Origin of the sequence: Kineosporia rhizophila (assembly GCF_021277265.1) — a bacterium.
Lineage (GTDB): Bacteria > Actinomycetota > Actinomycetes > Actinomycetales > Kineosporiaceae > Kineosporia > Kineosporia rhizophila.
The window spans coordinates 55,064-109,940 of sequence record NZ_JAJSOH010000016.1 but is presented as its reverse complement, the minus strand read 5'-3'; the positions used below and the strand labels follow the sequence as shown (position 1 = coordinate 109,940).

Annotated in this window: 57 protein-coding genes (2 of these 57 cut by a window edge); 29 read left to right on the top strand and 28 right to left on the bottom strand. The window is 70.0% G+C overall.

Annotated elements, in window-relative coordinates:
- On the top strand, positions 1 to 146 hold the final stretch of the coding sequence (locus LWF15_RS22065; RefSeq protein WP_232812792.1) for an IMPACT family protein. The gene continues 514 nt to the left of window position 1, outside the view; the window shows 146 of its 660 coding nt (coding positions 515-660); its start codon lies off the left edge, out of view; it ends in the stop codon at positions 144 to 146.
- On the opposite strand, the gene LWF15_RS22060 is transcribed toward LWF15_RS22065, so the two are convergent.
- Positions 143 to 961: a helix-turn-helix domain-containing protein gene (locus LWF15_RS22060; protein ID WP_232812791.1), complete on the bottom strand. Its 819-nt coding sequence runs from the start codon at positions 959 to 961 to the stop codon at positions 143 to 145. The genes LWF15_RS22065 and LWF15_RS22060 overlap by 4 nt on opposite strands.
- A gap of 132 nt (positions 962 to 1,093) precedes the next feature.
- On the opposite strand from LWF15_RS22060, the gene LWF15_RS22055 reads away from it, so the two are divergent.
- A complete protein-coding gene (locus tag LWF15_RS22055) occupies positions 1,094 to 1,834 on the top strand; it encodes an SDR family oxidoreductase (protein ID WP_232812790.1) in 741 nt (246 codons plus the stop codon).
- A 60-nt stretch (positions 1,835 to 1,894) separates the two neighbouring features.
- Here LWF15_RS22055 and LWF15_RS22050 read toward each other — a convergent pair whose 3' ends face one another.
- The 6 genes from LWF15_RS22050 to LWF15_RS22025 form a co-directional block, all read right to left on the bottom strand.
- Positions 1,895 to 3,589 (bottom strand): tetratricopeptide repeat protein, encoded by a 1,695-nt coding sequence (locus LWF15_RS22050; RefSeq protein ID WP_232812789.1) that lies wholly within the window; start codon positions 3,587 to 3,589, stop codon positions 1,895 to 1,897.
- Positions 3,590 to 3,622: 33 nt separating this feature from the next.
- Positions 3,623 to 3,814 carry a hypothetical protein gene (locus LWF15_RS22045; RefSeq protein ID WP_232812788.1) on the bottom strand — a complete coding sequence of 64 codons (192 nt, stop codon included), beginning with the start codon at positions 3,812 to 3,814 and terminating at the stop codon, positions 3,623 to 3,625.
- 47 nt (positions 3,815 to 3,861) lie between these two features.
- Positions 3,862 to 4,701, bottom strand: coding sequence for a GTPase family protein (locus tag LWF15_RS22040; protein ID WP_232812787.1), 840 nt, complete (start codon positions 4,699 to 4,701; stop codon positions 3,862 to 3,864).
- The gene (locus LWF15_RS22035; RefSeq protein WP_232812786.1) at positions 4,701 to 5,324 is read right to left on the bottom strand and encodes a GTPase; all 624 of its coding nucleotides are present in this window, start codon (positions 5,322 to 5,324) and stop codon (positions 4,701 to 4,703) included. Before LWF15_RS22035 ends, LWF15_RS22040 begins: the two co-directional genes overlap by 1 nt.
- Before the next feature lie 113 nt (positions 5,325 to 5,437).
- Positions 5,438 to 5,929 carry a hypothetical protein gene (locus tag LWF15_RS22030; RefSeq protein ID WP_232812785.1) on the bottom strand — a complete coding sequence of 164 codons (492 nt, stop codon included), beginning with the start codon at positions 5,927 to 5,929 and terminating at the stop codon, positions 5,438 to 5,440.
- An 87-nt stretch (positions 5,930 to 6,016) separates the two neighbouring features.
- Positions 6,017 to 6,694 carry a Crp/Fnr family transcriptional regulator gene (locus LWF15_RS22025; protein ID WP_232812784.1) on the bottom strand — a complete coding sequence of 226 codons (678 nt, stop codon included), beginning with the start codon at positions 6,692 to 6,694 and terminating at the stop codon, positions 6,017 to 6,019.
- Between the two features lie 283 nt (positions 6,695 to 6,977).
- On the opposite strand from LWF15_RS22025, the gene LWF15_RS22020 reads away from it, so the two are divergent.
- From LWF15_RS22020 to LWF15_RS22005, 4 genes are all read left to right on the top strand, one after another.
- Positions 6,978 to 7,268: an SCO0607 family lipoprotein gene (locus LWF15_RS22020; RefSeq protein ID WP_232812783.1), complete on the top strand. Its 291-nt coding sequence runs from the start codon at positions 6,978 to 6,980 to the stop codon at positions 7,266 to 7,268.
- 75 nt (positions 7,269 to 7,343) lie between these two features.
- Positions 7,344 to 7,847 carry a hypothetical protein gene (locus tag LWF15_RS22015; RefSeq protein WP_232812782.1) on the top strand — a complete coding sequence of 168 codons (504 nt, stop codon included), beginning with the start codon at positions 7,344 to 7,346 and terminating at the stop codon, positions 7,845 to 7,847.
- Between the two features lie 57 nt (positions 7,848 to 7,904).
- Entirely contained in the window at positions 7,905 to 8,441 is a 537-nt protein-coding gene (locus tag LWF15_RS22010; RefSeq protein ID WP_232812781.1) for an RNA polymerase sigma factor, read from the top strand.
- Positions 8,438 to 9,043, top strand: a complete 606-nt coding sequence (locus tag LWF15_RS22005; RefSeq protein ID WP_232812780.1) for a hypothetical protein — start codon at positions 8,438 to 8,440, stop codon at positions 9,041 to 9,043. Before LWF15_RS22010 ends, LWF15_RS22005 begins: the two co-directional genes overlap by 4 nt.
- 68 nt (positions 9,044 to 9,111) lie before the next feature.
- Here the strand turns inward: LWF15_RS22005 and LWF15_RS22000 are convergent, their stop codons facing one another.
- Complete coding sequence (locus LWF15_RS22000; protein WP_232812779.1) at positions 9,112 to 10,563, bottom strand: protein adenylyltransferase SelO; 1,452 nt, start codon at positions 10,561 to 10,563, stop codon at positions 9,112 to 9,114.
- Positions 10,564 to 10,734: 171 nt separating this feature from the next.
- On the opposite strand from LWF15_RS22000, the gene LWF15_RS21995 reads away from it, so the two are divergent.
- On the top strand, positions 10,735 to 13,554 hold the full coding sequence (locus LWF15_RS21995) for a TIM-barrel domain-containing protein (protein ID WP_232812778.1): 2,820 nt from the start codon (positions 10,735 to 10,737) through the stop codon (positions 13,552 to 13,554).
- A 53-nt stretch (positions 13,555 to 13,607) separates the two neighbouring features.
- Here LWF15_RS21995 and LWF15_RS21990 read toward each other — a convergent pair whose 3' ends face one another.
- Positions 13,608 to 14,066: an Lrp/AsnC family transcriptional regulator gene (locus LWF15_RS21990; RefSeq protein ID WP_232812777.1), complete on the bottom strand. Its 459-nt coding sequence runs from the start codon at positions 14,064 to 14,066 to the stop codon at positions 13,608 to 13,610.
- A gap of 93 nt (positions 14,067 to 14,159) precedes the next feature.
- Between LWF15_RS21990 and LWF15_RS21985 the strand changes: the two genes are divergently transcribed.
- Positions 14,160 to 14,576, top strand: coding sequence for a rhodanese-like domain-containing protein (locus LWF15_RS21985; RefSeq protein ID WP_232812776.1), 417 nt, complete (start codon positions 14,160 to 14,162; stop codon positions 14,574 to 14,576).
- A 66-nt stretch (positions 14,577 to 14,642) separates the two neighbouring features.
- Positions 14,643 to 16,658: a GMC oxidoreductase gene (locus LWF15_RS21980; protein ID WP_232812775.1), complete on the top strand. Its 2,016-nt coding sequence runs from the start codon at positions 14,643 to 14,645 to the stop codon at positions 16,656 to 16,658.
- On the opposite strand, the gene LWF15_RS21975 is transcribed toward LWF15_RS21980, so the two are convergent.
- The 3 genes from LWF15_RS21975 to LWF15_RS21965 all read right to left on the bottom strand — a co-directional run bounded on the left by LWF15_RS21975 (position 16,650) and on the right by LWF15_RS21965 (position 19,656).
- A complete protein-coding gene (locus LWF15_RS21975; protein WP_232812774.1) occupies positions 16,650 to 17,330 on the bottom strand; it encodes an SDR family oxidoreductase in 681 nt (226 codons plus the stop codon). The two genes, LWF15_RS21980 and LWF15_RS21975, sit on opposite strands and share 9 nt — an antisense overlap.
- A gap of 75 nt (positions 17,331 to 17,405) precedes the next feature.
- Complete coding sequence (locus tag LWF15_RS21970; RefSeq protein WP_232812773.1) at positions 17,406 to 18,986, bottom strand: MDR family MFS transporter; 1,581 nt, start codon at positions 18,984 to 18,986, stop codon at positions 17,406 to 17,408.
- A 64-nt stretch (positions 18,987 to 19,050) separates the two neighbouring features.
- Entirely contained in the window at positions 19,051 to 19,656 is a 606-nt protein-coding gene (locus LWF15_RS21965; RefSeq protein WP_232812772.1) for a TetR family transcriptional regulator, read from the bottom strand.
- A 196-nt stretch (positions 19,657 to 19,852) separates the two neighbouring features.
- Here LWF15_RS21965 and LWF15_RS21960 point away from each other — a divergent pair, with 196 nt between their 5' ends.
- Both LWF15_RS21960 and LWF15_RS21955 read left to right on the top strand, forming a co-directional pair.
- Positions 19,853 to 20,116, top strand: a complete 264-nt coding sequence (locus tag LWF15_RS21960; protein WP_232812771.1) for a hypothetical protein — start codon at positions 19,853 to 19,855, stop codon at positions 20,114 to 20,116.
- The gene (locus LWF15_RS21955) at positions 20,113 to 20,556 is read left to right on the top strand and encodes a PIN domain-containing protein (protein ID WP_232812770.1); all 444 of its coding nucleotides are present in this window, start codon (positions 20,113 to 20,115) and stop codon (positions 20,554 to 20,556) included. The genes LWF15_RS21960 and LWF15_RS21955 overlap by 4 nt, the downstream gene beginning before the upstream one ends.
- A 49-nt stretch (positions 20,557 to 20,605) precedes the next feature.
- Here the strand turns inward: LWF15_RS21955 and speG are convergent, their stop codons facing one another.
- Entirely contained in the window at positions 20,606 to 21,139 is a 534-nt protein-coding gene (speG, locus tag LWF15_RS21950; protein ID WP_232812769.1) for a spermidine N1-acetyltransferase, read from the bottom strand.
- 78 nt (positions 21,140 to 21,217) lie between these two features.
- Between speG and LWF15_RS21945 the strand changes: the two genes are divergently transcribed.
- Positions 21,218 to 22,045, top strand: coding sequence for a PhzF family phenazine biosynthesis protein (locus LWF15_RS21945; protein WP_232812768.1), 828 nt, complete (start codon positions 21,218 to 21,220; stop codon positions 22,043 to 22,045).
- A gap of 4 nt (positions 22,046 to 22,049) precedes the next feature.
- Here LWF15_RS21945 and LWF15_RS21940 read toward each other — a convergent pair whose 3' ends face one another.
- The 4 genes from LWF15_RS21940 to LWF15_RS37745 all read right to left on the bottom strand — a co-directional run bounded on the left by LWF15_RS21940 (position 22,050) and on the right by LWF15_RS37745 (position 26,077).
- Complete coding sequence (locus tag LWF15_RS21940; RefSeq protein WP_232812767.1) at positions 22,050 to 23,018, bottom strand: VWA domain-containing protein; 969 nt, start codon at positions 23,016 to 23,018, stop codon at positions 22,050 to 22,052.
- Positions 23,019 to 23,156: 138 nt separating this feature from the next.
- Positions 23,157 to 24,131 (bottom strand): SAM-dependent methyltransferase, encoded by a 975-nt coding sequence (locus LWF15_RS21935; protein ID WP_232812766.1) that lies wholly within the window; start codon positions 24,129 to 24,131, stop codon positions 23,157 to 23,159.
- Positions 24,132 to 24,224: 93 nt separating this feature from the next.
- Positions 24,225 to 25,148, bottom strand: coding sequence for an RNA polymerase sigma factor (locus LWF15_RS21930; RefSeq protein WP_232812765.1), 924 nt, complete (start codon positions 25,146 to 25,148; stop codon positions 24,225 to 24,227).
- 53 nt (positions 25,149 to 25,201) lie between these two features.
- Positions 25,202 to 26,077 carry an AraC family transcriptional regulator gene (locus LWF15_RS37745; RefSeq protein WP_232812764.1) on the bottom strand — a complete coding sequence of 292 codons (876 nt, stop codon included), beginning with the start codon at positions 26,075 to 26,077 and terminating at the stop codon, positions 25,202 to 25,204.
- A gap of 128 nt (positions 26,078 to 26,205) precedes the next feature.
- Between LWF15_RS37745 and LWF15_RS21920 the strand changes: the two genes are divergently transcribed.
- From LWF15_RS21920 to LWF15_RS21905, 4 genes are all read left to right on the top strand, one after another.
- Positions 26,206 to 26,751: a carboxymuconolactone decarboxylase family protein gene (locus LWF15_RS21920; RefSeq protein WP_232812763.1), complete on the top strand. Its 546-nt coding sequence runs from the start codon at positions 26,206 to 26,208 to the stop codon at positions 26,749 to 26,751.
- A 150-nt stretch (positions 26,752 to 26,901) separates the two neighbouring features.
- Positions 26,902 to 28,824, top strand: coding sequence for a PAS domain-containing protein (locus LWF15_RS21915; protein ID WP_232812762.1), 1,923 nt, complete (start codon positions 26,902 to 26,904; stop codon positions 28,822 to 28,824).
- A 254-nt stretch (positions 28,825 to 29,078) separates the two neighbouring features.
- A complete protein-coding gene (locus LWF15_RS21910) occupies positions 29,079 to 29,471 on the top strand; it encodes an aspartate/glutamate racemase family protein (protein WP_232812761.1) in 393 nt (130 codons plus the stop codon).
- Between the two features lie 8 nt (positions 29,472 to 29,479).
- A complete protein-coding gene (locus tag LWF15_RS21905; RefSeq protein WP_232812760.1) occupies positions 29,480 to 30,391 on the top strand; it encodes a GNAT family N-acetyltransferase in 912 nt (303 codons plus the stop codon).
- 53 nt (positions 30,392 to 30,444) lie between these two features.
- On the opposite strand, the gene LWF15_RS21900 is transcribed toward LWF15_RS21905, so the two are convergent.
- Positions 30,445 to 31,545 carry a ScyD/ScyE family protein gene (locus LWF15_RS21900; RefSeq protein ID WP_232812759.1) on the bottom strand — a complete coding sequence of 367 codons (1,101 nt, stop codon included), beginning with the start codon at positions 31,543 to 31,545 and terminating at the stop codon, positions 30,445 to 30,447.
- Between the two features lie 163 nt (positions 31,546 to 31,708).
- Between LWF15_RS21900 and LWF15_RS21895 the strand changes: the two genes are divergently transcribed.
- A complete protein-coding gene (locus tag LWF15_RS21895; RefSeq protein WP_232812758.1) occupies positions 31,709 to 32,356 on the top strand; it encodes a LysE family translocator in 648 nt (215 codons plus the stop codon).
- A 7-nt stretch (positions 32,357 to 32,363) separates the two neighbouring features.
- On the opposite strand, the gene LWF15_RS21890 is transcribed toward LWF15_RS21895, so the two are convergent.
- Positions 32,364 to 32,771, bottom strand: coding sequence for an OsmC family protein (locus tag LWF15_RS21890; RefSeq protein WP_232812757.1), 408 nt, complete (start codon positions 32,769 to 32,771; stop codon positions 32,364 to 32,366).
- Between the two features lie 99 nt (positions 32,772 to 32,870).
- Here LWF15_RS21890 and LWF15_RS21885 point away from each other — a divergent pair, with 99 nt between their 5' ends.
- Positions 32,871 to 33,242, top strand: coding sequence for an HPF/RaiA family ribosome-associated protein (locus LWF15_RS21885; protein WP_232812756.1), 372 nt, complete (start codon positions 32,871 to 32,873; stop codon positions 33,240 to 33,242).
- 53 nt (positions 33,243 to 33,295) lie between these two features.
- Here LWF15_RS21885 and LWF15_RS21880 read toward each other — a convergent pair whose 3' ends face one another.
- Complete coding sequence (locus LWF15_RS21880) at positions 33,296 to 33,841, bottom strand: DUF234 domain-containing protein (RefSeq protein ID WP_232812755.1); 546 nt, start codon at positions 33,839 to 33,841, stop codon at positions 33,296 to 33,298.
- 509 nt (positions 33,842 to 34,350) lie between these two features.
- On the opposite strand from LWF15_RS21880, the gene LWF15_RS21875 reads away from it, so the two are divergent.
- Positions 34,351 to 35,595 carry a glycoside hydrolase family 18 protein gene (locus LWF15_RS21875; protein WP_232812754.1) on the top strand — a complete coding sequence of 415 codons (1,245 nt, stop codon included), beginning with the start codon at positions 34,351 to 34,353 and terminating at the stop codon, positions 35,593 to 35,595.
- Positions 35,596 to 35,783: 188 nt separating this feature from the next.
- Here LWF15_RS21875 and LWF15_RS21870 read toward each other — a convergent pair whose 3' ends face one another.
- Complete coding sequence (locus LWF15_RS21870) at positions 35,784 to 36,278, bottom strand: DapH/DapD/GlmU-related protein (RefSeq protein WP_269810632.1); 495 nt, start codon at positions 36,276 to 36,278, stop codon at positions 35,784 to 35,786.
- 112 nt (positions 36,279 to 36,390) lie between these two features.
- On the opposite strand from LWF15_RS21870, the gene LWF15_RS21865 reads away from it, so the two are divergent.
- From LWF15_RS21865 to LWF15_RS21855, 3 genes are read left to right on the top strand one after another with little or no spacing between them, the layout of a single operon-like run.
- The gene (locus tag LWF15_RS21865; RefSeq protein ID WP_232812752.1) at positions 36,391 to 37,122 is read left to right on the top strand and encodes a tyrosine-protein phosphatase; all 732 of its coding nucleotides are present in this window, start codon (positions 36,391 to 36,393) and stop codon (positions 37,120 to 37,122) included.
- Between the two features lie 56 nt (positions 37,123 to 37,178).
- A complete protein-coding gene (locus LWF15_RS21860; protein WP_232812751.1) occupies positions 37,179 to 37,586 on the top strand; it encodes a YunG family protein in 408 nt (135 codons plus the stop codon).
- A 37-nt stretch (positions 37,587 to 37,623) separates the two neighbouring features.
- Positions 37,624 to 38,445: a DNA-formamidopyrimidine glycosylase family protein gene (locus LWF15_RS21855; protein WP_232812750.1), complete on the top strand. Its 822-nt coding sequence runs from the start codon at positions 37,624 to 37,626 to the stop codon at positions 38,443 to 38,445.
- Between the two features lie 20 nt (positions 38,446 to 38,465).
- On the opposite strand, the gene LWF15_RS21850 is transcribed toward LWF15_RS21855, so the two are convergent.
- Positions 38,466 to 39,314: an SDR family oxidoreductase gene (locus LWF15_RS21850; protein WP_232812749.1), complete on the bottom strand. Its 849-nt coding sequence runs from the start codon at positions 39,312 to 39,314 to the stop codon at positions 38,466 to 38,468.
- An 85-nt stretch (positions 39,315 to 39,399) separates the two neighbouring features.
- Here LWF15_RS21850 and LWF15_RS21845 point away from each other — a divergent pair, with 85 nt between their 5' ends.
- A complete protein-coding gene (locus LWF15_RS21845; RefSeq protein ID WP_232812748.1) occupies positions 39,400 to 40,113 on the top strand; it encodes a TetR/AcrR family transcriptional regulator in 714 nt (237 codons plus the stop codon).
- Positions 40,114 to 40,132: 19 nt separating this feature from the next.
- On the top strand, positions 40,133 to 41,407 hold the full coding sequence (locus LWF15_RS21840; protein WP_232812747.1) for an MFS transporter: 1,275 nt from the start codon (positions 40,133 to 40,135) through the stop codon (positions 41,405 to 41,407).
- A 4-nt stretch (positions 41,408 to 41,411) separates the two neighbouring features.
- On the opposite strand, the gene LWF15_RS21835 is transcribed toward LWF15_RS21840, so the two are convergent.
- The gene (locus tag LWF15_RS21835; RefSeq protein WP_232812746.1) at positions 41,412 to 42,356 is read right to left on the bottom strand and encodes an NADP-dependent oxidoreductase; all 945 of its coding nucleotides are present in this window, start codon (positions 42,354 to 42,356) and stop codon (positions 41,412 to 41,414) included.
- 190 nt (positions 42,357 to 42,546) lie between these two features.
- Here LWF15_RS21835 and LWF15_RS21830 point away from each other — a divergent pair, with 190 nt between their 5' ends.
- The gene (locus LWF15_RS21830; RefSeq protein ID WP_232812745.1) at positions 42,547 to 43,401 is read left to right on the top strand and encodes a helix-turn-helix domain-containing protein; all 855 of its coding nucleotides are present in this window, start codon (positions 42,547 to 42,549) and stop codon (positions 43,399 to 43,401) included.
- Between the two features lie 16 nt (positions 43,402 to 43,417).
- Here LWF15_RS21830 and LWF15_RS21825 read toward each other — a convergent pair whose 3' ends face one another.
- Positions 43,418 to 44,149, bottom strand: a complete 732-nt coding sequence (locus LWF15_RS21825; protein WP_232812744.1) for a TetR/AcrR family transcriptional regulator — start codon at positions 44,147 to 44,149, stop codon at positions 43,418 to 43,420.
- Positions 44,150 to 44,173: 24 nt separating this feature from the next.
- Positions 44,174 to 44,851 carry a hypothetical protein gene (locus LWF15_RS21820; RefSeq protein WP_232812743.1) on the bottom strand — a complete coding sequence of 226 codons (678 nt, stop codon included), beginning with the start codon at positions 44,849 to 44,851 and terminating at the stop codon, positions 44,174 to 44,176.
- Between the two features lie 187 nt (positions 44,852 to 45,038).
- Between LWF15_RS21820 and LWF15_RS21815 the strand changes: the two genes are divergently transcribed.
- The 4 genes from LWF15_RS21815 (at position 45,039) to LWF15_RS21800 (ending at position 49,957) form a co-directional block, all read left to right on the top strand.
- Positions 45,039 to 45,914 (top strand): hypothetical protein, encoded by an 876-nt coding sequence (locus tag LWF15_RS21815; protein WP_232812742.1) that lies wholly within the window; start codon positions 45,039 to 45,041, stop codon positions 45,912 to 45,914.
- Positions 45,911 to 47,023, top strand: a complete 1,113-nt coding sequence (gene menC / locus LWF15_RS21810; RefSeq protein WP_232812741.1) for an o-succinylbenzoate synthase — start codon at positions 45,911 to 45,913, stop codon at positions 47,021 to 47,023. Before LWF15_RS21815 ends, menC begins: the two co-directional genes overlap by 4 nt.
- Complete coding sequence (locus LWF15_RS21805) at positions 47,023 to 48,642, top strand: PucR family transcriptional regulator (RefSeq protein ID WP_232812740.1); 1,620 nt, start codon at positions 47,023 to 47,025, stop codon at positions 48,640 to 48,642. Before menC ends, LWF15_RS21805 begins: the two co-directional genes overlap by 1 nt.
- Before the next feature lie 79 nt (positions 48,643 to 48,721).
- Complete coding sequence (locus LWF15_RS21800; RefSeq protein ID WP_232812739.1) at positions 48,722 to 49,957, top strand: serine hydrolase domain-containing protein; 1,236 nt, start codon at positions 48,722 to 48,724, stop codon at positions 49,955 to 49,957.
- A 46-nt stretch (positions 49,958 to 50,003) separates the two neighbouring features.
- Here the strand turns inward: LWF15_RS21800 and LWF15_RS21795 are convergent, their stop codons facing one another.
- The 3 genes from LWF15_RS21795 to LWF15_RS21785 all read right to left on the bottom strand — a co-directional run.
- Positions 50,004 to 51,287, bottom strand: coding sequence for a glycosyltransferase (locus LWF15_RS21795; protein WP_232812738.1), 1,284 nt, complete (start codon positions 51,285 to 51,287; stop codon positions 50,004 to 50,006).
- Between the two features lie 17 nt (positions 51,288 to 51,304).
- Positions 51,305 to 53,569: a glycoside hydrolase domain-containing protein gene (locus tag LWF15_RS21790; RefSeq protein WP_232812737.1), complete on the bottom strand. Its 2,265-nt coding sequence runs from the start codon at positions 53,567 to 53,569 to the stop codon at positions 51,305 to 51,307.
- Positions 53,570 to 54,004: 435 nt separating this feature from the next.
- Positions 54,005 to 54,877, bottom strand: partial view of a discoidin domain-containing protein gene (locus LWF15_RS21785; RefSeq protein ID WP_232812736.1) — the 3' end only. 1,353 nt of this gene lie beyond the right edge of the window; only the last 873 of its 2,226 coding nucleotides appear in the window; its start codon lies off the right edge, out of view — the gene reads right to left on this strand; its stop codon occupies positions 54,005 to 54,007.

Here is a 54,877-nt window from a genome sequence, read left to right as displayed (position 1 = left end):
TCGAGGACGTGTCCTACGCCTCGAGCGCCACGCTCACCCTGCTCGTGCCGCCCGCCCACCTGGTCGCGCTCGACGCGTCGCTCGCCGCCGCGAGCGCGGGCCGGCTGGTCGCGGTGCGGGGTGAGACCGTGGTGATGGAAAGCTAGTCGAGCTCGGCGGCGAGAGGTCCGAGCAGGCCGAGTTTCCCGGCGGACTCACTGCCCTGGTCGGCGTAGTAGACCACCAGGGTCAGGCCGTCGAGCGGCAGCTTGTCGCGGTGCAGCTGCAGACGGCCCAGGCCGGGGTGCTGCACGGCGACCGTGCCGCCCATGAGCCGGCTCACGTCGTGGCGGGCCCACAGCGTCCGGAAACGGTTGCTGGCCAAGGAGAGTTCGCCGACCAGCTCGATCACCCGCGGATCGTCGGTCCGGTCACCGAGCGAGCCGCGGAAGGCGGCGACGAAACCCTCCACGGCGCCCTCCCAGTCGTCGTGGAACTCCCGCTCCTGCGGGTCGAGCAGGAGTGAGCGCAGCCGGTTGTGCCCGGGCGCCAGGCGCGGTGAGAAGGCGAGGGCGAGCCGGTTGGCGGCCAGCACGTCGAAGTAGCGGCCCTCGACGAAGGCGGGAACCTGCAGCGCGGCGAGCAGATGGTGGGCCCGGGCGGGTACCTTCTCGGCGCGCGCCGCCCTTCTCGGGCGAGGCCGGGGTGTGCCCAGCCCCAGCAGGTACTCGGCCTCCACCTCGTCCAGTTGCAGCACCCGGGCCAGGGCCTGCAGCACCTGCAGCGACGGGTTCTTGTCCCGGCCTCTTTCCAGACGCAGGTAGTAGTCGGCGCTGATCCCGGCCAGCAGGGCCACCTCCTCGCGGCGTAGCCCGGGCACCCGTCGCCCGGAACCGCCCGGCAGGCCGAGCTGCTCGGGGGTGACCAGAGCCCGCCGGGCCCGCAGGTACTCGCCCAGCCGGTTCTCCTCGTCGGTGTCCACACCTCGACCCTAACCAGGGCCGGCCCAGGCTGAGGGGCCCTGTCACTCCCCGGATCGGCGGGGTCCTTCCGCGATGGTCCCGCGCGGCGAAAGCTTGGGCTGGTCAGCACATCCGAGCAGGCAGGAACAGACATGAACATCAGCGGACGTACCGCCCTTATCGTCGGCGGAACCTCGGGCATCGGCCTGGGCCTGGCCCAGCGACTCGTGCAGGCCGGCAGCACCGTGGTGGTCGGCGGCCGCGACACCGGCAAGGTCGAGGGCCTGCCCACGGTGCAGATCGACGTGACCGACCCGCAGTCGGTGCTGCGGGCCCGCGACGAGGTCCTGGCCGCGCACCCCGACCTCGACCTGGTGGTGACCATGGCGGGCGTCCTGATGATCGAGGACCTGCGTGACCCCGCCCACTTCGCCCAGAGCGAGACCAGCATCGCGGTCAATCTGCTGGGCACCATCCGCGTCGTCGACGCCTTCACCCCGCACCTGCTGGCCCGGGGCCGCGGCGACATCATGACCGTCAGCTCCGGCATCGCCTTCATGCCCTTCCCGCTGATGCCCGGCTACGGCGCGTCCAAGGCCGGCGTGCACGCCTACACCGTGGCCCTGCGCGCCCAACTGGCCGGAACCGGCGTCCAGGTGACCGAACTCGTCCCTCCGGCGGTGGCCACGGCCGGGCAGGAGAAGGTCAACCCGGCCGCCCTGCCGCTGGAGGGCTACCTGGACGAGGTCGTGGGCCTGCTCACCCAGGAGCCGCAGCCACAGGAGATCGTCGTCGAAAAGGCCCAGTACCTGCGCTGGGCCGAACGTGACGGCACCTACGCCGAACTGCTGGAACGCCGCTCCCAGGCGCTGGGCGGCCTCCCGGGACGCTGAGGACGTCACCGGGCCGGGCCCGGTCGGATCAGCCGCACGGAGAACTTTGTCGGGAACGCCTCACGTCCGGGTCCGCTCCCAGTCGGACAGCGCCAGCCGGTAGCGCTTCTCCGGCAGCAGACCGTTCTCCCGCAGTCGGTCCAGCGCCAGGTTCCCGTTCGCGTCCCGCACAGCCCGCAGGACCGCCCAGCCGGCATAGAGCGGACCGCGGGCCTCGCCCCGCACGTGGGCGTCGATCGCCATCTCGGTCAGCGTGAAGGCGTTCTCCGGGTTCACCTGGTAGGCCTGCTGCAGACAGGAGCGGGCCTCGTCGAGGGCCCCGAGGTCGCGGTGAGCCGTGTACAGGCCCATCAGCAGGGCATGTTCCAGGGCCGCGGAGTTCAGCGCCATTGCCGAGGAAGGATCGCGTCGCACCACCGTCAGGGCCCGGTCCAGATGGTCCCGGGCGCTCATCGACTGCCCGCGCGCGACCTCGAGGTGGCCCAGTCTCAGCCCGGCGTCGGGATTCAGCGGGCGCACCCGCGCCACCTCGCGCCAGAGAGCCTCGGCAGGCCCGGCGCCGGCCAGGATCTCCTGGCAGTCGCCCAGCCGCAGCAGAGCCACGGCCCACGCGTCGCCGCCCGGTGGGGTGGCGGCCAGGGCCTGCTGCAGATCGCCGGCGGCCCGGGCGAACTCACCGTCCTGGTACCAGGCCTCGGCCCGCAGCATCAGCGGTTCCACCACGCTCTGGACCGGCTGGCTGCCGTGGCCGAGCAGTTCGTCGACCATCTCACGGCAGGCCGCCCCGAAACCGCCTGTCGCGAGCAGGACGCGGGCCACGGCGACCCCGATCGCGAAGGTGCCGGGTACGGTCGCCATGGCCAGGTTCAGGTGCGCGAGCGCGGCACCGGGCCGGCCGTCGGCGGTCAGCCGGGCCGCCTCGGTGATCATGGCCTGGATCTCCTGGAAGCCGACCCGGACCTGCTCCGGGGTCAGGGGCGCCCGGCGCCCGGCCCGCCAGGCATCGATCGTGGCCTGCACCTCGGCCCCCGTGACGGCCTCGTCGGGTGCGGGGCCGCTGAGGTTCGCCGCCCAGCCCGGGACGAAGACCGGCAGCGGCGTGCCCACCCGGAACGTTTCCGGAGCACCGGGGAGAGCCGGGGGACCGGCCGGCTGGGCCGTGACCGACCGGTCAGACACGTAGATGAAGGCCTGGGCCTCGAAGCTCTTGCGACGGACGTAGGCCGGCCAGAACCAGTTTCGGTCCAGCGCGGTGACGCCTTGGCGCACGACGTCCTGGTAGAGCTGGCCGGACACGATGAGCGCCAGGTCCGCGGCGGGGTAGCGGTCCAGTGACTGTCGTAGTTCGTCACTGTCGACCAGTCGGCTCGCACTGATCACCGCGTCGCTGGACCACCCCAGGGCACCGGTACGGATCGTGCCTCGGGTCAGGCCGACCCGGACCCGCAGGCGCCCTCCCGGAGGTGAGCCCTGGTTGCGCCGGCGCAGGGACAGGATCAGCGACAGAACGAGGATGCCGATCGTCCTGCCCTCGACGATGTCCGGCGGGAACACCAGAAGGGCGCCGTCACCGCTGTACTCGGCGGGCAGTGGGCCTGCCGCCGGGACAGCGGTGACAGCAGCCCGGTGCAGCGCCTCGGCCAGGTCGCGGGCCAGTGCCTCGCGATCGGCGGCGCTGCCCCGGCGGCTCCAGCTGACGATGTCGACGCAGGCGCACAGGCTGCTGGCTCCCTCGACCAGCCGGCCACCGGACATGTTCGCTCCAGTCTGTCCCGGGCGGGACGGGTCTCAGGTGAAGGCGTCGCGGACGATCTTCCACAGCTTGTGGATGTCGGCGATCATCCGCAGGATCGCCGGGGCGTTGTCGGTCAGCCAGTCCAGCAGGGCCTCGACGTCGTCCAGAATCCTTCTGCGCTTCTTCTTCTTGAGTTCCCCGAGCATGCTGATCACCCGGGCTTCCTCACTCGCACTCAGTGCCATCCGAGCACCTCCTGATGCCTGTCGAAGTTCGGGAGAGGGAACACCGCTCAGTTCTCCCCGTGTTCGGCCCGCCACCGGGCGACGAACTCCTGCACGTCGGGATCGGCCAGTTCGAAGGGGTCGGCGGTCTCCTTCGGGAGCTTCCAGGCCACCTTGCCGGCCGCCTCGACCAGGGTCAGCATCAGGTCGTCGAGCCGGTAGCGCTTCTCCGCCGAGTAGTAGTTGACCGAGTCGGCCCCCAGTTCGGGGACCTGGTCCCGCAGGTGCCGGGCGATGTCCTGGCAGCGGCCCTGAATACTCTTCTCCATGACCGGTTCCGGATAGTTGAGCCGCTCGTCCCACTGCACCGGCTTCATCAGGTCGACCTTGTTCAGGCCGACCACGAGCTGCTTGACCTTCCCTCCGCCGCGCCCGGCCTGCAGGGCGGGGACCACCAGCTCGGAGAAGATCCGCTGGTCCTCGCCGAGGATCCGCTCGCTGGCCTGCATCACGTAGAGCACGACGTCGACCTTCGGCAGTTCCTCCCGGTAGATCTCCTCGAAGACCGCGTCCTCGGCGAGGCCCTCGCCGAGCCCGGGCATGTCGACGACGTGCAGGATGCCCCCGCCGCGCAGTTCGAACTCCTTGTGGCCGGCCTCGGAGGTGCCCCTCAGAGCGTGACTCACCTTCAGCCGGGCCGAGAACAGATTGTTGATCGTCGTGGTCTTGCCCACTCCGGCCTTGCCGATCACGGCGATCCGGGGCGGGTTGGTCGCACGTTCGCGACTGATGACGTCACCGAGTTTCTGGGCGGCCTCGGCGCCCAGTATGCCGTGCAGTTCGCTGTTCACCTTTCCTGATCGAGTGAGCTCGAAAAAGCCCTTCAGAAGGGACGATCGCTTCTCCATCAGTCGATTCCTCCGTGTTCTGCGGATGTTCCGGCCAGCTGGTCGAGCGCCCGGCGTATCCTCTGGCCGACCCGGTCGAGCCCCCACTGCCGGGCGCTGGAACAGGCGATGACGTCCTGGGCCGAGAGTCGGGAGGTGTAGGGCGAGAACTTCTGCAGCAGGTTCGCCGCCTGGTCGGCGAGGGCCTGCTCCTGTCCGGGGGAGGGCCGGTCGGTCCCGGCGTCCCAGTCGTTCGGGCCGATCTCGTCGGCGTGGGTCATGGCCAGGGTGATGCTCGTGCCGGCCCGCATCTCGTGGTCCAGGTCGGCGAGGGCGAGCTGGTCCGGCCGGAACACCCGAGGGTGCGCCGCGACCACCCAGACCACGTGGTCGGCGGTGGGCAGCAGGTCGCGGTACTGCTGCCGGTAGGTGGATTCGGTCTGCAGGCTCTCACCGAAGCCCGGGGTGTCGAGGATCTCCACCTCCAGCGGTGGGTCCCACGAGGGACGAATCAGTTTCGCCCGGACCTGCTGGACGTCGAGTGTCGTCGCCCGGAAGTTCCCGGTCGGCAGCGAGAGCCCGGTCAGGCCGTTGATCAGGGAGGTCTTCCCCGCCCCGCACTTGCCCAGAAAAGCCAGTCGCACCGCTCCTCCTCGGATTCGGTCAGCTGGTGCTGTGACGATGAAAGGTCTACCCGCCCGCCGCGGGGCGAACACCGACCTTTTGCGGCGTTCGTGCGAATGCCGCAATGGGGCGCTCAGGGGGTCTCGATCCGGACCGCAACCGGCTGGCCGGAGACGTACAGGGACGTGGTCCGCGCCGGCGCCGCGATGACGCCGGTTGCGCGAGCCAGTTCGTCGTACAGGTGGCGAGGGGTGACGATCGTGAGAGGAGCTGCGTCTGTCACCGGAGTGAGCAGGTTCTGCATGAAATCCACGGTGGGGCCGGAGATCCCGGCGGCGTCCAGATAGGTCAGGCCCTCGTTCACCACCATCGTCAGTCGCCATCGGTCGTCCTCGTCGACCAGCCGCCGTACGGCCTGGACCAGACCGGCCAGAACGTCGGGCTCGTCGACCCCGGGTGGGAACGCCCCGAGCACCGGTCCTGCCGGATCCGGTTGCCAGTAGAGCCGTTCCATCCGGATCTGGAGCGCGGCCCGGCCCAGGAGGCCGACGAGATCCTCCTGGTCTCCCGGGGCCCCGCGCACCAGGACACACAGGCGGCGGACTCCCACTGCGGCATCGTTCATGGCGCGCCGGTCCTTTCCGAGGGCCAGAGAGGGGACGCCGTCAGCCTGGGCCCGCCGGCCCGGCCCGACACCGACTTTCTGCGGGTTTCACAGATCCGAGGCGATCCGCCGCAGTTCCGCCTCGTCGAGCACGAAGATCTGCCGGTAGCCGGTCCCGATGATCTGCGCGTCCCGCAACTGGGCGAGCACCTTGTTCACCGAACGCTCGTCGGCTGCGACCAGGGCTGCCAGTTCGGACTGGTTCAGCGCCACCGCGATGCCGACGCGGTCGCCGCTGCGCATTCCCCAGTGGCTCACCAGCTCCAGCAGGACCCGGGCCAGCCTCCCGCGGACCGAACCGTCGACGTGGCCCAGTCGCTGGCGCACGGCCGCCCGCAGTCGCCCAGCGGTCACCGCGCTGACGGCCGCTTGGGCGTCGGGGTACCTGGTCAGGAACTCGACGAACGTGCGCGCCCGGATCACCACCGCGATCACCGCGCCGGCGGTGATCGCGGTGGCTGTACGCACGTCGCCCTCGATCGCCCCGAGCTCGCCGATCACGTCTCCGGTGCCACGGATGGCCAGGAAGGCGGAGCGCCCCCGGCCGCCGTCGGTGGTGGCGGTGATCTTCACGTAGCCGTCCAGCACGAGCACCACCTCATGGGCGTCCTCGCCCTCGCGCATCAGCACTCCGTCGGCTGCGAACTGCCTTCGACGCCCCAGCTGCAGCAGGTGCTCGCGGGTCTCCGGCTGCAGCCGGGCCAGGAAGCTTCCAGGGGGAAACACCCATGGCGAATCCATCACGCAGGTCCCACTTCTGTCGATGCCGGTCGGGGCGTCTGGCAGCACGGTCAGGGATCACTGCGCCTGATGATCGTGAGGCAGGTGAACGGACACACGTAGACAAAACGAGGAATATCCACCGAACGGTCAGGAGTGGCCGGTCCGGAGAGCGCTTCCGACTTAAGGCTGAGGGAGCCATCGGGTCGATGGGCCGGTGGACGGACGCGGCGAGGGCGCTCCGGGCGGCAGTGTTGTCCTGGCCAACGACGAACCAGAGGAGAACATCATGAGCAAGCGGTCCGGAACGAGGGTGGCAGTCGGCGGAGCGCTGGTTGCGCTGTTCTCCCTCACCGCCTGTGGGTCTGGGGAAAGTGTCTGCACGGACGACGAGTACCCGGTCGCGGCGATCGGCAGCACCGGGTCGGCCTGCGAACCGAACGGGCAGGAGCCGAGCGAGGGATATGTCAGATACCCCGAGGGCAAGGTTCCCGAGAAGGTCGACGACCAGTGGTACTCGTACTGGCAGGAGCACGTCCTGGACAAGGACGGGAACGAGAGCCCAGCGCCCGCAGAATGACGGCCGGTGAGTGAAAGAAGGGGTGCGACGGCGGACATGAGGGGGACGTAGAGAGCGAAACCTCAGGAGGAAGTCATGACCCGCCGCCCCACTCCTCAGCCCTGGTTCATTGCGATCGCCCTGGCCACCGTCATGGCCGTCGCCGTGGGTGGCTACCTGCTCACCCGCCCCGGTCCGGCCGAGGCCACCACAACTGTGGCCACGGTCGCCGCTTCCCCGGCCTCGGAGATCCCGACGTTCGAGGTGGGAGGAGTGGCGGCCAAGTGCGTCCGCCCGGTTGAGCCCAGCCATCTGCAAGAAGCCGATCTGGTCTTCGCCGGGGAGGTCACCGGCCTGGCCGACGGTCTGGCCGGCCTGCAGGTCACCCGCACCTTCAAGGGCGAGCCCGGGAGCGAGGTGCGGTTGCGGCAGCGGGGCGACTTCTCCGAGGCTCTGAGCGGCGGCGGTGACTTCGAGGTGGGACGTACCTACCTGCTCACGGTTTCTGACGGGGACGTGGCCGACTGCCTGAGCGGCGTGGCTGATGACCCGTCGCTGCAGGAGAGCTACGACGCGGCGTTCCCGTCCGCGGGAAGCTAGGTTCGCCCTCCGTATGCACAGGTGAAAGGATCCCCGTCCGGTTGGACATACGGAGGCGTGGATTCAGTGGGTCGCGACGAGCGGCGGGCACAGTTCGAGGGCCTGATAGCCGCGCTGATGGAGCCGTTACGGCGGTTCCTGGCGCGGCGCACTGACCCGGCGACCGCCGAGGACGCGCTCTCCGAGACGCTGTTGGTGTGCTGGCGGCGTCTGGACGAGGTGCCCGAGCAGCCCCTGCCCTGGGCCTACGGGGTGGCCCGGAACTGCCTGGCCAACGCCGAGCGGAGCCGGCGTCGCCAGGATCGCCTGGTGGCCCGCATCGCCGTCCTTGACCCTCCGCGCCCGACCGGTGACCACACGTCCCCTGATCTGAGTGCTGCTCTGGAACTGCTGCGGCCGCAGGACGCGGAACTGCTGCGGCTGTGGGCCTGGGAGGACCTGACGGCCCCGGAGATCGCCCAGGTGCTGGGCATCTCGGTCAACGCGGCCACGATCCGGCTGCACCGGGCGCGAGAACGGCTGCGGGCCCAGTTGGAGTCGTCCGGCGATACGGGCGGCCACGACACCCCGGCGAAGGAGAGGAGGCAGCGATGACGTCCGACGACGAACTGCGCGAGCAACTGCGCGGAGCCGATCCCGCGCGGTCACTGCCACCTCTACCGGCCGAGAGTGTCTCGGCGTTGGCCGACCGGATCATGGACGAGGTTCCGTCTCCTTCGCGGTTCAGGCCACCTTCGCGGGGTCGTCGGGTCGGGTGGTCCGCCGCTGCAGCCGGTCTCGCGGCGGCCGTCGTGGCGGGTGTGGTGGTCAATCTGAGCGGTGAATCCGAGCCCGGTGTGCAGGCCGAGTCACCCGTGACCGAGCGGGTCGTGCTCGACGGTTCCGGGGCAGAGAGCAAATGCCCCGCCCCCGAGGCGGCCGAACTGCGCACAGTGGACATCGCGGTGGAGGCAACTGTCCGCACCATCAGTGACGGGGTGGTCGCCTTGGCGGTTTCGCACGTCTGGGCCGGTCCCCAGTTCGATGTGCTGGAGGTCGAGCAGACCAGTGGGGCCAGCGAGTCCCTGCTCGGTGGAACGACTTTAGCGCAGGGGGAGACGTATTTGGTGGCCGCCGTGGACGGCCAGGTGCGCGGGTGCGGGTACAGCGGCGTGGCGTCGACTGAGCTGCGCTCCGTGTACGACGAGGCCTTCTGACCGAGTTTTCCTGACGTGGCCGCCGTTGTCGCCTGGTCGGCGACCTGAGCTGAGCAGCCGGCCGATGCTCAGGTACCGCAGAACGTGGTGTACGCCCCGAAGTCGGCCGGCGCGGCCTCCGCGTACCGTTCCAGCCCGGCCCGCTCGTCGTAAGGAGCTGCAACTGCCTCGAGCAGCTGTGCGAACGGGGCCAGGTCCCCGCTGGTGGCCGCGCTCAGAGCCTCCTCGACCAGGTGATTCCGCGGGATGTAGACCGGGTTCACCGTGTCCATCAGCGAGGCCTGAGGGTTCAGACCCCTCCAGCGGGACAGCCACTCGTCCGACAGCGCCGGCTCCGGGAACAGCCGCTGGACCGGCTCGGCGTCACCACGGGCTGCGCCGGACAGGGAGCGGAAGAACGCGGTGTAGTCGACCCGGTGGGTCTGGAGCAGGCCCAGCAGTTCGGCGATCAGTTCGGCGACGAGCACGTCGTCCAGGCCTTCGGGCAGCCCCAGCTTGGCCTGCATACCGACGATCCAGGCGTTCTGGTACTGCGCGGCGAAGCCCTTCAGGCTCTCCACCGCCAGCTCGACCGCCTTGTCCTGGTCGTCGTCGATCAGGGGCAGCAGGGTCTCGGCCAGGCGGGCCAGGTTCCACTCGGCGATACCCGGTTGGTTGCCGAAGGCGTAACGGCCGCCGTGGTCGATCGAGCTGTACACCGTGGCCGGGTCGTACGCGTCGACGAAGGCGCAGGGGCCGTAGTCGATGGTCTCGCCCGAGATCGTCATGTTGTCGGTGTTCATCACGCCGTGCACGAACCCGATCAGCATCCAGCGGGCCAGCAGGGCGGCCTGCGCGGCGGCCACCGCCTCGAACAGAGCCAAGTAAGGACGCTCGGCCTGGGCGGCGCTGGCGTGGTGCCGGTTGATGGCGTGGTCGGCCAGGCGGCGGAGCAGCTCCACATCTCCGGTGGCTCGCGCGTACTGGAAACTGCCGACCCGTAGGTGGCTGCTCGCCACCCGGGCCAGCACCGCACCGGGCAGAAGGGTCTCGCGCTGTACCTGACGCCCGGTGGCCACCACCGCCAGCGAACGGGTGGTGGGGATGCCGAGGGCGTGCATGGCCTGGCTGATCACGTATTCGCGCAGCATCGGGCCGACCGCCGCCAGCCCGTCGCCCCCGCGGGAGAAAGGCGTACGCCCGGAGCCCTTCAGGTGCAGGTCGCGAAGGCTGCCGTCAGCGGCGGTCAGTTCGCCCAGCAGCAGCGCCCGCCCGTCGCCCAGCCGGGGCGAGAACCCGCCGAACTGGTGCCCGGAGTAGGCCTGAGCCACCGGGGTGGCGCCCTCGGGAACGCTCCTGCCCAGCAGCAGTTGCACCCCTTCGTCGCTGCGCAGCCAGGCCGGGTCGAGACCCAGCTCCGTAGCAAGGGGTTCGTTGAGCACCAGCACCCGAGGCGCGGGGGCAGCATCGCCGGTGAAGGGAATCGCCATCTCGGGCAGTTCCCGGGCGAAGCGGTTGTCCAGTCGGAACGTGACGCTCATGCCTCCGAGCCTACGTCTGGCAGTTGGCCCTGCCACCACAGCCAGGCCCCGCCCCATTATTCACCGATTTGCCCGACTATGGACATCGTTGCCCTGTCGCGATAAGAATGCTGGCACCAACGCGTGTAGCTATTCCGCGCTCGACGGCGAGCGCCGAGAGGTGGGGCAAGGATGCCCGGTTCACGAAGGCGCCCGATGTGGATGCTGCTCGGCATCGCGTTGGCGGTGCTGCTCCCCGCAGTCGCGTTCGTACCGAACGCCCACGCCGTCGCCGGAGCCCAGGCGGTGATCTCCGGTCAGGCACGCTTCCAGGTGCTCTCGCCGACCCTGATCCGCACCGAGTACGCGGGCAACCAGGCGTTCGTCGATGCCGGGACCTTCAACGTGGTCGGCCGCGACACCTTCCGGACCCCGCGCTTCACCACCCGCACGTCCAAGGGCTGGCTGAACATCGACACCGGAGAGCTGCTCCTGCGCTACAAGGTCGGCTCGGGCCAGTTCACCGGGGAGAACCTGCAGATCAGCCTGAAAGCCGGCCGGCAGCAGGTGGAGGCCTCGCCGTGGGCCGGTCAGGGGGCGGTGAACTGTGTGTTCGGACGGCTCTGTGAGGCGGAGGCACTCTCGCTGAACGGACTTGCCTCGGCCGTCAACCATTCCGGCTACACCGGGAACGGTTTCGTGGCCGGCTACGAGGGGTCCGGCAACTTCCTGCGCTTCTCGGTCGAGGCGCCCTCGGCGGGGACGTTCCAGCTGGCCGTGCGCTACGCGAACGCACAGGGTGGCGACGGCCAGATCACCGAGCGCACCCTGCGTGCGGTGGTGGACGGCGACGCGGGCCGTCAGTTCACGTTGCCGCCTACTGCCGCCTGGAACGCCTGGTCGGTGGTCACCGTGCCCCTGGAACTGAGCGCGGGCCGTCACGAGGTGAAGATCGTTCGCGGCCCGGCCGAATCGGGAAACCTGAACGTCGACAGCGTCGCCGTCCAGGAGCCCGGGGCCGCGTACCCGGCACCGGGACCGCCAGAACCGGAGCCCTGCGCATTTGGGGACGTCTGTGAGGCCGACGGCGGCGAGCTCGCCGGCGGCGCGAAGAAGGCGGATGATCACAACGGCGCCTCCCAGGGCAGTTTCGTCGCCGGGCTGGAAGGTGTGACGGCCTCGGACACGCTGACCGTGACCGATGTGCCCAGAACCGGTTCCTACCGGATCCAACTGCGGTACGCCAACGGCAAGGCGGGTTCTCAACCCGTCCAGACGCGTTCGGTGAGTGCCCAGACCGAGGGTTCACCAGCGTCCCTCATCGACTTGAAACCGACCAGCGGCTGGGACTACTGGCGTACGGTCGCCGCGCCGGTCCAGCTCGCGGCCGGAACGAACCAGGTGAAGATCGGCTGCCCGACCGAGGCGAGCTGCCACATCAACCTCGACACCGTCGCGTTCACCCAGGCCGACTCCCCGCTGCTGGCGCCGCACGCACCGCTGGGGGGCTACCGGCGGGGCCTGGACGGCGTCGACGGAGTGGCCCGGACCGTGCCGGGCCTGCTGTTCCACGACGGCTGGTCACTGCTCGACGACACGGCTTCGGCCCTGTGGCAGCCTAAGTCGAAGAAGGTCACCCAGCGACCCGCGGTCCCGGGCGGCTACCAGGACGGCTACGTCTTCGGTTACGGGCAGGACTACGACGCCGCGCTCGCCGACCTGGGCAGGCTCACCGGGCCCACCCTTCTGCTGCCGAAGTGGGCCTACGGCGTCTGGTACGCGGAGTACTACGACCGTACGGCCGCCGACTTCCAGGACGTCATCGTGCCCCGCTTCAAGGCCGAGGGGGTGCCGCTGGACGTGCTCGTGGTCGACACCGACTACAAGACCCCCGACCTGTGGAACGGCTGGTCGATCGACAAGACCAAGTTCCCCGACCCCAAGGGCTTCTTCGACTGGGCCCGTAAGGAGGGGCTGCACACGACCCTGAACATCCATCCGAGCATCATGGGCAACGACCCCCAGTTCGCGGCCGCGCAGGACAGGGCCAAGGGCAAGCTGGCCCGCACCGGATGCAACGGCGGGCCCGACTGCTATACCTTCGACTGGGGTGATTCCGACCAGCTGGCCTCCTACCTCGAGCTGCACGACGAGATGGAGAGCTACGGCGTGGACTTCTGGTGGCTGGACTGGTGCTGCGATGCCTCCCAGTCCACGCTGCCCGGGGTCACCCCGGACGCCTGGATCAACCAGCAGTACGCCGATCGCAACGGGTTCGCGTTCAGCCGGGCGTACGGTTCGCTGCAGGCCGGCGGGTACGGGAACCCGGCGCCGCTGCCCACCGGTCCATGGGCGGACAAGCGGACCACGCTGCACTTCACCGGGGACACCACCTCGAGCTGGGCGTCGTTGCAGGCGCAGGTGGGTTACACGCCGGGGGAGGGAGTAGCGACCGGGCTGGCGGCGGTCAGCCATGACATCGGTGGTCACACCGGCGGACTGCAGGAGCCGGGTTCGGAGCCGGGGAGCACCAAGCTGCCGGACGACCTGTACGCCCGCTGGGTGCAGCTGGGCACGTTCCAGCCGATCGACCGGCTGCACTCCAACCACAGCGACCGGCTGCCCTGGCAGTACGGGCCGGCTGCGGAGGCATCGGCCAAGAAGTTCCTGAAGCTGCGCCGCACCCTGCTGCCCTACACCTACAGGGCGGCTCAGGAGGCCACCCGCACCGGCACCCCGATCACACGCCCGCTGTACCTGGCCTACCCCAAGGAGCAGGAGGCGTATGCCACCGCGGGAACGCAGTACCTGTACGGGCCTGACCTCCTGGTCGCCCCGGTGACCTCCCCGGGGACCAGCGCCACCACGTCGGTCTGGTTCCCACCCGGCAGCACCTGGACCGATGGCTTCACCGGCAAGAAGTACCGAGGCGGTACCACGGCCGAGATCACGAGCACGCTCGACACCATGCCGGTGTTCGTGCGCTCTGGCGGCAAGGTGCCCGGCTTCTGAGAGGAAAGGGCTGCCGGACCGACTGCCCGGCGAGGGCACTCGAGTGGTAAGGGTCAGGCGGGGGCGAGGTTCCGCCGGGGCAGCGGGCTGGAGTAGACGACGTTGGTGGTGATCCCGCCCAGCGTGGCCAGCCTGCCGGTGATCCGCTCGAGGTCACGCATGGAACGGGCCAGCACCTTGAGCACGAAGCAGTCGTCGCCGGTGACGTGGTGCGCCTCGATCACCTCGGGGGTCACGTCGAGCAGGTCGTGCAGCGGCTTGTAGTTGCCACTGGGGTAGGCCAGCCGGACGAACGCGGTCACGCTGTAGCCCAGGGCCTCCGGATCAAGAACGGCGCTGTAGCCCACGATCACGCCGCTGTCGGTCAGCCGGCGCAGGCGCTCGGTGGTCGCGCTGGCCGACAGGCTGATGGCCCGGCCCAGGTCGGCGACCGAGATCCGGCCGTCCTCCTGCAGCTCCTCCAGAATGCGATGATCGGTCGCATCCAGTGACGGCCGTGGATTCGTCGACATGCTGCGCAAGCTACCAGCGAATCCACGGCCACAAGCCGTAGGTGCCGTGGGATGCCCATGGTGCCCACCGGCGTCCTCAGGTTGTCTGGAGGCATGAAAACCCCGCTCACAGCCGCCGCCTTCTTCGCCGCCAAACTCGCCTTCCAGACCGACCCGGCCGACCTCGCGGCAGCCCGGGCCGCCGGCGCCGCGCCCCTGGTCATCGACGTGCGCTCCGAGGAGGGATGGCGGGCCGGACGCATCCCGGGGGCAGTGCACATCCCCGGCCCGCGGTTGCTCGAACGCATCGGCGAGGTGGCACCCGACCTCGGCACCGCGATCGTCGTGTACTGCTGGGGTCCCGGCTGCAACGGCAGCACCAAGGCCGGTCTGGATCTCGCCACCCGGGGCTACACCGCGGTCAAGGAACTCATCGGCGGATTCGAGTACTGGGTCCGGGAGGGACTGGCGGTCGCCACCGAGACCGGCCGTACCCGCCAGGCGCCCGATCCCCTGGCCGCGCCGGTCTGAAGCCTAGGGCCGGTCTCGAGCCTAGGCTGGGGGCACCTCAGGTCCCCTGCCACGAAGGAGCCGCCCGTGTCCCCGGCCAATCCGCTCGACGAGGCCACCTGGGAACGCCTGGGCACACTGATGGACCAGGTGATCCCGCCCGACGAGTACCCCTCGGCCTCCCAGGCCGGGGGCGTCGGGTTCCTGGCCTCACTGCTGGCCGAGCGCCCCGACTGGATCGAGCGCCTGCAGGCAGTGGCCCGGGAGGCGACTGCGAGCGAACACTGGGACTGGTTCGCCGAGATGGTCGCGGGCGGCTACTACGCCGATCCGGCGAACGGCGGTAACGCCGGGGCGGCCTCGTGGCGCATGGTGGGCTGGCAGGCCGAACCTCTGGGGGGCTGGCCCGATCCGGTACCCGCCGCCGAAGCCGCGCGCACGATCGTCCATCCGAGGGATCTCGAAAGTCGTTACGACGCGATCGTGATCGGCTCGGGTGCCGGTGGCGGGGTGGCCGCCTGCGGTCTGGCCGAGGCCGGTCGCCGGGTGCTGGTGGTGGAGGCGGGCCAGTGGCCCTCGATCGACGAACTGCATCGCGATCATCTGCGGAACCCTCGTTCGGACTGGGGTCTCGCACCGCTGAGTGGTCCAACGGATGCTGAACATGTACGGGTGCTCGAAAACGGCCAAATAGTAACGCCGTTGGACGGGTCCTGGAACAACAACGCCTTCACCGCCGGTGGTGGCACCCGCGTCTACGGCGCCCAGGCCTGGCGTTTCAGCCCGCTCGACTTCCGCATGGCCTCCACCTACGGGGTGCCGGAGGGCAGTGCGCTCAAGGACTGGCCGATCTCCTACGAGGACCTCGAGCCCTACTACGAACGCGCCGAATGGGAGATCGGAGTCAGCGGAGGCCCGCACGACGGTCGCTGGGCCGGCCCCCGCGCTCGCGAGCTTCCAATGCCGGCGCTGTCCAGCGGATCTCGGCGGGAGCGCCTGGCCCAGGCCGCCGAGTCTCTGGGCTTCGGCACCGTGCCTGTGCCCCTGCTGATCAATTCGCGGCCTTACCTGGGCCGTCGCGCCTGCTCACAGTGCAACCTGTGTATCGGGTTCTCCTGCCCCGACGATGCCAAGAACGGCTCGCAGAACACCATGCTCACGCGGGCTTTCGCCACCGGCCGGGCGCAGATCGTCCTGGGCACAAGGGCTTCTCAACTGCTTACGGACGTCCATGGGCGCGTTGTCGGGGCCACTCTCGTCGGCGAGGTGGACGGGGTGGTGTGGCGGCGCGACATCCACGCCGCCGAGATCGTGGTGTCGGCCGGCGCGGTGGAGTCGGCGCGACTGCTGCTCAACAGCCGCAGCGATCGCGAACCCGACGGCATCGGCAACAACAACGACCTCGTCGGGCGCCATCTGCAGGGTCACGTCTACGGCGGTGCTCTCGGGCTTTTCGAGGATGTGGTCGAAGACCTGATCGGTCCGGGCCCGTCGATCGCCACCACCGACTACCGCCATCACAACGGCGACATCGTCGGTGGCGGCATCATTGCCGACGAGTTCGTGGCCACACCGGCCAACACCTACTGGTACCTGGTCAGCGCCGGCTTCATCCCTCGTACCGGCCCGGCGAGTAAGGAGGGCATGCGCCGTTACGTACGCCGCAGCCTGCGCCTGATGGGCCCGGTGCAGGAGATGACCTCGGCCGAATCACGGGTGCGGGTGGACGAGAACGTGCGCGACCCCTTCGGTGTGCCGGTGGCGCGCTTCAGCGGCAGCATCCACCCCGAAGACCTGCGCGCGCGGGACTTCACGAGCCGGACGAGCGGCACCTGGCTGCGAGCGGCCGGAGCGGTGAACGTTGCCGAGTTCGGCGGAGCGCGGAAAGGTCCTTCCGGGGGCCAGCATCAGGCCGGAACCCTGCGCATGGGCTCGGACCCGTCGAACTCGGTGGTGGACGAGTACGGCCGGGTGTGGGGGCACGAGAACCTGCGCATCATGGACGGTTCGGTGCACGTCACGAACGGCGGGGTGAACCCGGTGCTGACCATCTTCGCCACCGCCCTGCGCAGCGTGGAGCAGATGACCGGCGGATCACAGTGAGGTCGTGCCCCGCACCCGATGCCCGGTGGCGATCGACTCACCCGAGATCGCGCCCGCGCGCGGGGAAATCAGGAACGTGACCAGGTCCGCGATCTGCTCAGGACTGGACTCGCCCGGACGCCCCGGCTGCACCTCGGCCGCCGGATCCTCGGTCACCGGCCCCGGATTGACCACGTTCACCGTGACTCCCGACCCGGCAGCCCCGTCGGCCAGGTTCTTCGCCGCCACGATCAGCGCCGCATTGCGCACTGCCCCGGTCACATTGCCGGTCAGGAAGGCGTTCTGCCCACTGATCCCGACGATCCGGCCGTAACCGGCGGCGGTCATGACCGGCAGCGCCGCATTCACCAGCCGCAGGAACGACAACGCCTTCGCATCGACCGCCTCCAGCACCTGCTCCGGATCGGAGTTACGCGCCGGATCGAGCGTCTGCGCGCTCGGCGCCGCCGTCACCACCAGCCCGTCCAGCCGGCCGTGCTGCTCCAGCACCGCCGCGAACCCGGCCTGCACCGACTGCTGATCCTGCGCATCGATCACCAGCCCCTCCTCGGCATGCCGCGAGGCGACCAGCGCCGTGGCGCCCTCCTGCCGCAGCCGCCCCACCACCGCCCGCCCGATCAGCCCGGTACCGCCCACCACCAGAACGACGCGCCCACCCAGTTCAAGGTCCACGGCCACGACCCTACCGACCAAGGGCAAAGCAGAAACCGGGGACGACGCGAGCGCGTCGTCCCCGGTCCCCGTCGCTCACACCCGGGCGTCCTCGACCACGGGATCGGCGTCCGGTTCGGCCACGTGCCCGTCGGACAGTTCCTTCTCCGGCAGCAGGAAGGCCAGGACCAGGCCGACCGCGAAGATCGGGATCAGGTACAGGAACACCGGCGTCAGGGCGTGCTGGTAGGAGGCGATCACCGCGTCCTGGGCGGCCTGGGGCAGGGCGTGCACCAGGGCCGGGGTCAGCGAGTCGGCATTGCCCACGGCCTGGGCCGAGGACGCGTCCAGACGCTGGGCGAGCTGGTCGGTCAGGCGGCTGGTGAACACCGCTCCCACCGCCGCGATGCCCAGGGTGGCGCCGATCTCCCGGAAGAAGTTGTTCGCCGAGGTGGCGGTGCCGACGTCCGAGGCGGGGAAGTCGTTCTGCACGGCCAGCACCAGGGTCTGCATCATCAGGCCCAGGCCGGCGCCCAGGATGAAGACGTACACGCAGATCAGGGCGAGCACGGTGTCCACCGTGAGGGTGCTCATGGCCAGGGCGGCGACCATGACCAGGGCGACGCCGGCGATCGGGTACCAGCGGTAGCGGCCGGTGCGGCTGATCGCGTTGCCCGAGGGGATCGCCGCCGACATGATGCCGACCACCATCGGGATCAGCAGCAGCCCGGACTCGGTGGCGCTGACGCCGTAGACCATCTGCAGGTAGGTGGGCAGGTAGCCGATGATCGCGAACATCCCGACGCCGATCACGATCATGCCGATCAGCGTGGCCAGGTTGAAGATGCGGCTGCGGAACAGGTGCAGCGGGATCAGCGGTTCCTCGACGCGCGACTCCCAGACGAAGAACAGGACCCAGGCCAGGATGCCGCCGGCGCCGGTGCCCAGCACGATCGGGTCGGTCCAGTCGTACTCCGTGCCGCCCCAGTCGGCCACCAGCACGGTGCTGGTCACGGCCGCGGCCATCAGCACGAAGCCGACCACGTCCAGGCGGGCCTGGACCTGGCGCTTGGGCAGCTTGAGCACCACGGCGCAGACCACCAGGGCCAGGATGCCCAGGGGCAGGTTGATCCAGAACGCCCAGCGCCAGCCGATGCTGTCGGTGAACCAGCCGCCCAGCAGCGGGCCGGCCACGGAGGAGAGACCGAAGACGGCGCCGATGGGCGCCATGTACTTGGCCCGCTGACGGGCCGGCACCAGGTCGGCGATGATCGCCTGCGAGGTGATCATCAGGCCACCGCCGCCCAGACCCTGGATACCCCGGCCGATGATCAGCCAGGTCATGTCCTGCGCCAGTGCAGCGATGGTGGAACCGACCAGGAAGATCCCGATGCCCGACAGGAACAGCGTCTTACGGCCGATCAGGTCGCCGATGCGGCCGTAGACCGGCATCGCGATGGTGGCGGCCAGGATGTACGCGGTGGTCACCCAGGCCATGTGCTGCACGCCGTGCAGTTCACCCACGATGGTGGGCAGGGCGGTGCTGACGATGGTCTGGTCCAGCGCGGACAGCAGCATGGTGAGCATGAGACCGCTGAAGATCACCCAGAAGTTGGCGGGAACCTCGGAAGGCCCGCTGTTCTGCGGTGCTCGCGCGGCCGGCAGTGATTCGGCCATGGTGGAACTCTCCGGAAAAGAAGATTGAGGACGGGGGTGCGCGCCTTCGCGCGGGGATCTCGCCTCAGGGGGCGAGGAAGCTGTGGAACAGGGCCACGGTCTGCTCGACCTGGGGCAGCAGGTCCGGTGAGGAGTGCGGGCTGCGCGACCAGCTCTGCAGACCGGTCCGGATCGCCGAGAAGGCGAGCGAGGTGATCAGTACCGGCGTCACGTCGAGCGGGTCCAGGCCCAGGCGCTGGGCGGCGACCTCGCCCACGCTCCGCTCGAACCGCTCGAAGTTGGTCAGCATGGCCGCCATCAGCGCCGGATGCTGCTGAGCCAGTTCCATGACCTGGCTCAGCTCCTCGCGCTGGGGCTGGTTCTCCGACAACTCGCGCAGCAGCAGCCGGGTCAGGTCGCGCAGCACCTGCACCGGCTCCTGCCCGGGCTGGGCCAGGAACTCGGCCAGCGCGTCGTCGGGCAGGACCGTCGGCCCGGCGATGACGGCCGCCTCCTTCGATGGGAAGTAGTTGAAGAAGGTGCGCCGCGAGATGCCGGCCGCGCTGCTGATCATGTCGACGGTGACGTGCTCGAACCCGTGCTCGCCGACCAGCCGGAGGGTGGCCTCGTGGATCTCCCGCTCCGTCGCCTTCCGGCGCCGCTGCCGCAGATCACCCTGCTTCGCTTCCATACCTGCAAGTATTGCACGTCGTGCAAGTTTTGCGCGCTGAGCATTCGGGTGAACCTATGAAAGGCATTTTCGCTAATGGAGCGGAAATTCCGTTCCAAGATCGGTATATGCTTCCCAGATGGTTCGGTCAAGACAAGCTCTTGTGGGTGCGCATGCGTACCCGTACCCTGGCGCGGACGATCCAGGGAGGTCCGGCATGGCCGATGCGAATATCCGGCTACCTGAAGAGGCGAGAGACCGTCTGGCCGCAGTCGCTGCGGCTCAGGGCCTCTCGTTGAGGGCCTACTTGTCCCGCCTGGCCGCAGAAGTCGCAACCCCTGCGGAGCTGGCCGAGCGCGCCGAGCGGGCTCGGGCGGTTCTCCAGGAGTGGAACGGCTACGACCCGTCTGCGCAGAGCGCTGCCGACGCCCGCGCGGAGCTCAACCGCCGGCTGCGTGCGCTGCCGTCCGTGCAGCGGTGAGCCCGGCATCAGGGCACTGGGTGCAGATGCTGCACATCATCTTCGACGACTCCGCGCTCGTGGCCGCGGGCCGAGGCAACGCACTCGCTTCTGCGCTCATCGCTCAGGCGCATCCGATGCCCGCCCGGGGCCAGGACGATGCAGATCCGGACGAGGAGGCTCCGATCGCCCGGATCTACGTGGCTGCCTGTGCCCTGGTCGAGGCTGAGCGAACGCGTCCCGGTACCGGAGCGCACATCGCGGCCTTGCCGAACCTCGAGGTCCTTCCTCTGGATCTGGCTGCTGCACTGCAGGTGGCGGACTCGCAGGAGTGGGCGGCCTCGCACACGCTTCACGCTGCCCGGCCTTCCCCGGAGTTACCGGAAGGGGCGGTGGTTGCCACCACCCGGCCGGAAGAGTGGGCCGGTCGCCCCGTCCGGGTGCTGGATCTGTCCCCGTGAGGTCGTTGGCTGAGCGGCGCTCGCACCGGCTCCTGGCGAGCTGCGGGCGTCAGCTCTCGCGGTCGGTCCTGCCCAGGTGCTCGTGCTGCAGGATCCCCATCCGCAGGGCGTTGCGGTAGCGGCCGTCGGCGAAGTACTCCTCGCGCAGCTCGCCCTCGGTGACGAAGCCGGCCTGCTGGTAGATGTGGATCGCCTTGGGGTTCTCCACGCTGACGATCAGGTAGACCTTGTGCAGGTTGAGCACGGCGAAGGCGTAGTCGAGGGCCCGCGTGGTGGCCTCGCGGGCGTAGCCCCGGCCCTGGAAGCCCGGCGCCACGATGATCTGGAACTCGGCGGTGCGGTGGATGTAGTCGATCTCCACCAGTTCGACGATCCCGGCCCGCACGCCCTCGGGGGCCTCGATGACGAAGCGCCGCTCGCGGTTGTCGTGGATGTGCTGGGCGTAGATCTCCCGCAGTTCCTGCAGCGACTCGTAGGGCTCCTCGAACCAGTACGTCATGATCTTCGAGTCGTTGTTGAGCGTGTGCACGAAGTCGAGGTCGTCCGGTTCCAGCGCGCGCAGTCTGATCGTCACGCCGCTCATTACAGCAGCTCACCTCCAGGCCAGTACTGCCCGATTGGCCCGCGAGAACGATCTTGCGCCGGGCTACGGTCGCCGACCATGGAGATCCTCAGGTTCCGCGCCTTCACCACCCCCGGGACGGATCCGCTCTCGGGCAACCCGGCCGGGGTGGTGACCGGTGCCGACGACCTCACCGAGACGCAGATGGCGCAGATCGCGGCCGATCTGGGGTTCAGCGAGACCGCGTTCCTGTCCCGGATCAGTGCCGACGCGGCGCACGTGCGTTACTTCACGCCCCGCGCCGAGATCGCCTTCTGCGGCCACGCCACCATCGCCTCCGGCGTGGCCCTGGCCCGCCGCGGATCCGCCCCGACGGTCACCTTGACCACCGCCCTGCGCGGAGACGTACCCGTCGCCGTCACTCCCGAGACCGCCACCCTCACCGCGGTCGACAGCGCCGTTCACCCCCTGAACGACGACCAGCTCACCCCGCTACTGGCTGCGCTGCGACTGACCCCCGCTGACCTGGACCCCGAACTCCCGCCGGCCTTCGTACAGGGCGGCAACCCGCACCCCCTGCTCTTCGTGCGCACCGGCGTACTGGACCGACTCGACCACGACGACCAGGCCGTCCTCAATCTGCAGAACCAGAACGGCTGGGACGGCACCGTGCCGGTGGTCCACCGCCTCGCCGAGGACAAGTTCCACTCACGCAACCCCTTCCCGCGCGGCGGCATCCGCGAAGACCCGGCCACCGGCTCGGCCGCCGCCAGCCTGGGCTACTACCTGCGCGCCGGCGGCCACCTGCCCACCCCGGCCACGATCGAGGTCCGGCAGGGCGCCGAAGCCGGCCGCCCCTCACTGATCAGCGTCGAGATCCCCGACGACGGACGAGTCCGGGTGACCGGAACCGCCGCCGAGATGTAGCCGGTCAGATCAGCCGGGCGAACCACCGCAGCGAGAAGGCGGCGGCCACCAGGGCGAACAGGAACGCGCCGGCAGCGAAATAGGGCGCCAGTTCGCGGGCTTCGGTGGTCCAGGCGATCGACGAACCGATGTCGTCGTACACCTGCCGCAGCTGTTCCACGCTCTCGGCCTGGTAGGCCGTTCCGCCGGTCAGATCCGCCACCCGGGCCAGGGTTTCGGCGTCGGCCGGTACGCGCCGCTCGCGCTCGGTGCCCTCGTCGATCACGCCTTCGGGGGTGCCGTAGGCGATCGTCGACACCGGGACCCCGGCCTTCGCCGCCGCTGCGGCGGCAGCCTCGGGAGGACGTCCATTGATACTGGTTCCGTCGGAGAGCAGGACGATCCGCGCCGGGATCTCCTCCGTCTGGGCAGGATCGGTGGGCGTGAGCCGGGTCTGCAGGTCGCGCACCTGCTCGAGTGAGGTGAAGAGTCCTTCGCCGATGGCGGTGGAGGTCCCGAGCGAGAGGCCGGTGAGGGCGCGGCGGACGGCCGCGTGATCGGTCGTCGGAGAAGCCAGCACCGTGGCGAAGCCCTCGAAAGAGACCAGGCCGATGCGGTACTCGTCCGGAAGCTGGTCCACGAACTGGATGCCCGCCGCCTTGGCCGCCTCGAGCCGGTTGGGCTCCACGTCGGTGGCGCGCATGGAGCCGGACACGTCGATCGCGATCATGACGGTGGCCTGCTCGCGCTGCACCCGCACGTCCGCCTCCGGCCGGGCCGCCGCGGTCACGAGCAGTACCAGCGACACCAGGCCCAGGCCGCCGGTCAGCGAGCGGCGCCAGCCCGGTCGTTCGGGAACGAGTCGTTGCAGCATGTCCGGGGAGGCGAAGCGGGCGGCGAAGTGCTGGCGCCGGCGGCTGACGAAGAGCGCGGCGACCAAGAACCCGGCCAGGGGGACCAGGAGCAGGAGGAACCACGGGGAGAGGAAGGTCATCGGGCGCAGGCCCGGGCCTGAGGGCGAGAATCCGGCATGACGTAAACCTCAGCATGCGCCCCCGAAAGCCTGCGGAAGGCCAGTCGAAAGGGGAGCGAAAGGGCCGCGACGACCAGATACCGTCGCGGCCCGCCCGAACTACTGCTGCTGGTTGCGCATCACCGCGAGATTGCCGAGGTTGGTGGTCACCTGACGCACCAGCACGAACCCGGCTGCCCGGGCCTCCGCCGCCAGTTCTTCGGCCGTACGCCCCGCCGCGATCCCGCGCAGCCCCTGCTGCACCACATCGGTCGGGCCGGCGGGCTGCTCCTGCAACACCAGCAGCCCGTCGGCGGTCAGCGCCCGGCGCAGCGCGCTCAGCGTGCCGGGCCGGCTGTTGTCGGGGAAGAACGCCTGCGCCCAGTAGGCCACCTTGAAAACGGCCCGCTCGTCGAGCGTCTGGGCATCAGCGCACCGCAACTGCACCTGCTCGGTCAGGCCCAGTTCGTCGCGGCGGCGCTCGGCCTCGGCCACAACCTCGGGCACGATGTCCACGCCGAGGAGCTTCAGGTGCGGATACAGCTGCGCCGTGGTCAGCAGCGCTCCGCCGATACCGCAGCCCAGATCGAGCATCGGCCCGCCACCGGCCAATTCGGCCTCGACCTCGGGAATTGCCGCGTACACAGACCGGTAGAGCATCTGCGTCACCGGATCGGCCACAACCCCCGAATCTTTAGCCACGATCAACGCCTCGGTGCCGGTCAGGCCAGGGACCGTGCCGTCCAGCTTCTCCAGGGCGGCCAGGTCGAGGCGCACCGAGGCCAGCACACTCTCCAGATCTACCCCCGAGGCCCCGTTGACCAAGGCGGCGAACGCGGGCGTCAGTTGGTAGGCGCCCGCGGTCTCGGTCACCACACCGACCTGCTTGAGGACGTCTGTCACGCCTTGGGTGCGCTCGGGCGCCCAGGACGGTGTGGTCAGGTCGGGGAGCGGGGTGGGTTCACGCAGCGTGTCCAGCCAGCCCAGCCGGTGCACGGCTTCCAGGATGGCCAGCGTCTGCGCGCCCTTCGCCCACTCGCGGATCACGCCGCGGGCCCCCAGGGCCTCGATCAGCGCCGGCTGCTGCTCGGACATGGTTCAGTCTCCAATGCGCTCGTCTTCTCGGGCGGACGGGACTGGATGCCGCAGGTCGCCGGAAACTGCGCCGAATCTGCTGTGATCCGGGTCTCAGCCCGGATGGTGCGTGCCGTAGGAGATACCCATCCGCGCCACCCGGCCCTGTTCCAGGCTGAACAGCGCAACCATGGTGGGCGGGCAGTGCTCCGGGTCCGACGGCGGATTGACGAAGTCCGCCTCCCACAGCAGCACGTCCTTGCTGGCCATCGTGTGATGCAGCCGCACCCCGACGTCTGCACTGAACGTCCAGTCCAGCATGTCCAGCAGCAGCGAACGGTCGCCGTGAATGAGGCCCATGACATCGACCAGGGCGTGCGGGTGGTACCAGTCCTCGACGACCGTGCCGAAGCTGCCGTCGAGCATCGACCCGACGATCTGGGCCGACTCCCGGTGCCAGGCCTCGGCCCGGGCCCCGGCCTCGTCGAACGAGGCCTCCGCGGTCTGCCGGAGCTGCTGGGCCAGGGCCCTCCGCCCGTCCCGGAGCCGGCTCGCCACCGTGTCGGGGGAGATGCCGCACAACGCCGCGATCTGCCGGTACTGCGTGACCCCGCTGAAGTAGCGCAGCATCATGACCTCGCGGATCGGCGCCGACAGCCCGTCCAGGCCGCGGCGGATCCAGTCTGCGGTGGCGGCCTGCTCAAGCCTCTCTTCGCCAGGCGAAGTCACCGGCGGCAGCAGCAGTCCGGGGTCGGCCACCGGCACCGCCTTGCGTGCCCGCAGTTGCTGGCGGCAGTTGTTGCGCACCGCAGCTTTCAACCAGGGGACGACGGCGCTGGGCTCGCGTAGCTCGGGTAACCGTTGCAGGGCGGTGAGCAGAGCGTCCTGCACCGCGTCCTCGGCGTCGTCGGTGTATCCGAGCAGGGCGATCGCGGTGGCCCGCAGAGCGGCCCGGTGCCGCTCGACCAGCGCCGCGAACGCGGCCATGTCGCCGGCCTGCGCCGACCGCACCAGGCTCTCGTCCAGTTCCTCCGCCATCCGTTCATGATCCCCCGATCACGTCCCGGGCTCTGCGCAGGAACAAAGTGTCGTCAGAGAGCAGTTTGTTCATGCGTAGCGCCACCGGAACCCACCCAGGCACGCGGGGAACTGCCCAGGTGCTGGGTGAAGACCCGGGAGAAGGACGAGGCGTTGGCGTAACCGAGGTGTGCGGCCACGGAGGCCACCGGGGCGCCGGCGCGCAACTGCTGCTGGGCCAGCGTGAGGCGCCACTGGGTGAGGTACTCGCCGGGGGCCAGGCCGATCTGCTTCTTGAAGTGCGCGGCGAACGCGCTGCGGGACATCTTGGCCTCCCGGGCCATGGTCTCCAGATCCCAGTTCTGCGAGGGGGATTCGTGCAGGGCCAGGAGCAACGGGGCCAGGCGGGGGTCGGCCAGCCCGGTGAACAGGCCGGAGGGCAGGCCGAGTTCGTTCACGTGGTCGAGGATCCAGCGCAGCAGCTGGATCAGGACCACCTCGAAGAGGCGGTCGGCGACCAGGCGGCGGCCGCAGCGCACCTGGTCGACCTCGTCGAAGAGCAGCTGCAGGGCCGGGTCGAGCCCGGCGACGTCGGCGAGCGGGAGCACGATCACCGGGGGCAGGGCGCGCACGATCGGGTGGGTGGGCCCGCCGTCGAAGTCGAGGGCGGCGCAGGCGAAGTCCGAGTCTTCGGTGGGGGCGTTGTGGAAGGCGTGCTCCAGCGGGCGTGGGTAGAACAGCAGGGTGGGGCGGTCGATCTCCAGGCGCTGCAGCCCACCTCCGGGCTCCTGGTGGGTCACCGCCATCTCGCCCTGGCGCAGCACGTGCAGGAACCCGCGGCCGGGCTGGGCGGCGAAGGTGGTCACGCCGCACAGGGGCCCGGTGTGGAACAGGCTGGTGCTGACCCGGAACATCTGCAGCAGCGGCGAGATGCGGTCGAAGTCGCTCACCGGGCCAGTCTAGGACGATCGGCTAAGAAGTGAAGACTTTCTGGCACGTATCGTCCGGCCGCTGGCTGCAGTCTTGTCTCACGGCCCACCGATCAGGTGGGACGAGGAACAAGAACAAGGAGCCTGTCATGGCCAACGTCCCGCTCGTCGACCGCGAGTCCGCCACCGGCCCGGTCAAGGAGCAGCTGGACCAGATCAACGCCGCGTTCGGAACCGTGCCGGCGATGTTCAAGGCGGTGGCCAACTCCCCGGCCGCCCTGCAGAGCCTGTGGGGCGCGTTCGGCGCCTTCGGCGGGGGCACGCTCGGGCCCGCCCTCGGTGAGCAGATCGCCGTGGCGGTGGCCAACCGCAACGCCTGCGAGTACTGCCTGGCCGCCCACACCGCGCTCGGGCGCAAGGCCGGCCTGAGCAAGGACGCGCTCAGCGCCGCGCAGGACGGCCGGTCCGAGGACCCGAAGGTCGCGGCCCTGCTCGACTTCGCCCTGAAGCTGGTGAACGAGCGCGGCCAGGTCTCGGCCGCCGACGTCGAGAAGCTGCGGGAGCACGGCTGGGACGACGAGCAGATCGTCGAGACCATCGCCCAGGTCGCGCTGAACCTGTTCACCAACTACGTGAACATCGCCCTGGACGTGCCGGTCGACTTCCCGACCGTCTCGCTGCGCAGGGCCGGCTGAGAGGTCGCCCCGGCCGGGCCCACGCCGGGCCCGGCCGCCGCGCTGAGCTGATCGGGTGAGGGCCGTCCGGGGTGCTCAGGCCCCCGGCGCCCGCCGCCGACGACGCTCCTGCCACGTCGGGCAGCTGTGCTGCGAGCGGGAGGAATCCTTTTGTCGGATCAGACGGCCCTCACCCAGGACCAGCTCGAGCGGCTGGCCGAGCTCACCAGCCTGGTCGAGGCCTACGAACGCGGCTCGGCCACGGCCGAGTACAGCCCCGACGGCAAGCTGCTGCGGGCCAACCAGCAGTTCGCCGACCTGGTGGGCCACGCTGCGGACGGCATCGTCGGCCAGGAGCACCGGGCGTTCGTGTCGTCCGACGTCGCCGCGTCGGCCGAGTACACCGGCCTGTGGGAGCAGCTGCGCACCGGCAGCAACCCGACCGGGGAGTTCCGGCTGGTCTGGCAGGACGTGCACCAGGATCTCTGGATCCGCTCCACCTTCCTGCCCGTGCGCAACGCCACCGACCAGGTGGTGAAGGTGGTCGAGTACGCGCTCGACGTCACCCCCGGCAAGCGGGCCACCGCCGACGCGCAGGGCAAGATCCAGGCGATCAACCGTTCCCAGGCGGTGATCGAGTTCGACCTGGAAGGTCACATCCTCGACGCCAACGACAACTTCCTGGCCCTGGTCGGCTACTCCCGCTCCGAGGTCGTGGGCCAGCACCACCGCATGTTCGTCACCCCGGAGGATGCCAAGTCCGCTGCCTACCAGGAGTTCTGGCGGCACCTGGGGGCCGGCGAGTTCGTCTCCGGCGAGTTCCACCGGCTGGGCAAGGACGGCCGTGAGGTCTGGCTGCAGGCCGTCTACAACCCGATCCTGGGCATCGACGGAAAGCCCTGGAAGGTGGTCAAGTTCGCGGTCGACGTGACCGCCGCCAAGCTGGCCAACGCCGAGTTCGAGGGCAAGGTAGCAGCGATCAACCGCTCGCAGGCGGTGATCGAGTTCGACCTGGACGGGCACATTCTCGACGTCAACGACAACTTCCTGAACGCCGTCGGCTACACCCGCGACGACGTCGTCGGCCGGCACCACCGGATGTTCGTCGCGCCCGAGACCGCGCAGTCGCACGAGTACGCCGACTTCTGGCGCAGTCTCGCCGAGGGCGAGTTCGTCTCCGGCGAGTTCCACCGCTACGGCAAGGACAACCGCGACGTCTGGCTCCAGGCCACCTACAACCCGATCTTCGGGCTGAACGGCAAGCCCTGGAAGGTGGTCAAGTTCGCCAGCGACATCACCCTGGCCAAGGCCCGCAACGCCGACTTCGAGGGCAAGATCACCGCGATCCGGCGCTCCCAGGCGGTGATCGAGTTCGACCTCGAGGGTGTCGTTCTGGACGCCAACGACGCCTTCCTCGAGCTGATGGGCTACACCCTGGAGGAGGTCCGGGGCCAGCACCACCGGCTGTTCGTGGCCCCCAACGAGACCGGCACCCCCGAGTACGCGGCGTTCTGGGACAAGCTGGCCCGCGGCGACTTCCACTCCGCCGAGTACCGCCGGATCGCCAAGGACGGCCGCGAGGTGTGGATCCGGGCCACCTACAACCCGATCCTCGACGCCGACGGCAGGCCGGTCAAGGTGGTCAAGTTCGCCCACGACGTCACCGCCGAGAAGCTGCGCAACGCCGACTTCGAGAGCCGGGTCGCGGCGATCGACCGCTCGCAGGCGGTGGTCGAGTTCAGCCTCGACGGGCGGATCCTCACCGCGAACGAGAACTTCCTGCGCACCATGGGCTACTCGCTGACCGAGATCGTCGGTCAGCACCACCGGATGTTCTGCACCGGCGACTACGCCACCTCCGACGAGTACCTGGAGTTCTGGGCCCGGCTGCGCAGCGGCGAGTTCCGCTCCGGCCGCTTCCACCGGGTCGGCAAGGGGGGCCGGGACGTGTGGATCCAGTCCAGCTACAACCCAATCCTCGACCTGTCCGGCCACCCGGTGCGGGTGATCAAGTACGCCTACGACATCACCGACCAGGTCCGCCTCGAACAGCAGCTCAACGCCCAGGTGGCCGCGATGAGCGGCACCACCTGATCCCGGATCACGAGGCCGGGCCGGGAAGGCCCGGGAAGCCGACCTGAGGACGCGGGTGGGCACCGATGCGCGATCGGTGCCCACCCGCGTCCCCAGTTCGGTTCGGGTCGGCGTCAGATTCCTGTCAGGAAGGGGATGCGCGCCGTCAGAGTTCGGTCAAGGTCTTTCTCGCTCGTCCCGTCCGGCCCGTTACTGGTTCCACCGCAGCCGCGGTGAAGGACGCGGCGGCCAGGACGAGAGAAGGACGATCCGCAGTGAGAACGATCGGATTGCTCGGCGGGACCAACTGGTCCGAGACGGCGCGCTACTACCGTCTGGCCAAGGAGGTGCTGCGGCAGCGGGACGATGCGCGGGGAACCCGCCTCCTGCTCGACTGGGTGGACGATCACGAGCTCGAGTACCTCCAGGTCACCGTCGACTGGGACGGGGCCGCCGGGCTGCTCGGGGAGCGGGCGGCGTCGATGCGGGAGGCCGGGGCAGGATCGATCATCCTGTGCGGCAGCCTGCACCCGGAGGTGAGCTGGCGGGTGATCCGGGAGCTGAGCGTCCCGGTCGTCGCCCTGCACGAGGCGGCCAGTGCCGACGACGTGGAGGCGGCTGTGCAGCAGGTGCTTTCGCTCAGCGCCGCCGCGTCTCGTCAGCTCTGAAGCACAGCATGCTCAGAAGTCTGACCCAGGCCGACTGTGCGGCCTGGCAGCAGCTGGCCCAAGCCATCCATGACGCCCACGCACACAGCGCCCCGTTCTCTCCCCAGGCCAGTCTCGACGCGTTCCACGGCTCGGTGGACTGCAGCGGAACCCAGCTGATGGGGACGTTCAGCGAGAGCGGCACGTTGGTGGGCTACTTCCGGCTCCGGCCCGGCCGGCGATCGGAACTGCTCGGTGCGGGCGGCGTCCATCCGGATCACCCCGGGCGGGCGACCGGTTCGCTGCTGATGACGGCGATGCTCGAGCAGGCCCGGCGCACAGCCGGTGGCGCCACCCGGATCCGGGTCTCGGCCGATCCGGCGGACCGGATGTGGACAGACGCGGTCCTGGCCCGGGGCTTCGCGGCCGACGGCGGAGCCATCACGATGGAGCACACCCTGCGCGGCCTGCCCTCGATGCCGCCGCCGGAGGGGTTCTCGATCGCGCCGCTGGATCCTGCCCATCAGCCGCAGGTGATGCTGGCCCTGCACAACGAGGTGTTCGCCGACGTGCCGGGCGCTCACCACTGGTCGGCCGCCGACTGGCAGGAGCAGATGCTGGCCAAGCCGCAGCTGCGGCCGGACCTGTCCTTCACGATCAGCCACGGCGATAGGCCGGTCGGGTACCTGCACGCCGAGGAGTGGCCCGGCGAGCGCCGTGAGGTCTGGATCGCCCGGGTCGGGACCCGCCGCGAGTACCGTCAGCGTGGCGTTGCGGGTGCCCTCCTGAGCCACTTCCTGAGTGCCTGCGCCCGAGCCGGTTTCGAGGTGGCCGGGCTCGCAGTGGCTCTCGGCAACCCGTCCCGGCCGGAGAACCTGTACACCAGCCTCGGCTTCCACGTGGAGTCGCGAGCCTTCGACTACGTGCTGCCGTTGCGGTGAGGAGCCGGTCGGCGTGGTGGGGCGTCGTTGCGACCGCCCCACCACGGGCCGCGCTACCTGATCGAGACGATGCTCCCCGGCCCGCTCGGCGAGGCGAGCGTTCCGGCGTAGAGGTTGCCGTGGGCGAACTGCAGCGACAGGGCGTTGGGCAGGTCGACGTACTTGGAGACCTTGCCGTTCTCCACCTTGGAGATGCGTCCGGCGAACATCTCGGCCACGTAGATGCTGCCCTTGGGGTCGACCGCGAGGTTGGTGGCGCCCAGGAAACCACCCGCGACCGTGGTGACCTGGCCCTGCCAGTCCACGTGGACGACTGAGCCGCGGGCGCCCAGGCTCGGGTCTTCCGGGCCGCCGGGCAGGAGGCTGACCAGCAGGCCGGTCTTGGTCACCTCGACGTCGGTGGGCACCGACTCGAAGTGGTAGACCGCGCCGACCACGCAGGCGGGCAGGCCCAGCGCGTCGGCCCCTTCCTGGGTGATCGTGCTCGCCTGGCGCGGCAGCACGGCCAGGGTGCTGACCTTGCCCTTCTCGTCCACCTTGAGCAGGTCGTTGCCGCCGGCGTCGGCCACCACCCACGAGGTCTTGTCCAGCGCGGCCACGGCGTAGGGGTGGGAGTCGACGCCGCCGTTGTACTTGGCGCCGCCCCAGGCTGCGAACGCTGCCTCCTGGCACGGCGTGGGGTTGTCGATGCCGTACGAGACGGCCTGGTCGGGGTTGCTGGTCTTGTCGTAGGCCAGCAGGTCCGCGGTGTGCGTCTGCTTCTTGCCCTTGATCACCAGTTCGGCGCGGGTGGTCGGGCCGCCGTTCTCGGCATCGCCCTGCTGAATGCCGTAGGCGACGTCGCCGCGGGAGTTCATCGCCAGCGCGCTGAGGCCCTCCGGCGTCTTGAACAGCTCGTACAGCTTCTTGCTGGACAGCTTCGACACGGTCGAGGCGGCGCCGTCGGAGACCAGGAGCGTCTTGCGGCCGTAGGTGATCTGGAACGGTGCCTTGACCGAGGTGTCGAGCACCTTGATCTTGGGCGGGCGGGGCTTGGCCGGGTCGGCGGCGAACGCCGTGGCCGGAGCGGTGACCAGGGCGATGGTGGCCGCCGCCGCGAAAACGGTGCGCGTGGTGGTCTTCAGGCGGGTCATGGCCGGCCGTGAAAGCGTCATCCTTCTTCTTCCCCCAAGTAGATGCTGACTTTTGTCAGCCAGGACGAGCGGATGCTGGCACGGGGGTCTGCGCGTGCGAGGGGGAACGCGGCACTTCTGAACGAACGCTCCGGCCGGGGTACGCCGAACGTCCGGGCGGGTCGCTGCGCTACGGTCAGGGTCCGTGACGACGCTGAACGCTTTGTGGTCTTTCGCGCTCGTGGTGGGCCTGCTCACCCTGACCCCCGGCCTGGACACCGCCCTGATCGTGCGGACCGCGGCCATCGGGCACTCGCGACGCGCCTGGGGCGTGGTCGCAGGCATCCAGACCGGCACGCTGACCTGGGGCATTCTGACCTCCCTGGGCATCACCGCGGTGCTGACGGCCTCGGCGCTGGCCTACGAGGTACTGCGCTGGGCGGGCGCGGCCTACCTGCTCTGGATGGGCCTGAGCATGCTCTGGAGCACCCGACGTCCGGCCGCCGGGGAACCAACGATGGACGAGTCGGGGCCGGCGACGGGGGAGGGCGGCGGTTTCCGGTCGGGCTGGCGTCAGGGCACGGTGACCAACCTGCTCAACCCCAAGATGGGCGCGTTCTACGTGGCGTTGCTGCCGCAGTTCATCCCCGCCGGGGCCTCACCCCTGACCTTCGGTGTGCTGCTGGCCTGCGTGCACATCGCACTGGGCGTGGTCTGGTCGACGATTCTGGTGCTCGTCGCCCGCCGCCTGCGCAACGTGCTGCAGCGCCCCGCGGCCCGGCGGGTGATGGACCGCGTCACCGGAACCGTCATCGCGGGCTTCGGCATCAAGCTCGCCGCCAGCAGCCACTGACTTCGAGCTACTCCTGACCGGCGGCGGGCACTCGCCGCACCGTGGCCCCGGCCCGGATGGCGCGGGGGATCTCCGCCACCTGATCAACTGCCTCCAGAACACCGGCCACATCGTCCGCGCCGGCGGGACTGTCGACTTCGACGCTGTACGTGATGCCCTGCGAGACCCAGGTATCGGTGTCGAAGTCGCCGGTCGCCGAGACCCGCACCCCGGCGACCGCGACGCCCAGCCGCTGCGCCTCGCGGTACACGTCGTTCAGGACACAGCCGGCAGCCGACAGATGAAGCAGGTGGGCGCCGGTGAACGCTGCCTGCACCGCCACCCCCTCGTCGCTCCAGCGGTGCGGGAAGTGCACCGCCTCCGGGTCGGTGCTGCGGTAGGAGCCTGCGCTCACGGTGACACCGAGATCGTCCACGACATCAGCATGGCACCGCGGCCGCGAATGTGAAGAGGCGAGGGCCGGGCGGATGTGCAAGCCTGCCGGGCAACATCAGAACGCGATGGAGGTTAGCTCGTGCAGATTCAGGTCCAGACCGACAAGCACGTCAAGACCGAGACGGACTGGATCGAGGATGAGCTCGAGTCGGCGCTCACCCGCTACGCCGACCAGCTCGTCCGGGTCGATGTCCACCTGAGCGACGAGAACGGCGACAAGCCCGGCAACGACGACATCAAGTGCAGCCTCGACGCCCGCCTGGCCGGCGTGAAGTCGCTGGTCGTGACCGACTCGGCCGGCAACGTGGGCGACGCCTTCCGCGGCGCCCTCGGCAAGCTGACCAGGTCGCTGGAGCACAGCACGGCCAAGCTCGCGGCCCGCCGCGGACGCGACTCGATCCGTACCCCGGCCGAGATGCCGGAACTGCCCGAGGAAGTCGTCTCCCAGTAACCGTCCGCCGTCCCGGCCGGTGAGGTCACCGGCCGGGACGGCCCCTGCGCCGGTCACGGCCGCCAGGCGTTCACCACGTCCTCGGGCCCCCAGACCAGGTCGACGTCCTCGGTGAGCTGGGTGCCGGAACGCGAGACCACGACGAGCCCCGAGTGCTCCGGGTCGAAACCGGGCACCTGCTCGAGCCCGCGCCGGAGCTGACGTAGGTCGTGGGTCTCGAAAGGGGTGTTCAACCACTTCAGAGAACCACCGAAATGAACTGTGGACGCCAGTGGTCCCCGATCGGCCCCGATCAGGTCGATCTCGGGGTCGAACTGCCGGTTCCACCAGCCGCCCACGACCTGAACTCCCGGCCAGGGCAGATCCCCGGTGACAGCGGCCTCTTCGAGGGAGGCACGCATCAGCGGTTCCACCGCCCGGCCGCGCCAGCTGCTCCACCGGTTCTGGAAGAGAGCGAAACCCGCCTGGGAACGACCGCGCTCACTCAGATTGTGGACGTCTCGTAGGACGGCGAGGTAGAGGCGGAGACTGGTGTCGGCCACCCGGTACAGAGCGGGCTTCCCAGCACTGACGGACAACGGCTGGTCAACTGCCAGCACCTGCTTGTCTTCACTGAGCTGACGCAGCAGGGGAGAGAGCGTCCCGGAAGCGATGGCTCCACCGCGGCCTCCAGCCGCGCCGGCAATGTTGCTGAACGCCCGCGAAGCTCCGCCGACCGCCTCGAGAACCCGCCGGGAAGCATCCGGGTTGGCAAATTCGGCAAGGTGTCGTCCTGCTCGGCGAGCCGGGGCACCTCGTCGAGGACGACGATGGAGGGGCTGTCGGGCAGAGCTGAGGCCAGGAGGCGGAACAGGTCGCCCCACCCACCGGAGGGTGGGGCGCTAGGGAGGAGATCAAGATCCCTGGGCAGGTCGGATTCCGTCAAGGCGGACAGGAACTGAACGGCAGATTCGGTGACGGAGGCACCTTCCTGCTGCGCCGTGACACCGCGGCGGCGTAGGCCTTGGAGCTGGTCCGGGGGTGCGCTCGAAGGTGTCGCGGTCGACCTCGTGCCCGCCGAACTGGCTGCTAGCGTCTTTCGGGGTTGTCCGGTGGGAGGGGATCTTCGGTGAAGCGTTCTGGGTTCGTCGTCGGGGGAGTGAGCGCGGCGGTCGTGCTGGCGGCGGTGATCGCCTTGCTCAACCCGTTCGGTGCGAGTGCGGTGACCCCCTCGGCCGACCTGACGGTGGCGGCCACGAAGAAGCCCAAGGTCGTGGGCTACTACACGAACTGGGCCACCTACCGCGGCGCCGTCGGGCAGGTGAAACAGCTGCACACCAGCGGTGCGGCGGCCAAGCTCACGCACATCGTCTACGCGTTCGGCTCGGTGGAGAACGGCCGGTGCGGGCTCAGCGACGAATATGCCGACCACCAGAAGAGATTCACTGCCGCCCAATCGGTCAGCGGCCGCGCCGACCAGGCCTCGCAGAAGGTTGCGGGCAACTTCAACCAGCTGCGCCAGCTGAAGAAGAAGCACCCGAAGCTGAAAGTGCTCTGGTCGTTCGGCGGCGGCTCCGGCTCGGCCGGCTTCACCCAGGCCGCGCTCGACCCCACCGCCTTCGCCCGCTCGTGCCGGGCCCTGGTCGAGGACCGGCGCTGGGCCGACGTCTTCGACGGCATCGACATCGACTGGGAGTACCCCAACGCCTGCAACGTCACCTGCGACGCGAGCGGTTACAACGCCTACCCGGTCCTGCTGAAGGCGGTGCGCAGGGCCTTCGGCACCGACCTGGTGACCTCGGCGATCACCGGCGACGGGCAGCCCGGCGGCACGCTGTCGAAGGCGAACTACGCGCTCGGCGCGAAGTACCTGAACTGGATCATGCCGATGACGTACGACTACCACGGCACGTGGGAGCCCGAGGGCCCGACCGCGCCGCACTCACCGCTGGGCGACTACCCCAGCGCCACTGTCGGCGGCTACGACTCCAAGACCGTGATCGCCAACCTGAGGGCCCAGGGCGTGCCCTCGAGAAAACTGTTGCTGGGCGTGCCCTTCTACGGTCGGGGCTGGACCGGAGTCACCCAGAAGAAACCCGGCGGCGCGGCCACCGGCCCGGCCAAGGGCACTTTCGAGGCCGGCATCGAGAGCTACAACGTGCTGGCGAAGACTTGCCCGCCCACCGGTGTCGTGGGCGGTACGGCCTACGCCAAGTGCGGCCGCAACTGGTGGAGCTACGACACCCCGAAAACCATTGCCGGAAAGATGAAGTACGCCAAGAACCAGAAGCTGGGCGGGGCCTTCTACTGGGACTTCTCCGGGGACACGGCCAAGGCCTCGCTGACCAAGGCCATCGCCAAGGGGCTGAAGTAGAGGCAACCCCTCAAAGCCCCGAAGACGTATCACTGGCGGAAGTGCTGAGGCATGGTCGCTGGGAGGAACCCTCGTGGGGCACGACGAGCCGGACCTGTTGGGACGAGAAAGAACCCGACTACCTGAAGGCGTCCGGGATGCGCCGGGACGGCTTCATCAACCCGTAGAGGGGAGCGGGGCCGGTGCCCTCACCACTGCCTGCGTTGCGTGGCCTTGGGCCCGGCGACCAGGGTGGCAGGGGGCACGTCCTCGGCCACGACCGCTCCGGCGGCGATCACAGCGTCGGCGCCGATGCTGACGCCGGGCAGGATGGTGGCCCCCGCCCCGATCCAGACGTTCTCGGCCACGTCGATCGGGGCGCCGGTGAGCCATTCCCGGCGTTCCGTGGGGTCGACCGGGTGCCCGCCCGTGATGAAGGTGACCTTGGGCCCGACCATGACGCGTTCGGCCAGGCGGATGCCGGCGTAGTCGAGGAACGTGCAGTTCTGGTTGATGAACACCCGCTCGGCCAGGTCGAGGTTGAGCCCGTGGTCGGTGAAGAAGGGCGGGTAGATCGTGACCCGGGCGGGCAGGGGCCGGCCCAGGATCTGCTCGAGCAGCTCGGCGCGGCCGGCCTCGTCGTCGAAGGGCAGGACGTTCAGGCGCGAGGTGAGTGCGGTGACCCGCAGCACCCGCTCGGACATGGCCCGGAACTCGGGGCTGTGGATGCGCAGGAACCGGTCTCGGGACACAGCCCGACCCTACGGCCTGCCCGAACCTTGCCGAGGCCGTACGCGTCGTCTGATGATCAGCTGCATGGACCGTCATGTCACCCTCGAGCGCCTGCACAACTTCCGGGATCTGGGCGGGTACCGCACCGTCGACAACCGTCAGGTCGTCACCGGAACCGTCTACCGGGCCGACTCGCTGGGCAAACTCCAGGGGCCGGACTGGGAAACGTTCCTGCAGCTGGGTATCCGGACGGTGATCGACCTGCGCTATCCGTGGGAGATCGAGACCAAGGGACGCGTTCCCGAGGCGGAGCGCTTCACCTACGTCAATCTGAGCATCGAGCACCGGCCCTACGATCAGGCCACCATCGATCCGGACCTGGACCCCTGGCGTTACCTCGCCGACCGGTTCGCGGAGGTGGCCGAAGACGGTGCACAGGAGATCCGCCAGGTGATCGAGCACCTGGCCGAGGATCCCGGGCCCCTGGTCTTCCACTGCACCTCGGGCAAGGACCGGACCGGTCTCGTCGCCGCCCTGGTGCTCACCCTTCTGGACGTGCCCCGGCCGGACGTGCTGGCCGACTTCGCACTGACCGAGCTGGCCACGGACCGGCTGGCCGCCGACTGGCGAACGGCCAATCCGGGGCGCACCCTGTCCTGGCCCTCCTACGGCCGTGCTCCGGCGATCATCATGGAACTGGTGTTCGCCGACCTCGAGGCCACCTACGGTTCCGTGCCCGGCTATCTGAAAGACAAGGTCGAACTGAAGGACGAGACGGTTCGGCTTCTGCGGCGACGGCTCCTGGTCGATGGGTAGGGTCGGGAGACGCGCGCGGAAGCATCCTTGTCGGTGGTCGCTGCCAGCATGCCCGTATGACTCCCTGGGACCTGCTGAGCCTTCACGAAGCCCTGCGCGCCGGCTGGGCTGCCGACACCTGCTCCCCGGACGATCTCGAACGTTCAGGGTGGCAGCCGGAGAACCCGGCGTGGGGGCACTGCGACATCACCGCCCTGATCGTCAACGACATCTTCGGCGGTGATCTGGTGGTGGGTGAGGTTCACCACGAGGGGGAGAGGCAGGGGTTTCATTGGTGGAACCGGTTGGCCTCCGGTGCGGAGATCGATCTGACGCGCGAACAGGTCCGGGAGGGGCAGGTCGTCTCCGCCGCGCGAGTGGTCACCCGGCCCGCCGGACCGTTGCCCCGACGCGGGCCGGAATACCTGCTGCTGCGTCAGCGGGTGGCCGAGCGTATCGGCGGGCTCCCTGGACCGGCTGCCTGAGCAGGCCGAACCCGGTGGTCGGGGGCAGGATGGGCCGGTGCCCGAAGGCGACACCGTGTATCTGCTCGCCCGCCGTCTGAACGCCCGCCTGCGCGGCCAGGTGGTGCGGCGCTCGGACCTGCGGGTGCCGCAGCACGCCACGGCGGACCTCTCCGGGGCCACGCTGGTGAAGACCGACACCCACGGCAAGCACCTGCTGACCCGGTTCACGGTGCCGGATCAGCCGGGCATCACGCTGCACACGCACCTGCGGATGGACGGGTCGTGGACGGTCCTGAACCCGGGGAAGCAGCTGCCGCGCAGGCTCACGCCGGACATCCGGGTCCTGCTGGACTTCGAGAACGGCCTCAGTGCCGCTGGTCTGAAACTGCCCGTGGTGGAACTGATCCCGACGGATCGGGAGAAGGACGTCGTGGGTCACCTGGGTCCGGATCCGTTGCGGGCCGACTGGGACGCCGACGAGGCGGTGCGTCGCCTCGTCGGCGACCACGAGCGTCCATTGGCTGCCACTTTGCTGGACCAGACGCGGATGGCGGGCCTGGGCAATCTGTGGGTGAACGAGTTGTGTTTCCTGCGGGGTCATTCACCCTGGACACCCGTGCGTGAGGTGGACATTCCCGCGCTGGTGACGCTGGCCGTGCGTTTGTTGCGCTTCTCGGTGAACACCCCGGGCGCCGCTCAGGTGACCACCGGCAACACCCGCCCCGGCCAGCAGCACTGGGTGGCCGGGCGGGCGGGGCAGCCGTGTCTGCGCTGCCGCACCCGGATCCAGGTGGTTGCCGAGGTCAGTGGCGATCCGGAGCGCCGTCGCACGTGGTGGTGCCCGCACTGCCAGCCCGGGCCACCGCCGCCGGCCTGATCAGGCCACCGCCGGTCTGATCAGCCGGCGTCGAGGATCGAGCGGACCGTGCGTGGGGCGCGGCCCAGCAGGGTGCCCAGGAGCGGGTCGGTGCCGGCGAAGAAGCCCTGGTCGGCGGCCTGGAACATGCCCAGGAGGAAGCGGGCGACGAACTCCGGCTGCCCGGCGGCGACCTGGGCCGCGACCCACTGGTCGGGGTCGATGACCTCGACCTGGACGTCCCGGCCGGTGAGTTCGGAGGCGATGACCGCGACCTCGGCGAAGGTGGGGGCGGACTCGGCGGTGAGCGTCACCGGGCCCTCGAACCCCTGGTCGGCGGTCATGATCACGGCTGCGGCCTCTCCCGCGTCCTCGCGTGCCGTCCAGGAGACCGGGCCGTCGGCAGGGACGGTGATGCGCCCGGTCTCACGCCACGGGCCGGCGAGCCAGTGAAGGCTGTGGGCGTAGAAGCCGTTGCGCAGTGAGGTCCAGGGCAGGCCGGACTCGGCGAGCAGTTGTTCGGTGGCGTGGTGGTCGCGGCCGGGCCCGAACGGGGTGTCCGGCGCTGCGCCCTGGTGGCTGGTGTACAGAACGCGGCCGACGCCGACCTTGACCGCGGCCTCGATGGCGGTGCGGTGCAGGGCGACCGCGTCGGCGGCCGGGTCGCTCGAGGAGACCAGCAGCAGCTGGTCGGCCCCCTCGAACGCGACGGGCAGGCCGGCCGCATCGGCGTAGTCGCCGTGGCGCACCTGGATGCCGAGGTCGGCGAAGCGCTGCGCCTTGGCCACGTCGCGGGCGACCACGGCGATCTGGCCGGCGGGGATGCGGTGGAGCAGGTGCTCGACGGTGACGCCGTTGAGGGCACCCGTCGCTCCGGTCACGACGATCATCAGAAACACTCCTTGGTAACGGTGGAAGCGTTTCGATGTTAACCATGGAATCACGGCGATAACAAGACTGCGTTATCGTCGGAACGTGACCGAGACGAGCAGCCGCCGCACCGACACCCGTACCCGGATCGTCGAGACGGCCGCCCGGTTGCTCCAGGAACGGGGCCCGGCCGCGGTGACCACCCGCGCGGTCGCCGAGGCCGCAGGGGTGCAGGCCCCGGCGATCTACCGGCTCTTCGGCGACAAGGACGGCCTGCTCGAGGCGGTGGCCGAGCACACGATGGCCACGTACGTCAGCGCCAAGGCGGCCGTGGTCGCCGCGGCCTCGAGCGGTGACGTCGACCCGCTGGAAGACCTGCGCGACGGCTGGGCCGGGCAGATCGGGTTCGGGCTGGCCCATCCGGCGCTGTTCCACCTGATGAGCGATCCGGCCCGGGCCGCGCAGTCTCCGGCGCTGAAGGCGGGCCGGGAGGTGCTGCGGGCGCGGGTGCGCCGCCTGGCCGAGACCGGCCGGCTGAGGGTGAGCGAGGAGCGGGCCGCCGAGCTGATCCACGCCGCGGGGGTGGGTACCGTCACCGCCCTGCTCACCACGCCTCCCGCCGATCGCGACCCCGGCCTCGCCGACGCGATGCTCGAGTCGGTGCTCGCGCAGATCCTCACTGAGACAACCGAATTGAAGGACGACGCCTGGGTCGCCGTCACGCTGCGGGCAGCGGCGCCGCAGCTGGAGGTGCTGAGCGCGGCCGAACGCAGTCTGCTGGTCGAGTGGCTGGATCGGGTGATCGCGGCCAACCCGTAGGCGATTCGGTGGGGAGCGGATGAACCCGACGGCTGAAAGCACGCGTTCTACCTGGCTGCCCGCGATCGGCCGCCGCACCTGGCTGCTGCTGGGCATCAACATGCTGTCCTGCCTGGGCAGCGGCCTGACGATGCCGTTCCTCATCGTCTACCTGCACACCGTGCGGGGGATCGGCCTGCCGCAGGCCGGGCTGGTGCTGGCCGCCATCGGGGTGGTCGGCCTGGCCACGACACCGCTGACCGGCCCATTGATCGACCGGTTCGGACCGCTGGCGGTGTTCGTGGCCGGGCTCGTGGTCGGCGGTCTCGGTATCGGCCTGTTCGCCCTGGCCACGGCGCTGCCGATGGCTTACGCGGCCTCGGCCGTGCACGGGGTCGGCAGCGGGCTGATGTGGAGCGGTTTCGTCACGTTCCTGGTTCAGCTCGCTCCGGCCGGTGAGCGTGGCTCGGTGCTGGCCCTGCGCTACACCAGCGCCAATGTGGCGTTCGGTCTCGGCGCGCTGATCACCGGGTTCGTCACCGTCGGGCAGGAGGCCGGGCCTTATGTGGCCATCCTGCTGGCCGACGCCGCGTCTTACCTGCTGTTCGCCCTGACCATGCTCTTCCTGGCCGGTCGCTTGGGGAACGAGCCCGCAACCCCCGTCGCCGAGGCGAAGGGCCGGGTCGGCTACGGGCCGGTGCTGCGGGACCGGGCGCTGCTCGGGGCTCTCCTGCTGAACAGCCTGCTCATGGTGTTCGCGATCTCCCAGACCAACTCCGGCTTCAGCGCCTGGGTGACCGGCCCGGGCGAAGGCTCCGGCCGGGTCGTCGGCCTGGCCTTCGCCCTCAACATCGCCGTGCTGCTGCTGGCCCAGCTACCGGCCATCCGCTTCGCCCGGGGCCGTTCCCGGCTGCAGGTGGCGGCGGTGGCGGCCCTGTTCTTCGCCGGCTCCTGGCTGGTGCTGGCATCCCCGGCGCTGCTGGACCTGGACGGACCGGCCCGGGATGCGCTGATGGTGGCCTCGCTGGGCGTCTTCGCTCTCGGCGAGGCCACCCTCTCACCCACCCTTCCGGCCCTGATCAACGATCTGGCGCCGGAACGGCTCCGCGGGCGCTACAACGCGATCTTCACCCTCTTCAACCAGATCGGCCCGGTCCTGGCGCCCTCCCTGGCCGGGTTCGCCCTCGGCGCGGGACTCGGTGTCGGCTACCTGATCGGGCTGACCGCCGTCTGCGTTGTGGTGGGCGGGATCTCGGTCCTGCTCAGACGGGTCACGCCGGCCCACGCAGACAGTCCGGCTGCTTCGCGCGGATGAAGGATCAGGCGGAAGGGGCGAGGACGACGACCTTGCCCGGCAGCGGCGCGGTAGCGGCCTGCGCGTGCAGGGCGGGAAGCTCGGCCAGGGCGATGCGCTGGGCGACATCGACGACGAGTTCGCCGGTGCTGACCCGGGCGACCAGGTCGGCGAGCTGGTCGGTGTCGCTGCGCACGAAAAGGTCGATGCCGCGCACGTTGCGTTCGTGGTCGGAGGGGGCGGGCATCCAGACGGTGGTGCTGACCAGCGTGCCGCCGTCGCGGATCAGCGGTACCAGGGCGGCCAGCTGTTCGGGGGTGACCGGGGCCAGATTGAGGACGAGGTCCACGGGCTCGGTCACGGCCGTCACCACGTCGGTGAGGGTGTAGTCGACGATCTCGTCGGCGCCGGCGGCCTTGACCCGAACTGCCGTGAGCGGACTGGCCGTCGCGATCACCTGCGCACGGAACTCCTTGGCCAGCTGCACCGCGTACCCGCCGACCGCCCCGTCGGCGCCGTTGATCAGAACCCGTTGCCCGGCAGTCAGTCTGCCGTGGTCGAACAGTGCCTGCCAGGCGGTCAGGCCGACCGTGGGCAGGGCCGCCAGGTCGGTGAGGGGGACGTTCTTCGGCACCCCGGTCAGGACGTCGGCCGGGGCGATCACGTATTCGGCGGCGGCCCCGGCGGCTGTCATGGGCAGGAACGCGACGACCTGGTCACCGAGGGCGAAGGCGCTGACGTCCGGGCCCAGCGCCTCGACGGTGCCGGAGACGTCGATGCCGGGAGTGTGCGGCAGTTGCACCGGGATCGGGCCCTGCATGTAGCCGGCCCGGATGTTGGCGTCGACACCGTTGAACGAGGTGGCGGCCACCTTGATCCGTACCTCGCCCGGCCCGGGAACGGGCTGCTCGACGTCCTCGTACCTCAGGACCTCGGGACCGCCGAACTGGTGAAAACGTACGGCTTTCATCACTGAACCTGCTCTCGTGGAAGGTGCTGCCGGGGTGGCTCCACCCAACGTCGCAGGTTCCGGGGCGTTCATCCTGGGCCGGACCGGCCCACCCTGGCGGCGGGTTGCTCGTACCGCGGTTCTGTGACTTATCCGGCGGAACGCCTGCGGGGCTCACCATCGGAGCGGATGCGGGGGCAGACTGGGCGGCGTGGAACGCTACGAGTTCGGCGCGGCAGTGCGTCACCTGCGGGAGAGCACGGCTCCCGAGACCGTCGGGCTGCAAGGCGGCAACCGGCGGGTGCGCGGGTTGCGGCGCGAGGAGCTCGGGGAACTGGCCGGGATGTCGGCGGACTATGTGCGCCGCCTCGAGCAGGGGCGCAGTCACCCCTCGGCCGGTGTGGTCAACGCGATCGCCCGGGCGCTGCGGGCCGGGCGGGCGGACTACGAGCGGTTGTGCGCCCTGGCCGGGTACGCCGCCGCGGACGGGCAGGTGCCGTCCGAGCTGGGCCCGGGGGCGACGCGGCTGCTGGAGCGGTTCTCGGACACACCGATGTTCGTGTCCGACGCGGCGATGAACCTGATCGCCGTCAACAGCGCCTTCCTGGCCCTGGATCACTGGGACCTGCCCGGGGGCCGCTGGGACTGGAACGTGGCCTGGCGCTCGTTCTGCCTTCCGGTCGACGGCTTCAAGCAGTCCGACACGGACGCGACCGACCACGAGTCGATCCTGGCGGCGCAGCTGAAGAGCGCCTTCCTGCGCTACCCCAACGACGCCCTGCTGGCCGAGCTGGTCGACGACATCCGCACCCGCAGCCGGCTGTTCGACACCCTGTGGCGGGAACCGCGGCCGGTCCTGGCCTACGAGAGCAGCGCCGCGTTCATCCACCCCGAGGGCGACCCGGTCACGCTGGTCGGGAACCTGCTCGCCATCCCCGGTGACGACCTGGCCGCCCTGATGCTGACCGCGGCGCCCGGCTCGGCCGACGAGGCCCGGCTGACCGAGGTGGTCAACGCGGCCCCGGGCCCGGCCGTGGTGCTGCTGGACCGGCCCGGGCCGGGGTGAGCACGGGCGGCGGGGTTCAGGACGAACGCCGCTGCGAGCGCTTCACCTGCATCCGCATGGCCTGACGCCCCACCGGACCCAGTCCTTCCATCACCTCGACCAGCGCCCCCAGCTGGTCCAGGGCGTCGATCGCCAGGGCACCTTCGGCCGGAGCGACCCCTTCGAACAACTCCAGCCCGACGAAAGACGCGGCTACCGCGCGACTCAGGCCCGCCGCGTCGACCATTTCGCCCAAAGGTGACTCGCGCAGCAGCCTTTCCAGCACCGTCTCGATCTGTGCGACCCACTGGTTCAGCGCCTGCGCCGTGACCTCGCCCAGCACCGGATCCGTCTGCCCGGCGGCGAGCAACTGGGCCAGCACCGCCACGTTCCCCTCGGCCTGCTCGGCGGCGTGGATCTCCCGGCCCACCGAAAGAAGCTGCCGGAGCGAGGAGACCTCGGCGAAACGATCGCGGTAGAGCATGACCCGGCGCTCGGTGGAACGACGGCAGGCCTCGGCCAGAAGGCCTTCCATGCTGCCGAAGTGGTAGAAGATCAGGCCCTGGTTCGTCTGCGCGGTGGCCGCGACCGTGCGCGCCGAGGTGCCGGCGATCCCGTGCGTGCGCAGGGTGGTGAACGCCGCCTCGATCAGCCGGTCGACGGTCTCGGTCTTGCGGGGGCTCTTCTTGCCGGGGGGGCGGGGCCGGCTTTCACTGATTGAGGACGACGGGCTCGCCTTCGCCGGTTCGGGGGACTGGGTGGGGGTCACCTTCACTGTGGTACCAGATCCCCGTCAGCTCAGGCTGTGCCGGGCGGCCCGCAGGGCTGTGGTGACCGCCATGGCCACGGCCGGGAACACGACCAGGGGCTGCCCGAAGACGAAGGCGATCCAGCCTGCGGCTGCGAACGTGAGCAGGCCGGCCACCCAGGCCACCAGCATGTGAGCACCGGCCAGGCTGATCCGCCCGCGCTGTTCCATCAGCAGACTCACTGAGATTGCCGCGGCAAGAACCGATGTCACCAGGCCGACCGTTCCACCCGTAACACCGGCGAAAGTGCCCGTCGGCACCATCGACGCCAGGTCGAGGTCGGCCCAGTCCACTTCCCTCTGGCTCTCCAGCAGAGCAGTGAGGGCTGCCGCGCCGAAAGCCACCGCCATCGCACCCGCGGGGAGGTAGGCGGGGGTCTTCTGCGTCGGGGTCTTTCCCGCCCGGTTGAGCCGACGAGCGACCCAGGCCAGCACCCCCAGCGGAACCAGCACCCCGGTGACCCAGCTGGCCGGGAACCACTCCGTCGAACTCGACGCCGCGACGGTCAGCAGGGCGGTCAGCACGCCGCCCAGCAGCCCGGCTCCCAGAGCGGCGACGCTCAGGTGCATCCAGCGCACTTCGCTCAGCTGCCCGCTCGGCCGGTAGCACGCGTGCTGTTCGTCCGGCGCCCTGACCGTTGCTGGTTGCCGGTCGGCGCCCATACTGACCTCCTCGAGTTTGAGCGATCGCTCAACAAGGACCGTAGTGGGATTTGAGCGATCGCTCAAGTGGTTGTTCGTCAGTACAGGCGAAGGCCGGTCTTTTGGTTCGAACGGACGAATGGCTCGAGCGCCGCCCGTGGCAGCGTGGTGAAGGACGAGGAACGCCTTACCGAGGAGCCGCAACGCGATGACAGTGGGGACCGGGGTCGACCCGGATCTGGTCCTGGCCCGGCAGGCGGCCGAGACCGCCGCACGGGCCGCCGGAGTGAGTGTGCGTGAGGTGCGCAGCCTGCCGGAGATGGCCGGCGTCGTCACCTTGTTCAACTCCATCTGGGGCGACAGTCGGCCCCCGGTCTCGGTGGAGTTGCTCCGGGCGCTGAGCAAGGCGGGTAGCTACGTCAGCGGGGCCTACCGCGACGGCGAACTGGTCGGCGCGTGCGTCGGCTTCTTCCATGCCCCGGCCGAAGACGCCCTGCACAGTCACGTCGCCGGGGTGAGTTCCGGATCCGTGGGACGCAACGTGGGTTTCGCTCTGAAGCAGGATCAGCGGGCCTGGGTGCTGGAGCGTGGCGTGGGGGCGATCTCCTGGACGTTCGACCCGCTGATCGGCCGGAACGCCTACTTCAACCTGGCCAAGCTGGGGGCTGCGGCGGTCGAGTACCTGCCCGACTTCTACGGCCCGATGAAAGACCAGATCAACGGCGACGAGGACTCCGACCGGCTTCTGGTGCACTGGCGTCTGCGCGGGCCCCGGGCCGTGCAGGCGGCTGCCGGTGTCCCGGTGGCGGTGAGCACCGCGGGGGCGGTGGTGGCGCTCGGGCGGGACGGTGCCGGGCGACCCGAACCGGGACGCACGAATGGTGAGCTGAGTCTGGTTGCGGTGCCAACAAACGTCACTAATTTGCGGTTGAACAACCCCGCCCTGGCCCGCGAATGGCGGGTACGGGTGCGGGAGACACTGCAGGAGCTGCTTTCTCAGGGCGCGCGGGTGACGGGGTTCGACAAGGACGGCGGGTACGTGGTGGCGCGGGAGAGCGCCCGGCTGGAAGGGAACAATGCGTGAAGCTGACCGGAGTCGAACTGCGCCGGGTCGAGATGCCACTGGTGTCGCCGTTCCGGACCTCGTTCGGGACCCAGACCAGCCGGGACATCCTGCTGCTGCGGGCGGTCACGGACGTGGGCGAGGGCTGGAGCGAGTGCGTGGCCCTGTCGGAGCCGGTGTACTCCTCGGAGTACGTCGAAGGAGCGGCTGATGTTCTGCGCCGCTTCCTGATCCCGGCGCTGGCGGGGGTCGAGCTGGCCGGGGCACATCAGGTGGCCGAGGTGCTTTCGCGCTTCTACGGCCACCGGATGGCGATCGCGGCGCTGGAGGCGGCCGTTCTGGATGCCGAGCTGCGAGCTGAGGGGCGGTCTTTCGCACGGGAGCTGGGGGCGGTGCGGGATCGGGTGCCGTGCGGCGTCTCGGTCGGGATCATGGATTCGGTGCCGGCGCTGCTGGATGCGGTGCAGGGATATCTGGACGAGGGCTACGTCCGGATCAAGCTGAAGATCGAGCCGGGGTGGGACACGGCGCCGGTGCGGGCGGTGCGTGAGCGGTTCGGTGACGACGTGCTGCTGCAGGTGGACGCGAACGCCGCGTACCGGCTGGCGGACTGGCGCCGGCTGGCGGAGCTGGACCCCTTCGATCTGCTGCTGATCGAGCAGCCGCTGCCGGAGGAGGACGTGCTCGGGCACGCCGACCTGCAGCAGCGCATCCGCACACCGGTCTGCCTGGACGAGTCGATCGTCTCGGCGCACTCGGCGGCCGCCGCGATCCGGCTGGGCGCCTGCCAGATCGTCAACATCAAGCCCGGCCGGGTCGGGGGATACCTGGAGGCCCGCCGCATCCACGACGTGTGCGTGGCGGCCGGTGTGCCGGTCTGGTGCGGCGGAATGCTGGAGACCGGGATCGGCCGCGCCGCCAACGTGGCCCTGGCCGCCCTGCCCGGATTCACCCTGCCCGGAGACACCTCGTCCTCCGGCCGCTACTACGCCGCCGACATCACCGAGCCGTTCGTGCTGCAGGACGGCCATCTGCCGGTGCCGCAGGGGCCGGGACTGGGGCTGCTGCCCCTGCCCGACCGGCTGGCCGAGGTCACCACCAGCACCGAATGGGTCGCTAGCCTGGCCTGATGCCCGCCACCCCGGACCGGTACCGCCCAAGTCTGGGCCGGGTGCTGGAAGACCTGGGCGTGACCTTGCTCGACGTGGTGCACGGGCAGGCGCAGCGGCCGGAAGAGATCAGCGCCGTCGTGATCCACGACCCGGTCGACGAGCCGCCGCTGCCTCCGCACGCGGTGGTGCTGGGGGTGGGGTTGCAGACCGCGCAGGAGGTGATCGGCCTGCTGGAACGGCTGGGCCGGGACCAGGCGCTCGCCCTGGTGGTGCGGGCGCCGGTCCCGGCCCCGGCGTCGGTCCGGGCCGCCGCCGACCAGGCCGGGGTGTGCCTGCTGGGGCTCAGCCGGGGCGTGCCCTGGGCGCACCTGGCCGCGCTGCTGCGGTCACTGCTGGCCGAGGGCGACGTCGGCCCGGTGGAACCGGACTCGCTCGGAGGCCTGCCCGCCGGTGACCTGTTCGCGGTCGCCAACGCCGTCGCGGCCCTGATGGACGCCCCGATCACGATCGAGGACCGCCGCTCCCGCGTCCTGGCCTTCTCCGGCCGGCAGAACGAGGCCGACGCCTCCCGGGTGGAGACCATCCTCGGACGTCATGTCCCCGACGACGTGGTGGCCGTGCTGAGCGAGCGCGGCGTCTTCCGCGAGCTCTACCGCTCGGACCGGCCGGTCTACGTGGACACGGTGCAGTTCGGCGACTCCGTGCCGGTGCCCCGGGTGGCGATCGCGGTGCGGGCCGGCGACGAGGTGCTGGGCTCGATCTGGGCGGCCACGCCGCACCGGCTCAGCGAGGCCCGGGCCGAGGCCTTCGGCGAGGCCGCGAAACTGGTCGCCCTGCACCTGCTGCGGGTGCGGGCCGGGGCCGATGTGCAGCGCCGGGTGCGGGCCGACCTGCTGAGCACCGCCCTGGCCGGAGGTGCCGGGGCGGGGGAGGCGCTGGACCGGCTCGGGTTGTCCGGGGGCTCACTGATGGTGTTCGGCGTGGCGATGACGAACCCGGCTGTGAGTGCCAGTGTCTCGGCCCAGGAGCAGCAACGCCTGGCCGATGCGTTCGCGATGCACCTGGGCGCGCTGCACCCGGGTTCGGCCGCGGCTCTGATCAGTGGTGTGGTCTACGGGTTGGTGCCTTCGCCGCCAGGATCGGCGCTTGAGCCCGGCGGCCGGATCGCGCGGGACTTCCTGGACCGGGTGGGGGAGCGCCTGCGGCCGGTGGTCGCGATCGGTCCGGTGGCTCACGACGTGACCGGCCTGGTCCGGGCCCGTTCGGGCACCGACCGCATTCTGCGGGTGTTGCGGGAGAGCCCGCGCGGACGCCGGGTGGCCCACCTTGACGACGTCCAGGCCGAGGCCCTGCTGCTGGAGCTGCGGGATCAGGTGGCCGCGCGCGGCGAGGAGCCCGGGGGCGCGCTGGCCCGGCTGATCGACTACGACCGGGCGCACGGCAGCGACCTGGTCGGGACGTTGCGGGCCTGGCTGGACGCCTTCGGTGACGTCAACGCGGCCGCCGGGGCGATGTACGTGCATGCGAACACCTTTCGGTACCGGCTGCGGCGGGCCGGCGAGGTCGGTGAGATCGACCTGGCTGACGCCGAACAGCGGTTCGCCCTGATGCTGCAGTTGCGCCTGCACCGGTTGTAGGTGCTCCGGGCACTGATCGGCGTTGCGGTTCGTCTGAAACAGACGAGGGGTCACAAAGGCGTAACAACGAGGGGGGACCATGACGAGTACTCGGCATCTCAGCCGCAGCGCAGCCACGGCGTTCGGCGTCGCGGCGGTGCTGGCCACCACAGCTCTGGCCGGCACGACCGCACAGGCCGCAGGCCCTGACCGGCCCAAGAACGATCTGCAGCGCACCGCCGACGCGATGGTCGAGGCCGGGGCGGTCGGCTACCTGGTCCGGGTGAACGACGGGCAGCAGGTGCGCACCGCCACCGCGGGCCTGGCCGACCTGAACACCCAGCGGCGCATCCGGAACAAGGACCAGTACGAGGCGGGCAGCCAGACCAAGACCTTCGTCTCCGTCCTGACCCTGCAGCTGGTGGCCCAGGGCAAGGTGAAACTCGACGCGCCGGTGGAGCAGTACCTGCCCGGGGTGGTGCCCGACGGGAAGAACATCACCGTGCGGATGCTGCTGCAGCACACCAGCGGTCTGTTCAACTACACCGAGGACGAGGACTTCATCTCCGGCGCCCTGACCGATCCGACCCGCGTGGTCACCCCGCAGGAGATCCTGAAGGGCGCCTTCACCCACAAGCCCTACTTCCAGCCGGGCCAGGGCTGGTACTACTCCAACACCAACTACATCGTGCTCGGCGAGCTGCTGCGCAAGGTCACCGGGCACCCGGTGAAACACCTCGTCCAGGAACGCATCGCCAAGCCGCTGAAGCTGCGCGACACCTACCTGGCCGACCCGTTCGTCAAGGACACCGGCCCGGGCTTCGCCCACGGCTACGCGGCCGAGATCGCCGACAGCAAGTTCAGCTACACCGACACCTCCGGGCACACCCTCAGCTGGGCCGGCGCCGCCGGTGCAGTGGTCTCGACCTCGCGCGACCTGAGCACCTTCTACAGCGCCCTGCTGTCCGGGAAGGTGCTGCCGGCCGCCCAGCTGGCCGAGATGAAGAAGACCGTCGACGTCGACGAGGAGGGCGCCTTCCGTTACGGGCTGGGGCTCTTCGCGACGGACACGGCCTGCGGCACGGCCTGGGGCCACGACGGCGGCACCCTCGGGCACGGCACCACCACCCTGGTCAGCGCCGACGGCAAACGCTCGGTCTCCGGTGACGTCAACACCGCGCTGATCGCGGTCGCCGACGAGAACGACCCGGCCCTGGCCACCTATGCCCAGGCGTACGGGGAGGCCCAGACCACCGCTGTGTGTGCGATGTTCGGCAAGAAGGCCCCCTCCGGCACGTACTCGGACGTGGCCGGGCTGACCAGCGCCCTGCGGTAGCGATCCGGCCCGGGTGGCCCTTCGGCAAGCGCCACCCGGGCCCGGTTCACTGGGCGTTCTGCATCTGGGCCACCGGGCTGTCCTGGGGGCCGAAGTGGGCGTCGAACACCGGCTCCCGGTCGAAGGCCAGGGCGTACTCGCGGGCCCGCTGGGCCATCCGGCGCCGCTCGTCGGTGCTCAGTTCGAGCACGGCGTGGTCCATCGCCTCGGCCAGGGCGGTGACCGAGCCGGCCTCGACCACGATCGCGGTGTCGCCGACCGCCTCGCCGGTGCCTCCGGTCAGGGTGGTGATCACCGGGCCGCCGCCGGAGAGCATCTTCTCCACCAGGGCGATGCCGAAGGTCTCGACGAAGTCGGGCTCGGGCTTGGTGGGCAGGGTGTAGGCCGCGCAGCCGTTCATCAGCAGCGGCTTCTCCTCGTCGTCCACGTCGGTCAGGAAGACGATCCGCTCGTCCTCCAGGGCCATTGCCTGGATGTGCTCCAGAGCGGGCCCGGTGCCGGCGATCACCAGCTTCACCTGCTCCCGGCAGCGGGCCTGGCCGAAGGCGGTGACCAGGTCGTAGACGCCCTTGGCGCGGGCCACCCGGGACAGGAACAGGACGTAGCCGTCGCGCTCCAGGCCGCGGCGGGCCAGGGCGGCCTCGACCGCCTCGGGGGCCGGGTCGAGGTAGGCCGAGGTGTCGATCGGGGGATAGCCGATCACCACCCGGCTGCGGCACGGCCCGGCGAAGGAGGTGCCGACGACCCGGTCCACCTCCTCGGCGCAGGCCACGATCTCGTCGCGGGTGTACTCCGAGACCGCGATCAGCTCGTCGTTGGCCAGGAAGGTGGTGAACAGGGCGATGGCGGCGCCGAAGTGGTTGTCCCGCAGGGCGTTGCGGATGACGTTGGTCACGTCCGAGCCGACCGCCTTGGCCATGGTGCGCACCTGCGGCCGCAGCCCGGCGGCGCGGGCGGCGGTGACCGCGTCGATCACCACGTTCATGTGCGGCACCAGGTACATCGACAGGCAGACGGTGGGCACCGGCTCGCTCAGCAGCTCGACCAGCCGCCCGGTCAGCCCGGCCAGGTAGCGGCCGTCGGGCACCCGGTAGTCGCCGACCGGCTCCGGGCGCTCGACCGTGATGCCGGGGCTGTAGGGCAGCAGCCCGTCCAGGGGTTTCAGCGGCAGGCCGGCCGCCTCCAGCGCCGGCATCGGCCAGGTGAGCAGGCGCACGTCGTCGAAACCGCGGGTCAGGGCGACCTCGGCGAGGTTGCGCGCCTCACCGGAGTGACCACAGATCACCGGGTCGGCCCGGACGATGATGACCAGGCGGCGGGGAAGACTCATCGGGTACCCAATTCGTTTCAGGACCGGTCGGACAGCGAAGGAGGGCGGATCGTCCCGCCCCAGGCAGAGGGTTCCGGACCGAGCCGGAGGTGCAGACGCCCGCCCCGGTGCAGGACGTGAGCCGGGACGTGGGGACTGTCCAGGGTTTTCCCGTCGAGGGTGGCGGACTGAACGTACTGCACCGGGGGCTCGCCGTCGATACCGTCGCTGCTGATCGGGTGCTCCACGTGCCCGCTGCACTCGATGCTCAGCTCGCCCTGGCTGAACTGCACCGCACCCTGGGCGAACGCGGGCGGGTGGATCAGGAACAGGTCCTGCCCGGCGACCGGGAACAGCCCGAGCGAGGCCCACACGTACCAGGAGCTCAGCCCGCCGGAGTCGTCGTTGCCCGGCAGCCCACCCGGCCCGGTGCCGAACTGCCAGGTCAGAGCCGAGTGGACGACGTCCGCGGTGCGGTCGGGGCGGCCCGCCCAGTAGTAGGCCCAGGGGGCCTCCATGTCGGGTTCGTTGTTCAGGCCCTCGAACCGGTTCAGCGCGTAGCCGGCGATCATCTCGTCGACGGAGGGGGACAGGCCGGGCTGGCGCACCGGGGCGGCGCCGCGGCCGAAGAAGGCGTCGAGCAGGCCGACGAAGGCGGTGTCGCCACCGGCCAGGCCGATCCGGGCGGCCATGTCGTGCATCAGGCGGAACGAGTAGTTCCACTTGCCGCCCTCGTAGAACGTGGAGTCCTGCAGCAGCCCGGTGCCCGGTTCAAAAGCGTTAACCCAGTTGTTACTCGGCTCGGCCAGACTACGGCCGAGGTGGTCGTCGGCCAGCGCCCGGGCGATCCGGGCGGTGCAGTGGTGGGCGAAGGCCAGGTCCAGGGTGTGGGTGATCGGGTGCACCACGCCCCGGTCGAAGAACTCCTCGCCGTACTGCCGGCGGAGGTCGTCGTCCATGTGCACCAGGGCCCAGGCCCAGTCCAGGTCGCCGATCCCGAGGGCGTGGATGTCGGCCAGCGCGGTGTGCGCCAGCGCCGAGCCCTGACGGGAGAAACGGTCGGCGCCGCGGGCCATCCGGTAGCCGATGGGGAAGTTGCCCTCCTCCTCGCACACCCGGATCAGCGACTCCATCAGGTCCACCGCCCGCTGCGGGGCGATCGCCTCCAGCAGCGGCAGCTGGGTCTTGTAGATGTCCCACATGGTGCACACGTCGAAGGCGAACGGCCCGCCGTAGGGCCAGAACGGGCTCTCGTCGTCGGCGATGCAGGGTTTGATCAGCGAGTGGTAGAGCGCGGTGCTGAACACGGTGCGCCGCGCCGGCGTGCCCCCCTCGACCTGCACCTTGCCCAGGTAGGCGGCCCAGCGGGCGGCGGTGCCCTCGCGTACCTGGTCGAAGGACGAGCGGCGGGGGTCGCACTCGCGTTCCAGGTTGGCCCGGGCCTGCTCCGGGCCGCGCAGCGAGAAGCCGATCCGCAGCTCCACCTCCTGCCCGGCCCGGGCCTTGCCCAGGAACACCAGACCGAAGGCGCGCAGCGTGCTCTGCCGGATGCTGTCGAAGTCCAGCCGGGTGCCGCCGTCGATCAGACGCCGGTCGTGCCAGAGCATCTGCCGCCAGCCCGGGCTGTCCACCTCGAGGTAGAACGACAGCGGCACCCCCTCCACCACCACCGTGCCCTGGGCCCGGCCCGGGCCGGTGATCTCGACCTGGGCGCGCAGCGGGACCGTCCGGCTGCGCTCGATCTCCAGCCCACCGCAGGACAGGTCCACCACCGCCCGGGCGCTGCGGCTCTCGGGGAAGGTGTAACGGTGCACGGCCACCTTCTCGCCGACCGTGATCTCGCAGCGGATGCCGGTGTCGAGGGTGGCCGCGTAGTAGCCGGGGTGGGCGACCTCGTCGCTCAGCTCCCACGAGCTGCCCAGGTCGTCCAGCGGCTGGATCATCGGGGTGACCCGGACGTAGTTGTAGTACTTACGGATCATCCCGGTGCCGCTCTGCTGGAAGTGCGTGAAGCCACTGGCCTGCAGCCGGCCGAAGATGGTCTCGGGCACGCCCTGGGTGTTCTTGCCGTAGCGTCCGTATCCGGTCGGGTAGGCCCCGGAGTAGGCGCAGGCCGAAACCATGCCCAGCGGTGAGGTGGCGCCCGGGTGCGTGTTGCCGACCTGGGGTTTGGGGAACCACCAGGTCGCGGCCAGGCCACCGGGGGTGGGCAGGTCGGTGGCCGCCGTCCCGATGAACGGGTCGACGTCCTCCAGCGACGGGTGGCGGACGGTGGTGGTCTGCGACTGCCTCGGGATCGCCATACGCGAATATCCCACCTCGCAGCGGCGAACGGTGGTTCCAGCGCCCGGTGCGGCGATGATCACGGCACGTTCCCACCGGTGCGGTGGCCACCAGCCACCCAGGTGCCGTCGAACCCGACCAGAGGACGGGCGTCCCCAGTACGAGTCCTGGTGGACTTCGGGCCCCATCGCCTTGGGTGAGATCCCGGCCCGCCCCTGCGGGGCGGGCCGGGATCATGTCAGGCGTTCACCGGTCGGCGGCGACCGCGAGGGTGAAGTTCTGGACGGCTTCCCGCTTCGGTGCCGGAAGGGACTCGATGTCGATCCGGTCGGTGGCGCTGTTGTCGTCGTGGACCTCTCTGGTTCCGGGGACGCCAGGTCCCGGACCGCGAAACCCGGCCTGGTCGGGCCGGGTTCCGCAGCCCTTGCGGGGCTGACCCTCGACGAGTGGCTACCTCACGGGTAGGACACCACGTTGCGCGGCACCGTGTTCCCGGCCGGGTTGGGCACTGCTCCGCCGGTGTTGTTGACCACGTTGCTGATCGTTCCCACGTCTCCCAGCGAGACGGTGAGGATGCTGCGCAGCTTCACCCCGGCGCGGTTGGGGACCTCGAAGCTGTGGTCCAGTTTCACCGCCGGGTTGACGTTGAAGTAGGCGTACGAGCCGCCGCCCCACACCTCGTGTTCGGTGACGTTGTCGGCGACCTTGTAGGCGGCGTAGCCGTTCTGGGAGCCGTTCATCCAGGCGGCCTGGTTCGGTACGTCGTAGGGCTTCTCGTTCTGGAAGAAGATGGTCCTGCCGCGGTTGCCGTTCCAGATCACCTCGTACTTCTGGTAGTGCTCGACGAACAGGCCGGTGGCCAGCACGTCGTCACCGTTGACGATCAGGCCGGTGTCGCCGGTGTTGACGTTCCAGCCGGTGGGGGCGCCGCCGTGGTCGGCCCGCCAGGCCCAGATGTGGTCGATGATCGTGTCGTCGCTGTGCACGGTCAGGGTGGTGGTGGCCTTGCCCTGGACGCTGCTGCCGATGCGGAAGAAGACGTCCTGGATGCTGACCGGGTTGGCGGCGTGGTCGGTGTGCGCACCGGCGGTGCCGACCGTCATCAGGTTCGGGCTGTTGGTGGTGCCGGCGTCGAAGGTCAGGCCGCTGACCTTGACCCCGTCGACGTCGGCGACGCTGAGCGCGGTGACCCCGCCGGAGGGGATCAGGGTGGGGAAGCCGATGCCCGTCACGACGGTGTTGGCCCGGGTGACCTTGATGGTCTCGTTGAGGGTGTAGGTGCCGGGGGTGAAGAACAGGTTCAGGCCCTGGGCCAGGGCCGAGTTGAT

What these genes read in the sequence shown, in the direction of transcription:
- LWF15_RS22055 (WP_232812790.1), top strand. Translation starts at nt 1,094, where the DNA reads ATGAACATCAGCGGACGTACCGCCCTTATCGTCGGCGGAACCTCGGGC.
- LWF15_RS22050 (WP_232812789.1), bottom strand. Translation starts at nt 3,589, where the DNA reads ATGTCCGGTGGCCGGCTGGTCGAGGGAGCCAGCAGCCTGTGCGCCTGC.
- LWF15_RS22045 (WP_232812788.1), bottom strand. Translation starts at nt 3,814, where the DNA reads ATGGCACTGAGTGCGAGTGAGGAAGCCCGGGTGATCAGCATGCTCGGG.
- LWF15_RS22040 (WP_232812787.1), bottom strand. Translation starts at nt 4,701, where the DNA reads ATGGAGAAGCGATCGTCCCTTCTGAAGGGCTTTTTCGAGCTCACTCGA.
- LWF15_RS22030 (WP_232812785.1), bottom strand. Translation starts at nt 5,929, where the DNA reads ATGAACGATGCCGCAGTGGGAGTCCGCCGCCTGTGTGTCCTGGTGCGC.
- LWF15_RS22020 (WP_232812783.1), top strand. Translation starts at nt 6,978, where the DNA reads ATGAGCAAGCGGTCCGGAACGAGGGTGGCAGTCGGCGGAGCGCTGGTT.
- LWF15_RS22015 (WP_232812782.1), top strand. Translation starts at nt 7,344, where the DNA reads ATGACCCGCCGCCCCACTCCTCAGCCCTGGTTCATTGCGATCGCCCTG.
- LWF15_RS22005 (WP_232812780.1), top strand. Translation starts at nt 8,438, where the DNA reads ATGACGTCCGACGACGAACTGCGCGAGCAACTGCGCGGAGCCGATCCC.
- LWF15_RS22000 (WP_232812779.1), bottom strand. Translation starts at nt 10,563, where the DNA reads ATGAGCGTCACGTTCCGACTGGACAACCGCTTCGCCCGGGAACTGCCC.
- LWF15_RS21995 (WP_232812778.1), top strand. Translation starts at nt 10,735, where the DNA reads ATGCCCGGTTCACGAAGGCGCCCGATGTGGATGCTGCTCGGCATCGCG.
- LWF15_RS21990 (WP_232812777.1), bottom strand. Translation starts at nt 14,066, where the DNA reads ATGTCGACGAATCCACGGCCGTCACTGGATGCGACCGATCATCGCATT.
- LWF15_RS21985 (WP_232812776.1), top strand. Translation starts at nt 14,160, where the DNA reads ATGAAAACCCCGCTCACAGCCGCCGCCTTCTTCGCCGCCAAACTCGCC.
- LWF15_RS21970 (WP_232812773.1), bottom strand. Translation starts at nt 18,986, where the DNA reads ATGGCCGAATCACTGCCGGCCGCGCGAGCACCGCAGAACAGCGGGCCT.
- LWF15_RS21965 (WP_232812772.1), bottom strand. Translation starts at nt 19,656, where the DNA reads ATGGAAGCGAAGCAGGGTGATCTGCGGCAGCGGCGCCGGAAGGCGACG.
- LWF15_RS21960 (WP_232812771.1), top strand. Translation starts at nt 19,853, where the DNA reads ATGGCCGATGCGAATATCCGGCTACCTGAAGAGGCGAGAGACCGTCTG.
- speG (WP_232812769.1), bottom strand. Translation starts at nt 21,139, where the DNA reads ATGAGCGGCGTGACGATCAGACTGCGCGCGCTGGAACCGGACGACCTC.
- LWF15_RS21945 (WP_232812768.1), top strand. Translation starts at nt 21,218, where the DNA reads ATGGAGATCCTCAGGTTCCGCGCCTTCACCACCCCCGGGACGGATCCG.
- LWF15_RS21940 (WP_232812767.1), bottom strand. Translation starts at nt 23,018, where the DNA reads ATGACCTTCCTCTCCCCGTGGTTCCTCCTGCTCCTGGTCCCCCTGGCC.
- LWF15_RS21935 (WP_232812766.1), bottom strand. Translation starts at nt 24,131, where the DNA reads ATGTCCGAGCAGCAGCCGGCGCTGATCGAGGCCCTGGGGGCCCGCGGC.
- LWF15_RS21930 (WP_232812765.1), bottom strand. Translation starts at nt 25,148, where the DNA reads ATGGCGGAGGAACTGGACGAGAGCCTGGTGCGGTCGGCGCAGGCCGGC.
- LWF15_RS21920 (WP_232812763.1), top strand. Translation starts at nt 26,206, where the DNA reads ATGGCCAACGTCCCGCTCGTCGACCGCGAGTCCGCCACCGGCCCGGTC.
- LWF15_RS21905 (WP_232812760.1), top strand. Translation starts at nt 29,480, where the DNA reads ATGCTCAGAAGTCTGACCCAGGCCGACTGTGCGGCCTGGCAGCAGCTG.
- LWF15_RS21900 (WP_232812759.1), bottom strand. Translation starts at nt 31,545, where the DNA reads ATGACGCTTTCACGGCCGGCCATGACCCGCCTGAAGACCACCACGCGC.
- LWF15_RS21870 (WP_269810632.1), bottom strand. Translation starts at nt 36,278, where the DNA reads ATGTCCGAGCGGGTGCTGCGGGTCACCGCACTCACCTCGCGCCTGAAC.
- LWF15_RS21865 (WP_232812752.1), top strand. Translation starts at nt 36,391, where the DNA reads ATGGACCGTCATGTCACCCTCGAGCGCCTGCACAACTTCCGGGATCTG.
- LWF15_RS21860 (WP_232812751.1), top strand. Translation starts at nt 37,179, where the DNA reads ATGACTCCCTGGGACCTGCTGAGCCTTCACGAAGCCCTGCGCGCCGGC.
- LWF15_RS21850 (WP_232812749.1), bottom strand. Translation starts at nt 39,314, where the DNA reads ATGATCGTCGTGACCGGAGCGACGGGTGCCCTCAACGGCGTCACCGTC.
- LWF15_RS21840 (WP_232812747.1), top strand. Translation starts at nt 40,133, where the DNA reads ATGAACCCGACGGCTGAAAGCACGCGTTCTACCTGGCTGCCCGCGATC.
- LWF15_RS21835 (WP_232812746.1), bottom strand. Translation starts at nt 42,356, where the DNA reads ATGAAAGCCGTACGTTTTCACCAGTTCGGCGGTCCCGAGGTCCTGAGG.
- LWF15_RS21820 (WP_232812743.1), bottom strand. Translation starts at nt 44,851, where the DNA reads ATGGGCGCCGACCGGCAACCAGCAACGGTCAGGGCGCCGGACGAACAG.
- LWF15_RS21815 (WP_232812742.1), top strand. Translation starts at nt 45,039, where the DNA reads ATGACAGTGGGGACCGGGGTCGACCCGGATCTGGTCCTGGCCCGGCAG.
- LWF15_RS21805 (WP_232812740.1), top strand. Translation starts at nt 47,023, where the DNA reads ATGCCCGCCACCCCGGACCGGTACCGCCCAAGTCTGGGCCGGGTGCTG.
- LWF15_RS21800 (WP_232812739.1), top strand. Translation starts at nt 48,722, where the DNA reads ATGACGAGTACTCGGCATCTCAGCCGCAGCGCAGCCACGGCGTTCGGC.
- LWF15_RS21795 (WP_232812738.1), bottom strand. Translation starts at nt 51,287, where the DNA reads ATGAGTCTTCCCCGCCGCCTGGTCATCATCGTCCGGGCCGACCCGGTG.
- LWF15_RS21790 (WP_232812737.1), bottom strand. Translation starts at nt 53,569, where the DNA reads ATGGCGATCCCGAGGCAGTCGCAGACCACCACCGTCCGCCACCCGTCG.